Annotated in this window: 55 protein-coding genes (1 of these 55 cut by a window edge); 41 read left to right on the top strand and 14 right to left on the bottom strand. The window is 56.6% G+C overall.

Going from position 1 to position 55,496, the window contains the following annotated elements; translation table 11 throughout:
* Positions 1–517 precede the first annotated feature (517 nt).
* Entirely contained in the window at positions 518–1,525 is a 1,008-nt protein-coding gene (locus AC2TDJ_RS19105; RefSeq protein WP_480844277.1) for a hypothetical protein, read from the bottom strand.
* A gap of 211 nt (positions 1,526–1,736) precedes the next feature.
* Between AC2TDJ_RS19105 and AC2TDJ_RS19100 the strand changes: the two genes are divergently transcribed.
* The 3 genes from AC2TDJ_RS19100 (at position 1,737) to AC2TDJ_RS19090 (ending at position 4,380) form a co-directional block, all read left to right on the top strand.
* Positions 1,737–2,309 carry a PepSY domain-containing protein gene (locus AC2TDJ_RS19100; RefSeq protein ID WP_480844276.1) on the top strand — a complete coding sequence of 191 codons (573 nt, stop codon included), beginning with the start codon at positions 1,737–1,739 and terminating at the stop codon, positions 2,307–2,309.
* Positions 2,310–2,347: 38 nt separating this feature from the next.
* Entirely contained in the window at positions 2,348–3,007 is a 660-nt protein-coding gene (locus tag AC2TDJ_RS19095) for a response regulator transcription factor (protein WP_480844275.1), read from the top strand.
* Positions 3,008–3,546: 539 nt separating this feature from the next.
* The gene (locus tag AC2TDJ_RS19090; protein ID WP_480844274.1) at positions 3,547–4,380 is read left to right on the top strand and encodes an ATP-binding protein; all 834 of its coding nucleotides are present in this window, start codon (positions 3,547–3,549) and stop codon (positions 4,378–4,380) included.
* A 32-nt stretch (positions 4,381–4,412) separates the two neighbouring features.
* Here AC2TDJ_RS19090 and AC2TDJ_RS19085 read toward each other — a convergent pair whose 3' ends face one another.
* Positions 4,413–5,252, bottom strand: coding sequence for a helix-turn-helix transcriptional regulator (locus AC2TDJ_RS19085; protein WP_480844273.1), 840 nt, complete (start codon positions 5,250–5,252; stop codon positions 4,413–4,415).
* Between the two features lie 542 nt (positions 5,253–5,794).
* On the opposite strand from AC2TDJ_RS19085, the gene AC2TDJ_RS19080 reads away from it, so the two are divergent.
* The 10 genes from AC2TDJ_RS19080 (at position 5,795) to AC2TDJ_RS19035 (ending at position 15,853) form a co-directional block, all read left to right on the top strand.
* On the top strand, positions 5,795–5,959 hold the full coding sequence (locus AC2TDJ_RS19080) for a Flp family type IVb pilin (protein WP_480844272.1): 165 nt from the start codon (positions 5,795–5,797) through the stop codon (positions 5,957–5,959).
* A 144-nt stretch (positions 5,960–6,103) separates the two neighbouring features.
* On the top strand, positions 6,104–7,063 hold the full coding sequence (cpaB, locus tag AC2TDJ_RS19075; RefSeq protein WP_480844271.1) for a Flp pilus assembly protein CpaB: 960 nt from the start codon (positions 6,104–6,106) through the stop codon (positions 7,061–7,063).
* A gap of 9 nt (positions 7,064–7,072) precedes the next feature.
* Positions 7,073–8,611, top strand: coding sequence for a pilus assembly protein TadG-related protein (locus AC2TDJ_RS19070; RefSeq protein ID WP_480844270.1), 1,539 nt, complete (start codon positions 7,073–7,075; stop codon positions 8,609–8,611).
* 15 nt (positions 8,612–8,626) lie between these two features.
* Positions 8,627–9,124, top strand: a complete 498-nt coding sequence (locus AC2TDJ_RS19065; protein WP_480844269.1) for a TadE/TadG family type IV pilus assembly protein — start codon at positions 8,627–8,629, stop codon at positions 9,122–9,124.
* Entirely contained in the window at positions 9,121–9,768 is a 648-nt protein-coding gene (locus tag AC2TDJ_RS19060) for a TadE/TadG family type IV pilus assembly protein (RefSeq protein WP_480844268.1), read from the top strand. Before AC2TDJ_RS19065 ends, AC2TDJ_RS19060 begins: the two co-directional genes overlap by 4 nt.
* Entirely contained in the window at positions 9,768–10,994 is a 1,227-nt protein-coding gene (locus AC2TDJ_RS19055; RefSeq protein ID WP_480844267.1) for a CpaE/TadZ family protein, read from the top strand. Before AC2TDJ_RS19060 ends, AC2TDJ_RS19055 begins: the two co-directional genes overlap by 1 nt.
* Positions 10,995–11,006: 12 nt before the next feature.
* A complete protein-coding gene (locus AC2TDJ_RS19050; RefSeq protein WP_480844266.1) occupies positions 11,007–12,398 on the top strand; it encodes a TadA family conjugal transfer-associated ATPase in 1,392 nt (463 codons plus the stop codon).
* Positions 12,395–13,363: a type II secretion system F family protein gene (locus AC2TDJ_RS19045; protein ID WP_480844265.1), complete on the top strand. Its 969-nt coding sequence runs from the start codon at positions 12,395–12,397 to the stop codon at positions 13,361–13,363. The genes AC2TDJ_RS19050 and AC2TDJ_RS19045 overlap by 4 nt, the downstream gene beginning before the upstream one ends.
* Positions 13,276–14,364 carry a type II secretion system F family protein gene (locus AC2TDJ_RS19040; RefSeq protein ID WP_480844264.1) on the top strand — a complete coding sequence of 363 codons (1,089 nt, stop codon included), beginning with the start codon at positions 13,276–13,278 and terminating at the stop codon, positions 14,362–14,364. Before AC2TDJ_RS19045 ends, AC2TDJ_RS19040 begins: the two co-directional genes overlap by 88 nt.
* 484 nt (positions 14,365–14,848) lie before the next feature.
* Positions 14,849–15,853 (top strand): DUF2652 domain-containing protein, encoded by a 1,005-nt coding sequence (locus tag AC2TDJ_RS19035; RefSeq protein ID WP_480844263.1) that lies wholly within the window; start codon positions 14,849–14,851, stop codon positions 15,851–15,853.
* A gap of 204 nt (positions 15,854–16,057) precedes the next feature.
* Here the strand turns inward: AC2TDJ_RS19035 and AC2TDJ_RS19030 are convergent, their stop codons facing one another.
* Together AC2TDJ_RS19030 and AC2TDJ_RS19025 are read right to left on the bottom strand one after the other, a co-directional pair.
* On the bottom strand, positions 16,058–16,420 hold the full coding sequence (locus tag AC2TDJ_RS19030; RefSeq protein WP_480844262.1) for a YybH family protein: 363 nt from the start codon (positions 16,418–16,420) through the stop codon (positions 16,058–16,060).
* 206 nt (positions 16,421–16,626) lie between these two features.
* The gene (locus AC2TDJ_RS19025; protein WP_480844261.1) at positions 16,627–17,016 is read right to left on the bottom strand and encodes a MerR family transcriptional regulator; all 390 of its coding nucleotides are present in this window, start codon (positions 17,014–17,016) and stop codon (positions 16,627–16,629) included.
* Positions 17,017–17,113: 97 nt separating this feature from the next.
* On the opposite strand from AC2TDJ_RS19025, the gene AC2TDJ_RS19020 reads away from it, so the two are divergent.
* Together AC2TDJ_RS19020 and AC2TDJ_RS19015 are read left to right on the top strand one after the other, a co-directional pair.
* On the top strand, positions 17,114–17,437 hold the full coding sequence (locus tag AC2TDJ_RS19020) for a hypothetical protein (RefSeq protein ID WP_480844260.1): 324 nt from the start codon (positions 17,114–17,116) through the stop codon (positions 17,435–17,437).
* Between the two features lie 4 nt (positions 17,438–17,441).
* Positions 17,442–17,660 (top strand): GDCCVxC domain-containing (seleno)protein, encoded by a 219-nt coding sequence (locus tag AC2TDJ_RS19015; RefSeq protein ID WP_480844259.1) that lies wholly within the window; start codon positions 17,442–17,444, stop codon positions 17,658–17,660.
* A 366-nt stretch (positions 17,661–18,026) separates the two neighbouring features.
* On the opposite strand, the gene AC2TDJ_RS19010 is transcribed toward AC2TDJ_RS19015, so the two are convergent.
* From AC2TDJ_RS19010 to AC2TDJ_RS18990, 5 genes are all read right to left on the bottom strand, one after another.
* Complete coding sequence (locus AC2TDJ_RS19010; RefSeq protein ID WP_480844258.1) at positions 18,027–18,848, bottom strand: citryl-CoA lyase; 822 nt, start codon at positions 18,846–18,848, stop codon at positions 18,027–18,029.
* On the bottom strand, positions 18,845–20,038 hold the full coding sequence (locus AC2TDJ_RS19005; RefSeq protein ID WP_480844257.1) for a CaiB/BaiF CoA transferase family protein: 1,194 nt from the start codon (positions 20,036–20,038) through the stop codon (positions 18,845–18,847). Before AC2TDJ_RS19005 ends, AC2TDJ_RS19010 begins: the two co-directional genes overlap by 4 nt.
* Positions 20,039–20,320: 282 nt before the next feature.
* Positions 20,321–21,433: a mandelate racemase/muconate lactonizing enzyme family protein gene (locus tag AC2TDJ_RS19000; RefSeq protein ID WP_480844256.1), complete on the bottom strand. Its 1,113-nt coding sequence runs from the start codon at positions 21,431–21,433 to the stop codon at positions 20,321–20,323.
* Complete coding sequence (locus AC2TDJ_RS18995) at positions 21,430–22,536, bottom strand: mandelate racemase/muconate lactonizing enzyme family protein (RefSeq protein ID WP_480844255.1); 1,107 nt, start codon at positions 22,534–22,536, stop codon at positions 21,430–21,432. Before AC2TDJ_RS18995 ends, AC2TDJ_RS19000 begins: the two co-directional genes overlap by 4 nt.
* Positions 22,533–23,615 carry an alcohol dehydrogenase family protein gene (locus tag AC2TDJ_RS18990; protein ID WP_480844254.1) on the bottom strand — a complete coding sequence of 361 codons (1,083 nt, stop codon included), beginning with the start codon at positions 23,613–23,615 and terminating at the stop codon, positions 22,533–22,535. Before AC2TDJ_RS18990 ends, AC2TDJ_RS18995 begins: the two co-directional genes overlap by 4 nt.
* Positions 23,616–23,862: 247 nt before the next feature.
* Here AC2TDJ_RS18990 and AC2TDJ_RS18985 point away from each other — a divergent pair, with 247 nt between their 5' ends.
* The 8 genes from AC2TDJ_RS18985 to nadC all read left to right on the top strand — a co-directional run bounded on the left by AC2TDJ_RS18985 (position 23,863) and on the right by nadC (position 31,458).
* Entirely contained in the window at positions 23,863–24,699 is an 837-nt protein-coding gene (locus tag AC2TDJ_RS18985; protein ID WP_480844253.1) for a hypothetical protein, read from the top strand.
* The gene (locus AC2TDJ_RS18980; protein ID WP_480844252.1) at positions 24,692–25,435 is read left to right on the top strand and encodes a sulfotransferase-like domain-containing protein; all 744 of its coding nucleotides are present in this window, start codon (positions 24,692–24,694) and stop codon (positions 25,433–25,435) included. Before AC2TDJ_RS18985 ends, AC2TDJ_RS18980 begins: the two co-directional genes overlap by 8 nt.
* 283 nt (positions 25,436–25,718) lie before the next feature.
* A complete protein-coding gene (locus tag AC2TDJ_RS18975) occupies positions 25,719–26,231 on the top strand; it encodes a transcriptional repressor (protein WP_480844251.1) in 513 nt (170 codons plus the stop codon).
* A gap of 2 nt (positions 26,232–26,233) precedes the next feature.
* Positions 26,234–26,974: a metal ABC transporter ATP-binding protein gene (locus tag AC2TDJ_RS18970; RefSeq protein WP_480844250.1), complete on the top strand. Its 741-nt coding sequence runs from the start codon at positions 26,234–26,236 to the stop codon at positions 26,972–26,974.
* Positions 26,974–27,774, top strand: coding sequence for a metal ABC transporter permease (locus AC2TDJ_RS18965; protein ID WP_480844279.1), 801 nt, complete (start codon positions 26,974–26,976; stop codon positions 27,772–27,774). Before AC2TDJ_RS18970 ends, AC2TDJ_RS18965 begins: the two co-directional genes overlap by 1 nt.
* A gap of 212 nt (positions 27,775–27,986) precedes the next feature.
* The gene (gene nadA / locus AC2TDJ_RS18960; RefSeq protein WP_480844249.1) at positions 27,987–29,039 is read left to right on the top strand and encodes a quinolinate synthase NadA; all 1,053 of its coding nucleotides are present in this window, start codon (positions 27,987–27,989) and stop codon (positions 29,037–29,039) included.
* Positions 29,040–29,047: 8 nt separating this feature from the next.
* A complete protein-coding gene (locus AC2TDJ_RS18955) occupies positions 29,048–30,613 on the top strand; it encodes an L-aspartate oxidase (protein ID WP_480844248.1) in 1,566 nt (521 codons plus the stop codon).
* Positions 30,610–31,458: a carboxylating nicotinate-nucleotide diphosphorylase gene (gene nadC / locus AC2TDJ_RS18950; RefSeq protein WP_480844247.1), complete on the top strand. Its 849-nt coding sequence runs from the start codon at positions 30,610–30,612 to the stop codon at positions 31,456–31,458. The genes AC2TDJ_RS18955 and nadC overlap by 4 nt, the downstream gene beginning before the upstream one ends.
* A 91-nt stretch (positions 31,459–31,549) precedes the next feature.
* Here the strand turns inward: nadC and AC2TDJ_RS18945 are convergent, their stop codons facing one another.
* Complete coding sequence (locus AC2TDJ_RS18945) at positions 31,550–31,708, bottom strand: hypothetical protein (RefSeq protein ID WP_480844246.1); 159 nt, start codon at positions 31,706–31,708, stop codon at positions 31,550–31,552.
* Here AC2TDJ_RS18945 and AC2TDJ_RS18940 point away from each other — a divergent pair.
* The 7 genes from AC2TDJ_RS18940 to AC2TDJ_RS18910 all read left to right on the top strand — a co-directional run bounded on the left by AC2TDJ_RS18940 (position 31,707) and on the right by AC2TDJ_RS18910 (position 39,639).
* Complete coding sequence (locus AC2TDJ_RS18940; RefSeq protein WP_480844245.1) at positions 31,707–32,303, top strand: helix-turn-helix domain-containing protein; 597 nt, start codon at positions 31,707–31,709, stop codon at positions 32,301–32,303. The two genes, AC2TDJ_RS18945 and AC2TDJ_RS18940, sit on opposite strands and share 2 nt — an antisense overlap.
* Before the next feature lie 112 nt (positions 32,304–32,415).
* Positions 32,416–33,999: an ABC transporter substrate-binding protein gene (locus AC2TDJ_RS18935; RefSeq protein WP_480844244.1), complete on the top strand. Its 1,584-nt coding sequence runs from the start codon at positions 32,416–32,418 to the stop codon at positions 33,997–33,999.
* 58 nt (positions 34,000–34,057) lie between these two features.
* Complete coding sequence (locus tag AC2TDJ_RS18930; protein WP_480844243.1) at positions 34,058–34,999, top strand: ABC transporter permease; 942 nt, start codon at positions 34,058–34,060, stop codon at positions 34,997–34,999.
* Positions 34,996–35,853 carry an ABC transporter permease gene (locus AC2TDJ_RS18925; protein WP_480844242.1) on the top strand — a complete coding sequence of 286 codons (858 nt, stop codon included), beginning with the start codon at positions 34,996–34,998 and terminating at the stop codon, positions 35,851–35,853. Before AC2TDJ_RS18930 ends, AC2TDJ_RS18925 begins: the two co-directional genes overlap by 4 nt.
* Positions 35,854–35,856: 3 nt before the next feature.
* Complete coding sequence (locus AC2TDJ_RS18920) at positions 35,857–36,849, top strand: ABC transporter ATP-binding protein (RefSeq protein ID WP_480844241.1); 993 nt, start codon at positions 35,857–35,859, stop codon at positions 36,847–36,849.
* Positions 36,846–37,841, top strand: a complete 996-nt coding sequence (locus tag AC2TDJ_RS18915; protein ID WP_480844240.1) for an ABC transporter ATP-binding protein — start codon at positions 36,846–36,848, stop codon at positions 37,839–37,841. The genes AC2TDJ_RS18920 and AC2TDJ_RS18915 overlap by 4 nt, the downstream gene beginning before the upstream one ends.
* Positions 37,834–39,639: an aminopeptidase P family protein gene (locus AC2TDJ_RS18910; protein ID WP_480844239.1), complete on the top strand. Its 1,806-nt coding sequence runs from the start codon at positions 37,834–37,836 to the stop codon at positions 39,637–39,639. The genes AC2TDJ_RS18915 and AC2TDJ_RS18910 overlap by 8 nt, the downstream gene beginning before the upstream one ends.
* Positions 39,640–39,768: 129 nt before the next feature.
* Here the strand turns inward: AC2TDJ_RS18910 and AC2TDJ_RS18905 are convergent, their stop codons facing one another.
* Together AC2TDJ_RS18905 and AC2TDJ_RS18900 are read right to left on the bottom strand one after the other, a co-directional pair.
* Positions 39,769–40,779, bottom strand: coding sequence for a D-cysteine desulfhydrase family protein (locus AC2TDJ_RS18905; RefSeq protein ID WP_480844238.1), 1,011 nt, complete (start codon positions 40,777–40,779; stop codon positions 39,769–39,771).
* Positions 40,780–40,797: 18 nt separating this feature from the next.
* Complete coding sequence (locus AC2TDJ_RS18900) at positions 40,798–41,526, bottom strand: TSUP family transporter (RefSeq protein WP_480844237.1); 729 nt, start codon at positions 41,524–41,526, stop codon at positions 40,798–40,800.
* Positions 41,527–41,629: 103 nt separating this feature from the next.
* On the opposite strand from AC2TDJ_RS18900, the gene AC2TDJ_RS18895 reads away from it, so the two are divergent.
* The 5 genes from AC2TDJ_RS18895 to AC2TDJ_RS18875 all read left to right on the top strand — a co-directional run bounded on the left by AC2TDJ_RS18895 (position 41,630) and on the right by AC2TDJ_RS18875 (position 47,825).
* The gene (locus tag AC2TDJ_RS18895) at positions 41,630–42,508 is read left to right on the top strand and encodes a LysR family transcriptional regulator (protein WP_480844236.1); all 879 of its coding nucleotides are present in this window, start codon (positions 41,630–41,632) and stop codon (positions 42,506–42,508) included.
* 249 nt (positions 42,509–42,757) lie between these two features.
* On the top strand, positions 42,758–44,263 hold the full coding sequence (locus AC2TDJ_RS18890; protein WP_480844235.1) for a trimethylamine methyltransferase family protein: 1,506 nt from the start codon (positions 42,758–42,760) through the stop codon (positions 44,261–44,263).
* 11 nt (positions 44,264–44,274) lie between these two features.
* Positions 44,275–44,709 (top strand): SRPBCC family protein, encoded by a 435-nt coding sequence (locus AC2TDJ_RS18885; protein ID WP_480844234.1) that lies wholly within the window; start codon positions 44,275–44,277, stop codon positions 44,707–44,709.
* 2 nt (positions 44,710–44,711) lie between these two features.
* A complete protein-coding gene (locus AC2TDJ_RS18880; protein ID WP_480844233.1) occupies positions 44,712–45,416 on the top strand; it encodes a maleate cis-trans isomerase family protein in 705 nt (234 codons plus the stop codon).
* Complete coding sequence (locus tag AC2TDJ_RS18875) at positions 45,417–47,825, top strand: GcvT family protein (RefSeq protein ID WP_480844232.1); 2,409 nt, start codon at positions 45,417–45,419, stop codon at positions 47,823–47,825.
* Here AC2TDJ_RS18875 and AC2TDJ_RS18870 read toward each other — a convergent pair.
* Complete coding sequence (locus AC2TDJ_RS18870; protein WP_480844231.1) at positions 47,822–48,742, bottom strand: LysR family transcriptional regulator; 921 nt, start codon at positions 48,740–48,742, stop codon at positions 47,822–47,824. The two genes, AC2TDJ_RS18875 and AC2TDJ_RS18870, sit on opposite strands and share 4 nt — an antisense overlap.
* Positions 48,743–48,845: 103 nt before the next feature.
* Here AC2TDJ_RS18870 and AC2TDJ_RS18865 point away from each other — a divergent pair, with 103 nt between their 5' ends.
* Positions 48,846–50,123 (top strand): aspartate aminotransferase family protein, encoded by a 1,278-nt coding sequence (locus AC2TDJ_RS18865; RefSeq protein WP_480844230.1) that lies wholly within the window; start codon positions 48,846–48,848, stop codon positions 50,121–50,123.
* A gap of 105 nt (positions 50,124–50,228) precedes the next feature.
* Here AC2TDJ_RS18865 and AC2TDJ_RS18860 read toward each other — a convergent pair whose 3' ends face one another.
* A complete protein-coding gene (locus tag AC2TDJ_RS18860) occupies positions 50,229–51,620 on the bottom strand; it encodes a DHA2 family efflux MFS transporter permease subunit (RefSeq protein ID WP_480844229.1) in 1,392 nt (463 codons plus the stop codon).
* 211 nt (positions 51,621–51,831) lie between these two features.
* On the opposite strand from AC2TDJ_RS18860, the gene AC2TDJ_RS18855 reads away from it, so the two are divergent.
* The 5 genes from AC2TDJ_RS18855 to AC2TDJ_RS18835 all read left to right on the top strand — a co-directional run.
* On the top strand, positions 51,832–52,065 hold the full coding sequence (locus AC2TDJ_RS18855; protein WP_480844228.1) for a hypothetical protein: 234 nt from the start codon (positions 51,832–51,834) through the stop codon (positions 52,063–52,065).
* Positions 52,062–53,207, top strand: coding sequence for a M24 family metallopeptidase (locus AC2TDJ_RS18850; protein ID WP_480844227.1), 1,146 nt, complete (start codon positions 52,062–52,064; stop codon positions 53,205–53,207). The genes AC2TDJ_RS18855 and AC2TDJ_RS18850 overlap by 4 nt, the downstream gene beginning before the upstream one ends.
* On the top strand, positions 53,204–53,914 hold the full coding sequence (locus AC2TDJ_RS18845) for a maleate cis-trans isomerase family protein (RefSeq protein WP_480844226.1): 711 nt from the start codon (positions 53,204–53,206) through the stop codon (positions 53,912–53,914). The genes AC2TDJ_RS18850 and AC2TDJ_RS18845 overlap by 4 nt, the downstream gene beginning before the upstream one ends.
* Positions 53,915–54,050: 136 nt before the next feature.
* Entirely contained in the window at positions 54,051–55,151 is a 1,101-nt protein-coding gene (locus AC2TDJ_RS18840; RefSeq protein ID WP_480844225.1) for an ABC transporter ATP-binding protein, read from the top strand.
* A 103-nt stretch (positions 55,152–55,254) separates the two neighbouring features.
* Positions 55,255–55,496: the 5' portion of an extracellular solute-binding protein gene (locus AC2TDJ_RS18835; RefSeq protein WP_480844224.1), read on the top strand. 850 nt of this gene lie beyond the right edge of the window; 242 of the gene's 1,092 nt are visible here — the first part of the coding sequence; its start codon is at positions 55,255–55,257; the stop codon falls past the right edge of the window.

The raw sequence follows: 55,496 nt of genomic DNA, 5'->3' as shown, positions 1-55,496 counted from the left end.
TCGTCAGGCTCATAACCTGAAGGTCAGAGGTTCAAATCCTCTCCCCGCAACCAAACTGAACGGTCGGAAAACAATCACTTAGCCTCGCAACCCGCAGGGCTTTATGCGTTTAGGGTTAACGCGCCCAGTGTTACAACGGTGCTACGCTGGGGAGCAAAGAACAGCACCCTGAAAGTACCCACGCTTAATCAGGACGTCATAGATGACGCCGTGAGACCAGCGTCTCTCGCGCGACAAACGCCGTCAGTATATAATCGAGACCTGTTGCTATGTCTGAAAAGATGCCGGTTGCCCATTGACCTATACGACATACTCGGACGGTCGCCCGGGAAGACAACGGCGAGGCCTGCTCGTCAACTTCATCCAGACTGTCGTGAAGATGATCCCCGACCGCCCGAAACTGCGCCATACGGACACTTGAAACTGCGACCGGGCCAGCCAGGCGCTTCACTGGTCGCTGCGCCGGCCTGCCCGGTCTACTTTGCCTCCGTGAGCAGCAGGGCAAAGGTAGCGAATTTCAGAGACCAAGAAGCGCTTTGACGGCAGCCTCGACCTCATCCGTCACGGGCTTATTGGCTGCATTTTCCAGCGCCTTGCGCTCGGTTGCCGCCTGGTCGTCGACGAGTTCTGCCAATTCCTCGACTTCGGAAACAGTTTCGTCGTATTCGACGGCAGTCTGCCGTTCCGCTTCAAGCTCTTCGGCTGAATCGATGGATTCCTGCAGGTCCGAATTGGCCTGATCGAGCTGTTCTTGAAGATCCGGATCGTCTCCTCCGGCATCGGCCAAAGCATCTTCAAGATCAGTCACACGATCTTGTTTTTCCTGAACATCTGTCAGCGCGGCCTCAAGATCGGTTTCGATTTCCGAAACCGACCTGTCGGGTGGCATCATGCCATCAAGAAGCGCTTCCTTCTCGTCCAGCGCCTCGCGTAATTCATTTCCGGCCAGAACCTCATCCCGATAGGCGGAGATACGACCGACCCGAGAATTGGGTGACGCATTTTTCAAGGCGTTCTCGCTTGCATTTGCAGCATTGAGAGCCCCCAGTTCCGACGGATGCGCCCCCAAAAGCGCTGCCATTTTGTTGCCTTTCGGCCGAACCTGAGGACGTACCGTTTCTTCCAAGTTTCGCGTTACGCGGATGGATTCCTTTTTTGTCTTAGTCGAATACGCGCGGGTTTTCCTGCCACCAAACAAATCCTTCAGCGAAAACCCATTCCCGTCGACGCTTTTGCTCCCCTTACCGTTGCGCGATACGCGTTTGCCGGCATTGCCTTTGGCATTTGAACTTTTTCGTCCGGGTTTCCCGGCGGCTTTTTCGCCGTCAGCCTTGGATGCGCCGTTTCCACCACCTTTACCGTTACCCCCGCCATTGTTTCCACCACCCTTGCCGCCTCCGTTTCCTTTGCCTTCCTTCGCAAATGCAACATCCGGAAACGCGACAGCCCCCAAAACAGCGGTCGAACCCAACAGGGCAATTGCAATGGCGGTGGCTTTCAACAAGCCTGGTTTACTTGTTTTCATCTCAATCCTCGTCAATCGCGCGCCAATTTCGGCAATCCTCTGGCGTGTGCCTTCTGATCCATGAAAATCAAGATGGGCACATTGGAATCAATAATCATTTCCCCTAGTTGACCCGATCTTGGTTGAACACTCTCGTAACTGGCTGTTCATTGTCAGTTCACATTGAAATTTGTAGAGTCTTCTTGCATTTGCGCCATTTAGAGTACCGAGGATGAAAAAGATCTTCGTAATCCTGTTTCTGTTTGCCCTGCTCCAACCGGAGGTGGGGTACACAGCAGCGCGCGAGATGAAGCAATCCGAGGTGCGCAAGGCAACCACGTCGGGAAATGCCATTCGACTGAAATCGGTTATCAAGGGTGTTGAGAGGGTTTTTGGAGGAACCCCTGTCGATGCCCGGGCGTTCCAGGCGGACAAAGTGTATTACCGCATCCTTGTCAAAAAACCTAATGGCAGGATCGTCAGTGTCATTGTCAACGCGCAAACTGGGGTCGTTGTTTCCAACAACTCCAGTGTTGGTCGCGAGATATCGGAAGCCGCGCGATCAAGTGCCGGCAAATCGGCCAATGCCAAATCGAATGGTAACTCCGCAAATAAAAGCAATAACAGCAATAGGGGCGGTAATGGCAATGGCAATTCCGGCGGCAACGGTAACGGCAACGGCGGTGGTAATTCTGGCGGCAATGGCAACGGCAACGGTGGCGGAAATTCTGGCGGCAACGGCGGCGGAAACGGTAGTGGGAATGGAGGCGGAAACGGCGGTGGGAACGGAGGCGGCAAAAAATAATAGCTGAATTGGCATCGGTGCGCCTATAACTTCTGAATATGAGAGTTTTACTGGCAGAAGATGAGCCGCATCTTTGTGAGCAGATCAAAAAACTGCTGAACGCCGAAGGACGCGTCGTGGACGTCGTTCACAGTGGCAATGATGCCCTGCACATGGGCTCGACCGAACCGTACGATATGATCATTCTCGACATTGGTCTACCGGAACGCGACGGAATATCTGTGTTGCGGGAATGGCGCAGTGCAGGTGTCAAAACCCCGGTTCTGATCCTGACCGCCCGCGATGGCTGGAGCGAGCGAGTTGACGGGCTTGACGCCGGAGCAGATGACTACATGGCCAAACCGTTTCACATGCCCGAATTGGCAGCCCGGGTACGCGCAATTTTGCGCCGTCAAAGCGGTCAACTGAATCCGGTGATTGAGATGGGGAATGTCGTTTTGGACACCCGAAATGGGCGTGTTACTGCTGACGGTATACCGGTTGATCTGACGGCACAGGAAATCGCCGTCCTTACGTATCTGGCTCATAATGCAGGGCGAATGATTTCCAGAACCGAATTGTCAGAGCACATCTATGAATACGACGGTGATCGGGATTCAAACACAATTGCCGTTTTCATAACCCGGCTGCGCAAGAAACTGGGTTCAGATCTTATCACTACCGTGCGCGGCCGCGGATACATGATTGATTCCGCCTGATGTTATCGTTGCGCCAAAGGGCTCTGCTGGCGGGGATGGCGACAGGTGCCTTATCGGTCGGTGTGGGTACACTTGCAGTATTTTCATACATCAATTCCAGAGTGTCGGATCGTTTCGATACCACCTTGCTGGATCGGCATACCCAATTGGTTGTTGGGTTAAGCGTCACAACTGAAAACCCCGAAGCATTGCGCGATCTGATGTTCGATCCGACATACAGCACCCCTTATTCCGGGCGCTACTGGCAGGTCACTAACAGCGACGGAGAAATATTTACGTCTTCATCATTGTTTGACGACACTATCCAAGAGCCCGAGGGATCTCCGGATGTTCCGACACTTTGGGACACGGTCGGGCCTGACAATGAAGCGGTGCGAAGCGCGTATCAGCAAATCACTTATGAAGATGGTACTGTCTGGGGGGTAAGTGTCGCTGAAAGTCGAGGGCAGCTCATCGCTGAACGGCAGGCAACTCAATTGAATCTGCTGCCGGTGTTTGGGCTGGTCGGGCTGATTGGCGTTGCCGGTTCTCTTCTTCTGATGTCGGTCATTCAGGGGCCGCTTCGGAGATTGCAGTCGGATGTCTCCCACCGCTGGGAGACGGACGAGGATCTCAAACCGTCGGATTACCCCGGAGAAGTTGCGCCCTTGGTCGAAGACCTGAACCAGCTTTTGCGCCGAAATCGGGACATTGTGTCTGGGTCTCGCAGGCAGGCGGCTGACTTGGCGCACGCCCTGACAACGCCGTCATCCATCCTGAGGAATGAGCTGGACAGTTTGGCCGAGAGCGGCGCCAGGACGGACATTGCGCAAGAAGCTCTTGATCGGATTGACGCGCAACTGGGTCGTTCATTGGCAAGGATGCGAGCGATCAACGCTGCGGACCTGACGCATTCGCGGACAGATCTAACCAATTCCATTGAGAGGCTAGCGCGATTGTTTTCCGTCACGGCCGAGCGGGAACAAAAGTCCCTAAGGGTTTCGTGTGACCCCGATTTATGGGTTCGCATGGACGCGCAAGATATTGAAGAAGTCCTGGGAAACTTGCTGGATAATGCAGTCAAGTGGTGCCGGGAATCTGCTCAAATTTCTGCCAGGCGAAAAGAACGTTGCATAGAAATTCGAATTGAAGATGACGGGCCAGGGATTCCTCAGGAAGCACGTCGTGAAGCGCTACGGTCGGGTGGTCGTCTGGATACATCCGTCGCGGGCAGCGGATTGGGGCTGCCGATCTCGGTTGATTTGCTGAATGCCTATGACGCTAAACTGGAATTAGGTACATCTCAGACGTTGGGCGGACTGGAAGTTTGTGTGGTGATACCGGCAAGACCCATGGGATTGTCCGCGCAAACCATTCCTTCTCAAGACGCCTAAGACCAAGCCGCCAGACCCAAGCCTATTTTCCCTTACGTTGTTCCACCAGCGGTGCGCATGAACTTGGTTCCAGTTTCCGTCTTCCGGTTCAAAAGATGCAGAAGTTCGACTTGATTTGATGTACCCGTCTTGGAGAATATCGAACTTAGGTGCGAACGAACGGTAGCCGGCCCAACCGACAGAATTTCCGAAATCAGCTTTACGGTCATTCCCTCTTTCATCATCGCGCAAACGCGAAACTCGCATCTGCTGAGTGCGGCAGGGTTCTTAGGGTCAAGGATCGGGACATCACCGCCACTGCTTCCATTTATCGGGAAATGGTTTCGAACCTGCTCGGAGTGTGCGGAAACCGAGCCCGGCACGCGTTTACTCCACGCGGACGCAAGGGACGGAGCCAATACTATCAGCATATCCAGATCGTGGTTTTTCGGTCTGACGCTGAAGTGAAGTTCAATATGATCGACATGTCCTCCGTTAGATTCAAGAGGAACGACAATTACCTCTTCCAGACCGTTGGGCTTCCGATCCTGAAAACAGGTCGTCGCCGCGGCATCAGAAGCCATCATGTCCGCCAGCTTCCAAACTGATCCAGGTTTTGCGGTTGAAATGCAATTGCCGAATACCAATTCAGCCTGAGTTTGCGGTTGCGACGGCCAGATTTTTCCTTCCTGAACGTAACGACGTGCAATATGCCTAACTTTCCGATTCACCAAGAAAGTGCGGGCAATTAGTGCCGCGTCTGCGTTCGCTAATTGCATTAGCTGCCCGAGAACATTTGGAATGGCATTATTACCATTTAATGCCCGAGCCCATTCCATTGCGAAATTCAAACTGTCTTGCGCACGGGCGCCTTTTGAAAAACTTACACTCATTACTCTACTAAACAACCCAACTAAAAAACTGCAGTCGGGCCCCACGCTTCCCCGTTACATTCACAACTGTTGTTCAGATTATGTCAGGTCAGCAAACGGTTTCATGGCTTTAATCGTTGATGAAAGCAACTGAGCTCATAATTTCACAGTTTGTTATAGAATTGTTTTTTATGCATATTTCTCCTCTTTTGTTTCTTGCTGACCGTCATTTCGCTTGTCCTGCCCAACGATCTTCACGGCCAATATATATGCTCTCAAATTCGCCACAATTTGGCCTAAATTCCCGATATTGTTTCCTGATTTTGTGATTCGATTTAGTATTAATAGGCCGTTAATCTGCGGTTCACAAAAATCTCCATTTAGACGACGTTTTTCATAAGAAAGCACCCTCAGGTTGTATTTTTTTTATTTTTGGCGGAAGGCAGATATCATTGGCGCATTTATTCTAATTGATGAGCTACTGCAAATTTGCCTGGCTTGCGCTGCAATATCGCGCAGCGCCGATATCAATCTAACCTTTCGGGGGTAATATGACTAAATTCATGAAGAAGTTTGCTAAGAATGAAAGCGGCGCGGCAATTGTTGAATATGGCCTCGCTCTTTTGGTCGTCGCGTCGATTGCTGTTGGTGCGTTCACGTATCTGGGTACACAAACGAACACCAACGTGACCGGCGCCTGTGCCGCTTTGGGTAGCGCAACCTGCTGACCCGAACTTGTTCAGCATTGTGCAGAACCCAAAAGATTCTGCGCCGCATGACAGCTTCGCGGCGCAGAAATTCCCGCCGGGATTTTCGCGAAAACAGGATCACCGAAGTTCCGAATTTTGAGAGCGTAACTTTTGGAGACAGAGATGCGTATCAGACCGATCATTACTACACTCTTCGGAATTGCGATTGCTTCCGGTTCCGTTTACCTGGCGAAAGATCATATTCAGCTTAAGACCAGCACCGCCGGTGTGGCACCCAATGCCGAATTGGTGGAAATATACGTTGCCAAATCTGAAATTGCTTTCGGCCAGACCATCGAAAAGCACCACGTCACAATTCATCCATGGCCGCGCGAGGCACTTCCGGCCGGAGTCTTCACAGAAATTGACGTTCTGGTTCCGGACAATCGGCGACAGCTGCGCCGTGCAAAAGGCCGCTTCTACCCTGGCGAAGTGATGCTTCTTTCCAAAGTTTCGAACTTTGGCGAAAAGGTCACTCTGGTCCAAAAGCTAGGCGAAAATACGCGCGCCATGGCAATCGATGTCGACGCTGTCACCGCGGTGGGTGGGTTTGTTACCCCCGGTGACCACGTGGATATTGTTTTGACACAGGGTGCAAAACAGGAGTTGCGTGCAGTAACAATCCTGCAAAACATCCGCGTGATCGGTGTGGATCAGCAGTCGGAAGAGCTGAGCGATCAGCCAGAAGTTGCCCGGACGATCACGGTCGAAGTGACCCCGCAGCAGGGTCAGCGCCTCGCGTTGGCACAAAAGGCAGGCACGCTGAGCCTGACGTTGAGAACGCTGGACAACGTAGAAGACGAACCAATGGAAATGGTTCGCCTGCGCGATCTTCTGCAAGAGGAAGGTCCGGTGGAAAAGGTCGAAGCCCAGCCAACCGTAAGGTTGCGCCGAGGCACCGAGACCGAGGTTGTAACCATCCAGAGAAAGCGTCAAGAGACGGAGAAGGCGGCAGACTCTGATCCTGCAACTGAGCTGGAGCCTGACAATCAGACAGATGCGCAACTTGCTCCGGCGGTCGTGACACCAGAAGCCAAGCCCCGCATTCGTCCAATCGAAATCAGCCAGAAACCCGGACAGTAAGCCCCTGCCATGCGCGCAAAAGCGATCATATCCGCCTTCACCAGGGATGAGCATGGCACGGTTGCCATCCTTTGGGGCACGGCACTGGTTGCGTTTTTGGGCTTCTTTGCGATCACGCTGGATGTCGGCCGGTTGAACGCGACACATGCAGAGCTTCAGTCCTTTGCTGACAACGTGGCTTTGGCTGCAGCGGGAGAGTTGGACGGGCAACCCGATGCGATCACCCGCGCAACAAATGCTGCGGCCAATCTGATCAGTGACAGTCAGACGTTTGCCACCGGACCCACTGCGCTTTCGGGATCGTCGGATTACACGCTTTCCTTTCATTCTGCGCTGCCGGCATCGGATCTGACTCCGCTTGGCGCAGACCTTACGACAGACCCGAGGCAAGCTAAGTTCGCGCAAGTCGTGCTGACGCCCAAATCGCTCAGCATGAGTCTTGCGTCAGCCTTGGACAAAATGCTTGGCGGGGCCGGCTTTTCGGCAGCCAGCGTTTCGGCTGAGGCGGTCGCCGGTTACTCAAAAGCGGCCTGCGATATCTCGCCCCTGATGTTCTGCCTGCCACCCAATTGGGAGACGACGTTGACAGTAGGTGACCAGATCCTGTTACGCAGTGGCGGCAATGGCGCTGCCTGGGGGCCGGGCAATTTCGGCTTTATCGATCTGGCGAACTTTCAGGATACCTCGGGCGTGTGCGCAGATGAAGGCGGCAACAAGCTGGCCTGCCTCATCGCAGCACAGGATCAGATTACCCAATGCGTCCTGACAAATGGCCTGGACACGGAACCCGGCCAGAAAGTCGGCATTACAAATGCCGCGTTCAATGTGCGCTTTGACATTTACCGAGCCGTTCTCAATGGCGAAAAAAACAACCCCGACTTTGCGCCGGCTCCGAACGTTATCAAAGGGATCCAAAAAAAAGGGGGTGGCTTCTGCATACAGGGCAACGAAGAGACCACGCCTGACACGACAGCTCTTGGCCGCGACCTCTGTTTGACCGCAGGAACCTGCGGCGGCAACAATCGGTTTGGCGATGGTATCTGGGATCGCGCCGGCTACCTCGATCGCAACCATGATTTGGCGGATGGTTTGGCAGACGGGTTTGGCAGTGATGCGCATCTTCCGCCGCTTTCCGGGTCGAACACTGTATTTGCCGGTACGCGATATGGGATGTACCTGCGTGAAATTGCGTACGGAAACACAAACCCGCATCCAGCACCAAACGCGAATGCCATTCTCGATCCTTTGCTTTCCGAAACCGGCCGCCCGATGTGTTCGAGCCATATGTCGAACAATCCGGCACGACGCGTTGTCACAGCTGCGGGGATCGACTGTGCGCAAAACCCGGTTTCAGGCTCGACGACCGGTGTTCCGGTTACGAAATTCGTCGCCGTGTTCCTGACGGAACCGGTGGGCGACGACGGTGGATCACCGCCGAGCTTTGACATTCACGGCGAGGTCGTGGGTTTCCCGGATGTCACCGGCGTTGGTAGCGGCGGTAATGGTTTCGGCGGCATCTTCCGCGACGTCGTACAGTTGTATCGGTAGGGGGAGCACAATGCCATGAAATTTCGCCTGATACCCCCACTCAAACGCTTTGCCAAAAATAACGACGGCGCAATTCTAGTGGAATTCGGCCTTGTCATGCCGGTCATGCTTTTACTGCTGGCCGTAACCTTGGAATCCGCGCGACTGATGTGGTCATACCAGTCGGTCATTGCCGGCGTCCGGGATGCCAGCCGATACCTGTCCAGAGTAACTCCGGCGGATGTCTGTACTTCTGGTGGCTCGGTCGCAGGCCTTTCCACAACGTTAAAGTCCATAGTGGAACAGGACATCAACGGCAGCAACCTGTTCCCTACCAGCATTACGGTCAATTCCGTGACGCCAAGCCTGTCCTGCGTAACTGGGACTTATCGAATAAACCCGGCTCCTGTTGGCCAGGTCAGTGCCAATATCACTATTCAGTTTCCGATGGGCGGCCTCTTGTCACTCTTTGGCAGCGGTGCATCATCAGTGACGACGGATGTTGCTGACACATCGCGGATTTTTGGGCAATGATGCGCTTGTTGCATATCCGCGCCCAATTGCGCCGCGCACGTAACAGCTTTCTGGGCAACCAGGACGGTGGGGTTCTTGTCGAATTCGCCCTGGTCGTTTCGCTGTTTTCCTTCCTTTTCCTGGCGCTTCTGGACTTTGGCCGACTTTCCTACAGCGGTGTGAACGCACAAAAAGCCGCGCAGCTGGCCGCCCGCATTGCCGTCGTTCGACCTGCGGCATGCGCTGGTGTTCCTCAAACTCATCAGAGGGGCACTTCGATCCTGGCACCGCGGTTCGGCACGTCCTGCAGCGCTTCGGCCGGAGTTTGCGCCAACGTCGGAACCATTTCCTGCGCAGGTGCGGTCGCAAATACCACCGCGTCGGAAATCTGGGGTCGCATCAGTCCGCTTTTGCCGCCGGGCACCTCAATCGATGTGATGCAGTTTTCATATACTTTCGACTCAAATCTGGGATTTCTGGGTGGTCCATACACACCCATGGTCACAGTCGAATTGAACCTGAACGATTTTCAGTTCGTCTCACCGCTGGCCGCGTTGGCAAATGCCGCGGGCGCGACAAGCAGCGCAATTTCTTCAACAGCCGGTTACTCCAACTTCAGCGTCTCGCTGCCCGCTGAAGACCTAGCACTAGGAGAGTCAGGATAATGGATAGAACAGTTTCCAATCTGAAGTCACATTCGGTCATGCTTGTTTCCGAACAAGAGGCCATTGCGCAGGTGGTTGCCGACGTCTTTCCTGCTGAAGAGGGAAACAAAGTCACCGAAAATGCGAGCTCATTCAAAGCGCTGAACGGGACTGCACTTCAGTTGGCGTTCAAGCATGATGTGGTGATCTTTGAAATCGATCCGGATGACTCTGCTGAGGTACAAGCCACAGAAGAGCTGCTGGCGCATCGCGATGATGACACCTTGTTCGTTGCGCTGACACAGAATGACCTTTCGATCACCAAAGCGCGCGAACTTCGAAAAATCGGCATTGATGAAGTTCTTCCCTTGTCGATCGATGGAGAAGAGCTGAAGGCGGTGGTCAGCGAGAAATTCAATGCGCGCAACGTTGCACAAGCTTTGATTTTGGACGGTCCTTCCGCGCTTGGCAAAGTGGTACCGGTCGCGAAATCTCGTGGTGGGATCGGGGCCTCGACCGTTGCGGTAAACCTGGCGTGTTCGCTGGTTGGCGGGAAAGGATCTTTCTTTCGCAAGACCGAAAAAAGAAGGGTCGCATTATTGGATTTCGACTTGCAGTTCGGAAACGCAAATGTGTTTTTGGATTTGGAAGACAATGGCGGATGTCTTCAACTTATAGAAAACGCTGAAGAACCTGACGATCATTTTCTGTCTTCGATCCTTCAAAGTCACGTTTTGGGTGTTGATGTGTTGTGCGCGCCAGCTCCGATGGTTCCACTTCAATCAATGCGCCCCGGTCTGATCGAAGGTATGCTCGATCTGCTGCAGCGTCGCTACGACTATGTCGTGATTGATCTTCCCTGCGCCGTTGTCGAATGGGTCGAACCCATATTCAAGCGCGCCTCCCAGCTTGTCCTGGTCACCGACACCACCGTGCCATGCGTTCGCCAGGCACGGCGCCTGATCGACTTTTACCGCGAGGCAAATGTCGGTCTACCGGTCGAGATCATCGTCAACCGCGAGCGGAACACTCTGATCAAACCAGCGCACGTTCGCGAATCTGAGAAGGTACTGGAAACAAAGCTGAAACACTGGCTGCCGGACAATCCGAAGGTGGCCCGCAATTCGGTGGATCTTGGACGCCCGGTCGTAGACATGAAGCCGCAATCGGACCTTGGGAAAGCTTTGGCAAAATTGGCTGCCGCCGTGTCGGCTGACGTGCAGGCCGTGGCAACAAAGAACAATTAAAGGGAGATCACCGTGTTCAACGAATATAGATCACGCAAAGCAGCGTCCAAATCAAACGTACTTACGCTGGAGCGCCCGATTGAGACGCCGCTCAAAGCAAAAGTGGCACCGGAACCTGTTGACGCTGATCTTCAGGCTCATTTGGAGCTCAAGAGCCGCCTGCACAGCGAGCTTCTTGACCGGCTTAATCTGTCTGTCATCGACAAGGTCGAGCGATCAGAACTGAAGCGGCAGATCGCGTCCCTGGTCACTGGCCTGATCGAGGCCGAACGCTTGCATATGCGGTCCGAGTCTTTCACGGCGCTTGTCGAAGAGCTCATCCACGAAGTGATGGGGCTGGGGCCATTGGAGCCACTACTGGAAGATCCGACCATCAACGACATCCTCGTCAACTCGTATGACAAAGTCTATGTCGAACGTTTCGGGCTTCTGGAGCTCTCAACGGTTCGTTTTCGTGACGAGCGGCATCTTCTACGGATCATTGACAAGATCGTCAGCAAGGTTGGCCGACGTATCGATGAATCCCAACCTTGGGTCGATGCGCGCCTGGAGGATGGCAGCCGTGTAAACGCGATCATCCGGCCGTGCTCTGTCGATGGGCCAGCACTGTCGATCCGGAAGTTCTCGCGCAATCCTTTGACGATCGAAAAGCTCGTTCAACAGGAAAGCATGAACGAACAGGCGGCGATGCTCCTGGAGGCGCTGGTCGAAGCTCGGCTGAACATTTTGATCTCAGGCGGCACCGGTACCGGTAAAACAACCATGTTGAATGCCGTTTCGTCCTTTATCGATGGCAGGCAGCGTATCGTGACAATCGAGGACGCCGCCGAACTTCAACTCCAGCAGAGCCATGTGGTTCGATTGGAAACCCGCCCTCCCAACTCGGAAGGTCAGGGCGTTATCACCCAGCGCGATCTGGTCCGAAACGCGCTGAGGATGCGACCCGACCGTATTATCGTTGGTGAGGTGCGCGGCGCCGAATGCTTCGACATGCTTCAGGCCATGAATACAGGGCATGACGGATCAATGACGACCGTTCACGCCAACTCGGCCCGCGATGCATTAAGCCGGGTTGAACAGATGGTGACAATGCTTGGCGCGGACTTGCCAATCAGAACAATCCGATCCCAGATCGCTTCGGCCATTCATGTTGTGCTCCAGCTCAGTCGACTCAGCGATGGTACACGGCGGGTGGTCAGTATTTCCGAAATCACGGGCATGGAAGACGACACTATCACCATGCAGGACATCTTTGTCTTCAAGCGCCGCGGCAAATCAGAAGACGGCGTCGTGTTGGGAGAGTTTCTGCCCACTGGCATACGACCGAAATGCTTCGACCAACTGGTTGCTGCCGGAATTGACGTTGATACCAACATGTTTGTTCGCGGGGCCATGTCATCATGATCGACTTACAGCCAAACACACTGAGCATCCTTATTTATATTTCGATTTTTCTGGGCATTTTGCTGGCATACGAGGGGCTTCACCAGCTTCTCCTGCGCAAGGAGACCCTCAGCGAAGCCAGAAACCGCCGTATGAAAATGATTCAAAGCGGAGCTACGGCCGATGAGGTTTTACAGTTACTCAGGGATCCTGCCATGCTGGCACCCGGCGAGAAGCCTGGGTTGATAGCCCGGTTTCGCCGCCTTATTGTTCAAGCTGGATTGGCAATTAGCCCAATCTGGTTCGTTTTTGCCGCAGCATTCCTTGCCGCGATGGTTTTCTTGGGCGCATCACGGTTCATCGCTTCGGAACTCGCTTTGGCCTTGGGTACCGTTTTGGGTACAGCCTTACCGTTGGTCGTGCTGGTTGCCATGAAGGAAGCCCGCTCCAAGAAGCTGACGAAACAGTTGCCGGATGCATTGGATCTGATGGCACGTGGCCTGAAAGTTGGTCATCCCGTGGCAGTGACGGTTGGAAATGTGGCCACTGATCTGCCGGACCCGATTGGCTCGGAATTCGGCATTATTCAGGATCAGATCAACTATGGCGATGACGTCGCGACCGCGTTTCATGATTTTGCAAAACGCGTCGGAACCGAGGATGCGAACTATCTTGCCGTCAGCATCGGCATCCAGCACGGGACCGGCGGCAATCTGGCGCGTATTCTGGGAATTCTGTCTCAGGTGATCCGGGACCGACACACAATGCAGAAGAAAATCAAAGCCATCTCTGCCGAAGGACGCCTGAGTGGTCTTATCCTTACCATCCTGCCGATCGTCATCTACCTGTCGATCGAAATTTCCACACCAACCTTCTATGGCGATGTCCGAAGTGACCCGTGGTTTCCGTTTTTTGTCTACGTCATCATCGGCCTGACGATTGCCCAAGGGCTGATCTTGAGACGGCTCGTAAAGTTCAAGTTTTAACGGGGAGCGGAGAAATGGACATGATTCAAGAAATTCTGAGCGACCAGAGCCTTCCTCCGCAGTATCTTCTGCTTGCAGGATTAGCAGTGAGCATCTTTTTTGTCGTATTGGGGCTTTCAGGAATGACGGCAAGCGACAACACTGCTGCACGTCGCATGCATGTAGGATCCCTTTCACGGGCGCTCGGAGAGGATTTTGACCTCATTCAAGGTGACAACAGCGACCCGCATGGTTTGTTGAAAGCTTTTGTACCGTCATCAAAACGCGAACGTTCAAAAATCGGCAAACTTCTGAAACAGGCGGGTATTCAACGAAAACACGCCATTCGTTCGTTTTATGTCTTTCGTGCGGTCATGGGGTTTGTCCTGCCGTCGGTATTCGTCATTGCCATGGCCTTGCCGATTGAAACGCAGGTTCAACTTGGGATCGCCAATCTAATTCAAAGCATCTCATGGGTGAACGCATTACAGATTGTGACGGCCTTGATGGTCACTGGATTTTACGGCCCTGCTTTGTGGTTGCGTTACCGGATAAAAAAACGCCGCCAGGCGATCGAGCACAGCCTGCCGAACGCGCTGGATCTGCTGCAAGTGGCGATTGAGGCCGGGCTGGGTTTTGATGCGGCGATGATCCGCGTCTCGCATGAAATGGCCCTTGCAGCGCCCGAGATTTCACAGGAATTCTCGATCCTTCAGCTGGAGTTGCAAGCTGGTAAGGAGCGTCAGGCCGCCTTTCTGGACATGGCTGAGCGGGTCGGCATCGACGAGATGAACTCGTTCGCGAATGCGTTTTTGCAGTCCAATCAGTACGGGACCAGCATTTCCGCTTCATTGCGCAGGTTTGCGACCGACATGAGACTGGATCGCGAACTACGTGCCCAGGAAAAGGCTAACCGCCTACCGGTGCAGATGTCCGCTGTGATGGCAATGTGCATGATGCCAGTTCTATTGCTGATTTGCCTTGCACCAATGCTGATCCGTTGGATCAACATGTTCGGGTAAAGCACGGCAGGACGAAATCGAAATTGCTAAGTTAACGCGCAGCTACGGCACTCGAAACACAATTTAGTTTTTGCGATACTAATTGGTGACTGAAAGCCGAAGTAGTTCGAAGTTTCGACGAGTTACATTTGTGGTATCGAAATTGCCTGCGATAGCAGATGTTTTGTGCGGCGTTGCGAATGAATTCTTTGATTGCCCGCACAGCACTCGGGTCTCGCATGTCCGATTTGGGCTGCGACCAGCCACTGATGCAAAAGTATGAACGGCGACACCGAGCCAAAAACGGCGGTTCAATCCGATCTAAAATCGAACCCTCTTTGGCCCGACTGGTCATGATAGTCGCCTGCGTGTACCTTTCCAGAGCTGGTGCAAAAAACTATGTCAGCCGTTCTTCTTGGGGAGGGGAACAATGATAGCAACACACACAGGTTACCTTCTGATTGCTGACATTACCGGATACACTCGGTTCCTGACATCTTCAGAAATGGATCATGCCAATCCCATCCTGCAATCTCTTCTGAGCGTTTTGCTTGAACAAATTGGAGACCCGCTTCACTTTTGGAAAACTGAAGGGGATGCCGTTTTGGCTTATTCGACACGTCAGGATTTTCCGTCAGGAGAGACGTTTCTCACCATCTGCGAAAACCTCTACAACGCATTCACCCTGAGGCGGCAGGACATAATCGCCAACACGACGTGCCCATGCCGAGCTTGCGCAAATGTTGGCAATCTGGATCTCAAAATCATCGCCCATCACGGTCAATTTGATGAAATGCACCTGGGTCCCACGAAAGACATTTCTGGCGCTGATGTCATTCTTGTTCATCGGATGACCAAGACAGATGTAGCTGAGAACACCAGTATTCGTAGCTATGCCCTGTTCAGCGAAGCGGCCGTGACCGCAATGGACATCAGCGACATAATGGAGCCTTTCTCGCAGGACATCGAGCATTTTGGTGAAGTCCGCATGATGGTCTACGATTTGACCAAAGCATGGGAAAAAATGCGCGCTAGCCGCCAACGCGAGTTCCTCGAAGAACAGGATGGCGTATGGACTTTGCGATATCATTTCGACGCTCCTATTGGGGTCGTTTGGGAAACTCTCGTCGCTCCCGAGCACAAACTGAAGTGGATGAATCGCGTCAGTGATATCAAGATGGAGAACCCCCTAGGACGCCTTGGTCAAGGGTCGGGCTATCATTGCGCGCACGAAATGGCCCGATTTTATTATCGTGTCACAGATTGGGAACCTTTTGAATATTTTTCGACGCGCATTCTGGACCCTGCGCGCCCGGACATCAGCTTCCCCGAGACTTACCATCTGACAGAAACACAAACGGGCACCGAGCTGCGCTATACAATGGGTATGGCGACCGATGCCGATGGCGCACGTTCGGAAATTTCCGAAATAGAATGTTCCGCGTTCTTGGCAGAGTTCTGGGCTGTGTCTTTTGCCGACATGAATGAACAACTCTGCCAATCCAAATAGCACTCTTCCACCCAAGGGTCGGTCGCCCCCTACATTGAAAAATGTGGGGTCAGTTTTGTCCGAGAAGTAGACGTGGCAAGAAACGATCCGGCGACTGGACTGCGCAGATTGTGATCAGGCCGCCTCGCTACACAAACGACCTTTAGTAGGCGCAACCTGTCAACGCAAAGCTGTTGGTACGACCTTCTGGCTGTTGCGTACAGTCTATGCGTCGAAGTTCCAGATGTCGCGCTGAACTTTCCAGCCGTTGTCGCCTTTGCGGAAGTAGAGAATGTACTTTCCAGCAAGTTTTTGTCCGCCCATGGTGCCCGTCAAGGTTCCCACAGTAACGCCAAAGTCTCCGCTGATATGGGCCTCGGTCAGATTGGCCACGACTTCACTCAGACCGCTGTCAATAGCTGCCTGCCAATATTCCCGAATGGCTGCATGACCTGACATTATCGGCGCTCCCGGCGGCATGGCCGCGCCGTCTTCGGCGTAGGGTGCTGTTGCCCTACTTGCGTCCTTTTCGTTGATCCCTTCAATGATGGCAGCGTCGAGCTCTTTTACAACATCAATATCAGACATCTTTTTCTCCCGAGTTCTTCCGATGTTGTCATCAGGCTATCACAATAGTCCGAGTCGATACTCATCCGAGGTGGCCCAAAGAATTATTGGAAATGCCACAACGAATTGAGGTAGCTTTGGCCGTTATACCGTTGTTCGTCAGCCATGCGACGGATAGCAGCTTCGTCCGCAAAGCGCCCAAGGTCCATTCCGAGCCCAAAGTTCCACTATTCAGTGCGGAGTTGAAAAATCATTGGGCAGGAAATATTCCCGCTGTCGCAGTTGGCGGTAAGTTCGACCAACGCCCCCTCCAAGCGCTTAAGTTCGTCTATCTTTGCTCGCACGTTAAAGATATGGAGTTCGGCCAGTTGCTTGACAGATTGGCAATCCTCAACGTCGCCTTCGGACAGGTCGAGTAGCGTCTTTGCGTCCGAGAGCGAAAAGCCCAGGTCTCGGCACTTCTTTAGGAAGCGAAGCCTTCCGATATCCTGCGTGGAATATCTGCGGCGATTATTTGATGCCCGTGCCGGCTTCGGCACGATCTCTGCGCGTTCGTAGTAGCGGATAGTTTCTATGCCGACACCGCTTTGCCGGGATGCTTCCCCAATCGCGAACATGTGAGATTTCCCGCCTTGATCCTGTAGTGGCTACAGAAGCTATACGAGAGGGTGCCGCTGATACAACTCCGCACAAAAAAGGCCGTCAGAAACGAAAATGCAGAAGTACCTTGGCCTTAGTTACATAGGATCGCTGTCCGCGCTTGGCGTTGCGACTTGCTGTGTATTGCCCATGACGATGATGTTGCTGGGATTGAGCGGCAGTTGGATAGCAATCTTTGGGAAGATAGCAGCAGCAAGCTACTATGTGTTGGCGATTTCGACCGCGCTCGTCGCGGTATCTTGGCTGGTGTCTTATCGGCGCGATTCAATGCTAAAGTTGAAATGGTGGCTTTGGGGAACGACCGCGATGACCGGTTTAGCTTGGGTCGTCGTTTTCTATGAGGCTCGGATCAACGATTACCTGATTATGCAGATGTGAGACAATGACGGACCAAACTGTAGTGCTTGAAAGCACACTGACTTGCCCAAAGTGTGGGCACAGCGAAACCGAAGAAATGCCGACGGACGCCTGCCAGTGGTTCTACGAGTGCAAGTCGTGCAAAGCGGTTTTGAAGCCGTTGGAAGGCGACTGTTGTGTATTCTGCTCCTATGCCACCGTGCCCTGCCCACCAATCCAGTTGGGAGATGGCTGTTGCAGGTAAAGCGAACGCTCACTTGGTCTGCACAACAGCTGTTGTGCAATGGCCAATCCATTGTCAACTTTATATGAGTGCAAACGGATCTAATGTCTCTCCTTAGAGTTTTTGTAGATTTTTTTCTTAGTTTCACAGTGGTTCGACAAAGGTCAAATCCTGCTCCCGCAACCAAAATCTGAACAGCCCGTTCGATCTGCAAACAGTCCACCGGACAATTAACGCTGCATCTGAGTCCTAAAAACACACGCAATCGGGTTGCGCCCAACCGTACGAAGTGAAAGCTCTTCGAAAGCCTGCGACGCGCGCCCCGAAAGGTTTCTGCACAAGCCTTCCTGCCTGCGCCGTGTCCAATGCAGGCTGCGGCCTCCGAGACTATTTCCGGTTTTCAATCGGATTAGGCCCTTGATAAGTCCAGCGATAGGCTGGTGGAGTCGGGCCTTTGTTCCGCCCGCCCTGGTTCATCTGTTCCCATGCGTGGGCGATGACGCCTACAGATCGCGACAGGCAAAAGAGACCGCGCGCAAGAGGGCCGGCAAAGCCCAACTCCGCATAGATCACGGCGGTCGCGCCGTCGATGTTCATGGGAACCGGACTGCCTTTGCGGGTGTTGAGCGTGTGCTGAACCACGCGCCCGATTTCCGCGAAGCGCCCGCTGACTGTTCCGGTGCCGGCTGCTTTGTCGACGAGAGCCAGCAACCGGGGTGCACGGGGATCCTCGGGTTTGTGGAACCGGTGGCCAAAACCGGGGATGAACCTTGTTCGTTCTGCCTGCCAGCGGTCGATCATTAGGGCTGCGGCATCATCCAAAGCGAGCCCATTTTGAACCGCATCGTCGATCCACGTATAAAGCTCAACCGCCTGTTCTCCGGCGCCGCCGTGGATGTCGTCCAGCATGTTGACTGCTGAGGCCATGGCTCCATTCAAACCCAATCCGCAGGTCACGGACATCCGCGCCGCAGCGATGGACGGGGCCTGCGGACCATGGTCAACAGCGGAAACCAAGGCACATTCCAGTAAATCCGCTTGCGCCTTGGTGGGTATTTCACCGCGGGTCATAAGCCAGATCATTTGTGAAAATGACACGTTGCCGATCAGATCCTCTATGGGAATGCCGCGAATCCGGATTTGGCCGGGAGCCATGTCGATGATTTCGGTCGTCCACCAGTCGGATACGTCGTTTCCGTGGCCGCTCATATTGCTCCGTCCTTCTTCAGCTCTGCAATTTCGTCTTGAGATAAGCCAAGGTCGCACCAAATCTCTGCGTTATGTTCGCCAAGGGTTGGCGGAGGTGTTTCTACGGTCGCAGCTTGGCCATCCAGTTTGATCCCGGTGGTTGCGACCTGAATGTCGCGGCCTACGCCCGGAACACTTTCAAACCTGTGGAGAAAGCCGCGATCGGCGACTTGTGGCATTCTCAACACTTCCGGTACCGTCAATACGGCCCCTGATGGAACACCGATGCGATTCAGTTCCTTGGCCCAGTCGCGCGCCGGGCGGGTTTTGAGAACGGTTTCCAGTTCACCCTTCAATGCCAATCGGTTGCGCTTTCGATCTTCCCGCGTTGCGAATTCACTCCGTTTTTGCAGGACGGCGAGGCCGAGGTGGTCGGTCAACAGCACCCATTGTTCGTCCTTGTTGGCGGCAATATTGATAAGACTGTCTTGGGCCTCAAAGGTGCCAGACGGCGCCGAAGTCGGGTTTTCGTTGCCTTTCGGTTCAGGTTCGACGCCTGCGATCAGATAGTTGGATACGACCCAACCCATTGTCGCAAGAACCGATTCCAACATGGAGACATCGATGAAACTTCCACGCGGATGGCCATTCAGCGCCGCTGTGATCGCAAATGCGGCAGTGATCCCGCCCACCGTGTCGGCCACCGGATATCCAACGCGCAGCGGCGCGCTTTCTGCGCTGCCGGTGATCGACATCACGCCCGACGCGCCCTGAACGATCTGGTCATAAGCCGGGCGGTGCACCCAGGGACCATCCTGTCCAAATCCCGAGATAGCGCAGTAGATCAGGCGCGGATTCATGCCCTGAAGTGTTTCGTAACCAACACCCAATCGATCCATCACGCCGGGTCGAAAATTCTCGACGACGACATCGGCGGTCTCGACAAGCTTGAGGAACAGCGCCTTGCCTCGAGGATGTTTCAGATTGACGGTTACGGATTTCTTGCCGGCATTCTGGGCCAGGAACGACACGCCCATTCCTGCCTTGTTCAACTCAGGATCAGCCCCCAGCTGGCGCGCCAGGTCGCCGCGCCCGGCTGCCTCGACCTTGATCACTTCGGCGCCCAGGTGGGCCAGGTGGTGGCAGCAGAACGGGCCAGCCAAAACGTTGGTCAGGTCCAGAACCCGAATTCCCTCAAGCGGTTTTGACATGTTGTGCACCTCTTCAAGTGTTGACCTGAGGATCGAGACGTCGATTTCCGAACATGCAAAATGCTATCGCACAAGCGGCTAAGCGACCAACCGGTTGGCGAAGTTTTTTTTAGTATTCAAAAAAACAACGGCCCTCACCGTACCCTTTCGACGTGAGGGACCAAATCCACTGATTTGGTTGCTGCCAGACGGTAATCTGGTTCAACCTCCGGAACTTGAGAAACTAAGCTTCTTGCTGTCTTCACTGATCGGTGTAACCTGTCGATCAGTGAGCCCCGTTTGTCATTTCGATGAATAGAACCCGACAGGATCACCGAGCGTGCCCTCGTCAGGATGAACGCCGAGACCCGGAGCCTCTGGCAGGTGCAGGAACCCATTCATGTTACGCGGACCTCTTCCGCCGGCGATGTCCAGTGTCAGCATGTCCTGGCATGCCCACACCGCGTGGCAATTGGCATCCGGTATCGTTGCGGCCAGATGCAGCGCCTCGGTGTCGGCGAGGACAGAACCGCCGGTGGCCATCACGAACATGTCTATACCGTGCGCCAATGCGATATCGCGTATTCGGGCCGCCTTGGTGAGGCCGCCGACGCGATTGAGCTTGATGCCGAAGATTTCAGCCACTCCGTCCCGCGCAATTCGGGCAGCGTCCTGCAACGTGACAAGGCTTTCGTCTACGCTGACGGGTGAGGCGTGCTTGCCTGCCAGTGCTGCAATATCGTCCAGCGTCTCGCAGGGTTGCTCGAACAACACGTTCAGATGTTCAGTTGCTGACATCACGCGCAAAGCCTGCTGGCGGGTCCAGCCGCGGTTGACGTCGTAGAGTACGATTTCGCCGGGTTTTCGGATGGATTCAACGTCTTCGATGCGAGCAATGTCGCGTTCGACATCGCCACCTATTTTCACTGAATGCGCAATGTATCCGCGCTGTCTATACCGGTCGATCACGGCGCGCGTGTCCTCGATGGTCTTTGCTCCGACCGAGGACGCGATCGGGCGTGGCGTTCGGGATCCACCGCCCATGAGGTCAGCAATCGGCAAACCCGCCGCCTGGCCCGCAATATCCCAGCAGGCCATATCAATCGGACTCTTGGCGTAAAGGTGTCCCGGCAACGCAAGGTCCATCGCGCGTTCCACATCCAGAACGCGGCGCGGATCAAGACCGAAGATGAACGGAGCCATCGTCTCGATCCCCGCCCGGATACCGGGGCCGTGAGCCGGGACATAAGTATGGCCCCATGGCGTACCTTCGCCCCAGCCGGTCAGGCCTTCATCGGTTTCGACTTTGACGAATGTCGCATCCAATACCTCAAACTTCAGGCGACCGCCGGACAGCCAATAGGGATGCTCAAGCGGCAAATTCTTTTGAAAAACCGTTATTTGCGTGATCTTCATACCTGATACTCCGCTACCGGCTCGCCAAGGCTTTTGAAATCGGGCACTACGCCCAGCCCCGGCGTGTCCGGTGCATAAAGGTTGCCATTCTCTGCCCATGCACCGCCAATCCCAGTGGACCGTGTGTTGTAGTTCATCAGATCGGTGGTGTTCTGCAAAAATTCCGCCGGAGTGGACGCTGCGAAGTGGGCAACCAGCGTTGTCGTGATTTCGCCGCCCCAGGTATCCTCGCACACCACGGGCAAACGGTTCTCGATCAGGAAATCCCGGACGCGGCGCGCCTTGCTGATTCCGCCGAGGTTGGAAATTTTTAGGCAACAGATCTCGGCCCCTTTGTCCTGCACGATCCGTTGCGCGGCGGCCATACCGGTAATGCACTCGTCCAGCTTCATGGGGTGTTCGGCAACCCGCCGTACTTGTTGGCACTCATCATAAGTCCTGCAGGGTTGTTCCAGAATGTAATCAATGTCGCGTGTGGCTCGGGCCACGCGGATTGCATTGTCGACCCGCCATCCTTGATTGGCGTCTGCCATAGCCTTTTCGCCGGGTTCCAACAGTGCCACTCCGGCCATTATCCGGTCAATGTCTCCGGGCCAGTCGCCGCCGACCTTGATTTGAAACTGCCGGTAGCCATCGGCGCGGTAGCGTCGCATCTCGGCCAATGTCTCATCGGTCGCCTTTTGCGGTGCAACCCGATACATCGGCGCGCCATCGGTCAGTTTTCCGCCCAGCAACATCCAGACTGGCTGATCGCAGGATTGCCCCAGAATATCCCAGCACGCCGCGTCAAAGGGTGCCTTCGCATAGCCGTGACCTTGCACAAGGCCGTCCATCAACTGCTCGATCCGCGCGACTTGTCTTGGGTCTTCACCTAGTAGCCTTGGCGCGACAAGCCGGGCCAGTGCTTCGACCCCTTCTGAATGCGCAACCATGTAGTTTTCACCGCAAGGCGTAAACTCTCCGCATCCCTGCAAACCAGCATCCGTGTCGATGACGACCACGCTGGCCGACGCGACCTCGATCGCGTTGCCGGCTCCCCAGACATAAGCTCCGCCGACGTAAGGAAGTGGTGTTTTGAAAACCCTGATCCGCGTGATTTTCATGGGACGACGACGATATTGCCTGTGTGTTTTTTGGCGATGAAGGCGGCCTGAGCCTCGCGCAGTTGCTCAAGGGGATAGGTTGCCGCAAGAGCGGGTTTGATTTCTCCGCTTTCAATGTATCGGACAAGGTTCGGCATGACCTCTTGCCCGATCACGGTCGATCCGGTGAAGGTCAGGTCCCGCAGGTAAAAGGTTCGCAGATCGAGTTCGACCATTGGACCGGCAATAGCGCCCGAGCAGGTATAACGCCCGCCGCGCTCAAGAATGTCGATGAGTTTCGGCCAATACGGCCCGCCGGCGATATCCGCGACGACCGTGATCTTCTCTGCCCCCAAAGCAGCGCGTAGATCATCTGGCGCTCGCGGTAGGATCAGATCGGGTTTCAAGGTGGCAACTTCATCGTGCTTCGCTTCCGAGGCCAGCGCGACAACTCTTGCACCCCGCCGCTTGGCCAACTGGACCAGGGCGCCGCCAACGCCGCCCGAAGCACCTGTCACCAGAACCGTGTCGCGTGCAGTCACATTGGCCCGCGACAGCATGCCCTCGGCGGTGGAGTAGGAACAGGAAAACGTCGCAAGCTCGGCATCGGAAAGGTCGGACTTGATTGCAAAGGCATTGCGTGACGGCGTTGTGGTGTACTCTGCAAATCCACCGTCTCGTTCCGAGCCGAAATAGCCTGTCTTGTTCATATCCTCAGGGTCTTCGGCATCACGCAACCAGCCATCCGTTATGACCCTCTCTCCGATGCGCGAGGCATCGACACCGTCGCCCACGGCGACGATCACGCCACAGACGTCCGCTCCCTGAATTCGGGGAAAGGTGATCGGGGCGCCGCCCCATGTGGGATCGTCCTCACCAACTTCTTCGAATGCACCGCCCGTCGTGGCCTCGGTCACGGTCTTGGAGTACCAGCCCGAGCGGGTGTTGACGTCCGTGTTGTTCAGACCACAGGCGCCGACCCGGATCAGGACTTCTCCGGCAGCAGGGGCGGGGCGAGGCCAATCCGCATGGAATTTCATCTGGTCCAGGTCGCCGTGGCCCATTGTGACCATGGCCTTCATAGTTGGGGCCAAATTCATGCTGCGTCCTTTCGTGAATTCAGGCTGTGGTGGTAGCGGTCGGCGAGTCGGGCCCTGCCGTAATCTCACTTTCGCTGGACAAGGTAAGTGGACAAATATACCATCGTCAACCAAAGATGGAACATATGTATCATTTTTGATTTTCAGCCAAACTCTCCGGCATTTGCCGAGGCGTCAGGGGTCCAAACAGATACGATATTCCAAAAGAAAATGATGCACTTTTGACGTGCGATGCAGGAGGTCATTGATGGCTGAAACCCTGGCGATGCCCAGCCGCTGGACAGCAGAACAAAAGCTTTTTCCCCATCAGGTTGGATTCACCAGCCCGCCTTTTGACTTTGACGCCGCTCCGTCAGATTTCCTGCGCATGAGCCCCGATACAGTCGGAGTGCACGGCTGGATGCTGCATGTGCCGGACTATGTGCACGGGCTCGACCAGCGCAAACAGAACTTCAATATGCTCGAAGACTTCGTTCACTGCATGTCGCGCAATGGCGTCGATGTTTGCGGGCAGGTCGGTTCCAACTGGGTTCATGCCAGCGGATTGGGAGTCGAAGGCATCCGCCAGCATTGTGCTGATCTGTCCGAAAAATACGGAACCCGGTTCCATATGGCGGGTTATGCGATGGTCGAAGCCTTGCGGGCGATGAACGTCGAAAAAGTGGCGTTGAACGCGGCCTATCACTGGCCCGATTGGTGGCAAGGTACGGTTGGCTTTCTGGCAGAGGCCGGGTTCGATGTTGTTTGGGCGGGCAATTTCGTCGATCAGGGTTGGTTTCCCACGCAGGAGGCTACAAATGCCATGCGCTGGATTTTCGATGGTGATCTGTTCGAGAAGAGCTTTGCCTATGTCGCCGAACAAGCCCCCGAGGCCGATGCCTATTTGATCAACGGCATGTGCAACTTTCGCAGCGGCCCGGGCGGGTTGCCTCAGCGCCCGCTGCATCTGGCGCGCAGCATGGAGGCCGTTCTTGGCAAACCGATCATTGGCCACGATATCGCACTTTATTGGCGGATCATGAAAGACTTGGGGATCGCGCCCACGACACCGCAGGGCGTATTGTTGGAGAGCCTACATGCATAAAATCATTGCCCTTTGGGCCGTACCCCGTTCGACGTCCACCGCGTTTGAATGGATGATGCGCCAGCGCGGCGATCTGGATTGCTTGCACGAGCCATTCGGCGAGGCATGGTATCAGGGGGAAGATCCGCTCTGGCCACGCTACAAGGACGGAGAAAAGACGACACCCGGTCTGACGATCGAGAGTACCTGGGGAGACATTCAGGCACGGGCCGAGAAAGGGCCGGTCTTCCTCAAGGATTTTCCGCATTACATCAATCACATGTGGACACCGGACTTTTTGGCGCACTTCACCCACGCTTTCCTGATCCGTGACCCCGGCAAGACGATTTCGTCCATGTACAACAAATGGCCGGATTTTGATGAGCTTGAGGTCGGGTTTCCCGAACAAAGGGCGCTGTTTGACCTTTTGACAGCATTGAACGGAAAAGCACCGCCGGTCATCGACAGCGACGATCTGCTTGAAGACCCCGAAACCATGGTCGAAGCGTTTTGCAAGGCCGTGGATATCCCTTTCATACCAGAAGCTTTAAGCTGGGAGCCCGGGGCGGATACCGCAGACTATAGCTGGTGGGACGGGGGCAGCTTTCATGCCAACTTGCGCGCATCGACAGGTTTAAAGCCTCAGGTTCGTCGCTACGTTGAACTTGAAGACTCTCCCGAACGCGTTCGCCGAGTGCATCGCCGAATGAAACCTCACTATGATCATTTGTTCCGGCACCGGATCAAAAGCGGTTGACGTTCGAGTTTGCGGGAGCGCGATAATAGGCGCTTTCCTTGCGAAGCACGCTTCGAATGGAGGAGTTGTTGCCCGGTGCGCATCTTGTGGGCATATGCGCTCAGATCCAAAAGGCCTGGAAACCACGAGTAGATCGGCGAAAAGTCGATTGCGACTTCCATCATGGCCGGGACTGCGCCGACGCGGCAGCGAAACCGTCGTCGACACAGGAAGAAGGTTTCTGGACATCGGCTCCGCCGTGTGATTTTATAACATTCCGAGTGTCGAATGCGATATGAAGAACATGACTGAAGACTCCCAACCAGCACCAGCCGACAGATCGGGCCTGGTCGGTTTCCAGAAACATGACCATGCGCACTGCGTTGAATCCGCGTTGGCCGCAGCCGAAGCGCGGTGCCGCGAGGACGGTTTGCGCCTGACGCCAGTTCGGCGAAAAGTGTTGGAGATGCTGCTGCAGGAGCATCGGGCGCTCGGGGCATACGCGATTCTTGATCGCTTGCGCGAGGCGGGGTTCGGGTCACAGCCTCCGGTGGCTTATCGCGCGCTGGATTTTCTGGTCGAGAACGGGTTCGTGCACAAGATTGAGCGACTGAATGCCTTTGTCGCCTGCTCGCACCCAGGCGCGAACCATTCGCCTGCTTTCATGATTTGCAGGCTTTGTGACGCCGTGGCCGAGGCGCAATCCTCGCCCACGAAAGGCGCACTTGGCGCAGCGGCACGCGCCGCTGGGTTCGAGATTGAGCGAACCGTTGTGGAAGTCGAAGGCGTCTGCCCGGCCTGCAGTGAAAAGGCTTAGGCATGACATTGGTAACGGTTGATGACCTCAGCATCCGCTACGGCGCAAATACAGTTTTGCGTCACGTGGACATGAAGATCGAGCCGGGCGAGATCGTGACAATTGTCGGGCCAAATGGCTCGGGCAAGACCAGCCTGTTGCGGGCAATAATCGGTGCCACCAAACCTTCGGTCGGCCGGGTTGTTCGAAAGCCGGGTTTGAAAATCGGGTACGTGCCGCAGAAGCTGCACATCGATCCGACACTGCCGATCACTGTCGAACGGTTCATGCGCCTGACCAGTCCTGTATCGAGGCGAGATTTCGCAGAGGCGCTTGAATCGGCAGGAGTGCCGGATCTGCTGAAGCGTCAAATGTCGCAGCTTTCAGGCGGCCAGTTCCAACGTGTGCTGCTGGCTCGGGCCTTGATCAACCGGCCTGATATTTTGTTGTTGGACGAAGCGACACAGGGTCTGGACCAGCCCGGTTCGGCTGCGTTTTATCGTCAGATCGAAGCCGTCCGCCGCGACACCGGTTGCGCCATCGTGATGATCAGCCACGAACTGCATGTGGTCATGAGTGCATCTGATCGGGTTATTTGTCTCAACGGGCACGTCTGCTGTGAAGGTTCACCTGCGGTGGTTGCTTCAGCCCCGGAATATCGGGCTTTGTTCGGTACAGGCACGGGAGGCGCGCTCGCGCTGTATCGCCACGACCATGATCACGATCACGACCATGGCCCGAATTCTAAGGAAGCGGCAGAGTGATGCTGGACGATTTCATGACGCGGGCAACGCTCGCAGGTATTGGCGTGGCTTTTGCGGCAGCGCCGCTTGGGTGTTTCGTCGTCTGGCGCCGAATGGCCTATTTCGGTGATGCCACGGCGCATGCAGCGATCCTTGGCGTTGCGCTGTCGCTGACGTTCCAGATGTCGATCTTTGCTGGCGCTTTGGCGGTTGCGCTTGCGATGGCGCTGACAGTGACGCTGTTGGCGGGCCGTGGCTATGCCATGGACACTCTGCTGGGCGTCCTGGCGCATTCCGCATTGGCATTTGGCCTGGTTGCAGTCTCATTCCTGTCTGGCGTCCGTATTGATCTGATGGCCTATCTGTTCGGAGACATCCTTGCCGTGTCACGCGCCGATCTGGCGGTGATCTGGGGCGGTGCAGCGCTTGTCGTGGCGCTGATCGCGTGGCGCTGGTCTCAGCTGCTGACTGCAACCCTGAACGAAGAGTTGGCCTATGCCAGCGGGTTTGATCCCAAGCGCGAGCAATTGGTCCTGACCTTATCCCTGGCAGTCACGGTTGCGGTGGCGATCAAGGTCGTCGGTGTTCTATTGATTGCCGCGATGCTGATCATTCCGGCTGCGGCAGCGCGCAGCCTGGCGCGGTCGCCGGAATCGATGGCCGTGATTGCTGCGGCAATCGGTGCGATTTCTGCCGTTGCGGGCCTGCGCGCGGCCTATGTGTTCGATACGCCGGCTGGTCCGTCGATTGTCTGTGTGGCTGCAATTCTGTTTGCCTGCCTCAGCCTGATTGGTTGGCAGAGCCAGCGCAGAACCTCGTAATCAGGCATCATAGATCACAGCTTCCCGGTTCCGCCATTGGCTCTGCCGTAACCGGTTTCATGGTCGTCGGCCATGACTGCTTGCCGTGGCCGCGGCAGAAAATTCCGCAGAGAAATGGAATTTTGGAACATTCTTCTTCATTGAGTGGTGGTCAATCCTCGACAAACCCAATATCTAAGGCGTCACGAGTTCATCAGGCAGAAATCAGTCCCGTGTTCGACCTTCCGGCGCAGCGCGCGCATCTCTCCGAAAAATACGACCTTACCCCATCGCCCGAGCTGGCCGCCAGCATGAGCGATATCTACGACCGCATGTCACGCGTCGTGTCACCGGCCGACTGGGCGATCTATGCGCCCTATGTCAAAGCGATCAACGATCTCAAGGTCGAGCGGAATGCCGTCATTCTCGGCCACAATTATATGACGCCCGAGATCTACCACGGCATTTCGGACTTCGGTGGCGACAGCCTGCAACTGGCCATCAAGGCAACCGAGGTCGAGGCGGATGTGATCGTTCAATGCGGCGTGCATTTCATGGCTGAGACGTCCAAGATCCTCAGCCCGGAAAAAACCGTGCTGATGCCGGATATGGAGGCTGGGTGTTCGCTGGCGGAATCGATCACCGCCGAGGGTATCGAGGAAATGCGGCGCCGCTATCCGGGCGCACCGGTGGTGTCCTACGTGAACACGACGGCCGAGGTCAAAGCGGCCTCGGACATTTGCTGCACTTCGTCCAACGCGGCCCAGATCGTTGCCGCGCAGGACAGCGACACGGTCATAATGACCCCGGACCAGTATCTGGCGCAGAACGTGGCCCGCGACGTCCCACAAAAGAACGTGGTCTGGTGGGAAGGCTCGTGCATCGTGCACGAACAATACAGCGCCAGCGACTTGCGCGACTTCCGCGAATGGAACCCGGGCACGCGGCTTATTGCGCATCCCGAGTGCCCGCCTGACGTGGTGGCCGAGGCTGATTTCTCGGGCTCTACCAGCGGCATCATCAAATATGTCACTGATAATAAGCCGGAAAAGGCACTGCTTATCACCGAATGCTCGATGGCTTCGAACATCGCCGATGCGCTGCCCGAGGTTGATTTCGTTGGCCCCTGCAACATGTGCCCGTACATGAAAAAGATCACGTTGGAGAAGGTGCTCTTTTTGCTCGACACAATGACCGGTCAGGTTGAAGTTGACGCCGAGATTGCCGACAAGGCACGTCTTGCCGTTCAGCGCATGATCGATTTGTCGCGCCAGTTGGGGATCTGACGCACCCGATGCAAGTGGTCACCACCCCCCGAGTGGTCATCATAGGCGCTGGCCTGGCTGCGGTGTACGCAGCGTTGAAACTGGCGCCGCGCCCCGTGGTGATGATCTCGCCCGAAACACTGGGATCCGGCGCAAGCTCGGTCTGGGCGCAGGGTGGGGTGGCCGCTGCGATGGCACCAAGCGACAGTGCCGAGGCGCATGCCGATGACACGATGCGCGCAGGCGCCGGTTCGGTCCTGCGCGAAGTGGCCGAGTTTGTGACCCGCGCCGCACGGGACCACGTCCTTGATCTGTCCGATCTTGGAACCGGTTTCGATCGCGCCGCGGACGGAGGGTTTATCCAGTCCCGGGAAGCAGCGCATTCTGCCGCCCGCGTGGTTCGGGTCAAAGGGGATCAGGCAGGGGCCGAGATCATGCGCGCGCTGATCGCCGAGCTGCGCCGGACACCATCAATCCAAGTGATCGAAGGTGCACAGGCAATTGGGCTGGAAAGCGATGGTTCACGCGTCACCGGCGGTTTTTTCACCAGTACCGAATCCCCCGAAGCAGAGCCGGTGCTGGTACGGGGCGCTGCCCATGTGTTGGCTACAGGTGGGTCAGCGGGGCTCTATGCTCTGACGACCAACCCTGCGCGCATCCGGGGGCAGGGGATCGGCATGGCGGCCCGCGCGGGGGCGAGGATTGCGGATGCCGAATTTGTTCAGTTTCATCCGACGGCCATCGACGTTGGCGAGGACCCTGCACCCTTGGCGACCGAGGCGCTGCGCGGCGATGGTGCCGTTTTGGTCGACAAAACCGGTGACCGGTTCATGCAGGGCATCCATCCCGAGGGGGAATTGGCGCCGCGCGATATTGTCGCCCGCGCGGTCTATCTGCAAACCCAGGCCGGGCAACACCCGGCGCTCGACACGCGCTCGGCAATCGGGGCCGAAATCGTTTCTCAGTTTCCTGCGGTGACCGAAGCCTGCATTCGCAACGGTGTCGATCCGGTCACCCAACCGATCCCCGTCGCAGTGGCAGCACACTATCACATGGGCGGCGTGGCCACGGACATGACGGGCCGCAGTTCGTTGCAAGGTTTGTGGGTTTGTGGCGAAGCTGCCTCGACCGGTTTGCATGGCGCCAATCGGCTAGCGTCCAACGGATTGCTCGAAGCGCTGGTTTTTGCCCGTGCCTGTGCGCTGGATATTGCGGCAGTTGTGCCAGAGAGCAAGGCAACACTACTGGATCTTGAGTTCCGTTCAGGCCCTGCAGTCGAGCGAACTGATGCGATTCAGACATTGCGGGATACAATGACCAACTTCGTGGGCGTTGTGCGGGACAGCGCCGGGCTGCGCCGGGCTTTGTTCGCCATTGCCAAACTCGAGGCCGACAACGCGACGTCTGCCTCTTTTCTCAATATGTCTGCGACCGCCACTTTGATCGCCGCCGCTGCACTTATGCGCGAAGAAAGCCGCGGCGCGCATTATCGGTCGGATTTCCCGCAGGCTGCACACGGCCCCGGCCAACGCTCGATTATGACGCTGAGCGAGGCTATGACGCTGCGCGACAGAATTTCAAAGGAATCCAAATGACCATTCCCGCATTGCCCGACCTGATATTGGAGCCTCTGGTCCGTTCTGCGCTGATGGAGGATTTGGGGGCCAATGGCGACATTACTTCGCTGACCGTAATACCGGATGATGCAACCTATTCCGCGCGGCTGAATGCGCGCGAAAATGCGGTGGTGTCCGGGCTTCAGGTGGCCGATCTGGCGTTTCGACTGGTCGATCCGTCGCTTGAAATCACCATGCATGTGCAGGATGGGCAGCGCTGCGCGAAAGGTGACACGTTGATGGAAATCAACGGAAAGGCGTCCTCGATCCTGTCTGGTGAGCGGGTCGCGCTGAACTTTGCCGGGCGGTTGAGCGGTGTTGCAACTTCGACAGCGGCTTTGGTGGCGGAAACCAAAGGTACCAGGGCACGCGTCACCTGTACTCGCAAAACCACACCGGGGCTGCGCATTGTCGAGAAGCAGGCGGTGCTGCATGGCGGCGGTTTCAACCACCGGTTCTCTTTGTCTGATGCGATTTTGATCAAGGACAACCACATTGCGGCAGCGGGCAGTGTGCGTGCAGTGCTGGAGGCCACGAAGGCCCGCGCCTCACATATGATGAAGGTTGAAATCGAGGTGGATCGGCTGGATCAACTGGCCGAAGTGCTGGAGGTTGGTGGCGCGGATGTGGTTTTGCTGGACAACATGTCAACTGACACGCTGGCCGAGGCGGTCTCGATGGTGGATGGCAGGCTGGTGACCGAGGCATCCGGCAATGTAAGGCGCGAAACGGTTGCTGCCATCGCTGCGACAGGTGTGGATTACATCTCGTCGGGGGCGTTGACGCATTCATACCGAACCATTGACCTGGGTTTGGATTTTTGAACCACCAGATTGCTATTGTTGTCGCCGCAGTGATGCGCATGGATATACCATAACCCGGCTACCGGTTTTTGAAGCCTCGTGCGGGGCTCTTTCAAAAGGACTTGGGCGCGCCGAAGGCGCTCAAGCTTGTCGCCGTACGCAATGCTTGAATGCGATTGGCATTTTTAGCCGCACTAAAATAAATTTTGATCTCCGCCCGGATATTCTGTTCAATGGGCGAACACCAAGTGACCAGCAGGAGGTTCTGCATGCAATCGCCCAACGAGCGCCCAAAACCGAAGTCCAAGGGGCATCCGACTGAATTGGGTCAAACGATCCGGCGCAGGCGCAAGGCGATGGGCATGACCTTGGAGAAGGTTGCAACACAGGCGGACCTGACGACTGGCTTTCTGTCTCAGGTCGAACGGGGGTTAAGTTCTCCGTCGCTGACATCGTTGATGGCAATAGCGGCGGCACTGCAAACCAGTGTCGAACAACTGCTGAGCGTGCCGCAAGTGTTTTCGGAATATGTCGCGCATGACAGCCGACAAACTTATTCATTGGGCGTTCGTGGACGGTTCTACGAAAAGCTTGGGCCCGGTTTTTCAGGTGCCCTGTTTCACCCGCAGATCGTGCACCGCCCGCCTGGTCATGTTTCCGAAAAGATGTGCCACAAGGGCGAGGCGTTTTGTTACCTGCTGTCCGGTCAGCTGGAATATCACCTCGGTGGAAAGGTCTTTGTCATGTCGCCGGGTGATGTGATTCACCACGATACCTCGGTGCGTCACTATTCAGTCGTTCTTGGAGAAGAGGAGGCTGTTGAACTTTGGGTTACAACTTCGCCAATGAGTGAAACGGGGCGGTAGGAAAAATCGCGGTAAAAAAATTTATCTTATTACTAAAAAAAACTTTAGTATTGCTAAGAATCGCTTATTGTCTTGGCCCATAGGCAAATGAATTTTGCGGGAGGAGAAGAAGATGACGCTAAAAACGGTTCTGGGAATGACCGTTGCTTTGACGCTGGCGCTGCCGGTGACAGCACAGGAAAGGGGCGGAACGCTGAACTTCGCCCGCTACGACGGATCGCGCTTGATTGATCCGATCTATGCCGATCGCAACCCGGACATCTGGATGGTTGGCAGTTTGTTCGACACGCTTCTGCGCGGCAGTGCCGATGGCAATTCGGTGGAACCCGGCCTAGCCGAGGAGTTTTTGGTTTCGGATGATGGCAAAACGGTTTCTCTGACCCTGCGCGAGGGTGTTTTGTTTGCTGACGGATCACCAATGAGTGGCGAGGACGTTGTTTTCTCGCTGGACCGGGCGCGCAATCCCGATCTTAGTCCGTGGGCTGGGTTGTTGGGGTCAATCGAAAACGTGTCGTCGGATGGAAATGCGATAACCATTGCGCTGAAAGACCCGGATCCAACGATCCTGTCCATGCTGGCTACCTTTAATACGGCAATCGTTTCGAAAGCTGCCTTTGACGCCGCTGCTGGGGACACCGATCAGGATAAATCAGCGGCGCTGTTTGCTGCCACTGCTGCCGGGGTTGGCTCCGGACCGTTCTACCTGTGTGGGTTCGAACAGGGCGCTTCGATGGATTTCTGCGCCAACGAACACTACTGGCGTATGGGTGCGGACGGCAAACCGCTGCCATATCTGGACGGCGTGCATTTCGAGATCATCCCGGATGACGCGACCCGTATTCTGAGCCTGCAAGCAGGTGAGGTGGACGCGGCCGAGTTCATTCCCTTTAGCCGCGTGGCCGAGCTGGAGGCTGATCCGAACGTCAACATGCAGCTCTACCCGTCGACCCGGATCATTTATTCACCGATCAATACACGTGACTCCCGTGCCGACGGTTCACCAAATCCCCTGGCGGATCCGCGTGTCCGGCAAGCATTGAACTATGGCACCAACAAGGATGCCCTGATCGGCGTGGTTCTGCACGGCGCTGGCCAGCCGATGAGCTCTCCATTGATGGCCAAGGCCACGCAATATGCGTCGGATCTGAGCCCGCTCTACTCCTATGACCTGGACAAAGCCAAGTCGCTGATGTCCGAGGCCGGGGTGACGGATGGAACTCAGGTCACGTTGACGACACTGGCAGGTTCGGCTGACGATGCGACGATCTTTGCAGCGCTGCAACAGATGTGGGCGCCGCTGGGAATCGATCTGGTGGTCGAGCAGGTGGACGGTGCCACGCGCGGTGCAAAGAACCGTTCGGGCGAGTTCGACATACACACCTATGGCTGGGTCAATGACGTAAACGATCCAAGTCAGGTTGTCGGATGGCTGGGCTACACGCCAACCGCCAAGGCCGTCGGCACCGGTTGGGAAAACGCCGAATTCAACGCGCTGTTCGAAGAAGCCGCCAACGAAATGGACCCTGATGCCCGCAAGGCAAAGTTCGCGCGCATGCAAGAGCTTTATGCCGAGGCCGCTCCGCTTTTGTTCATGTACGAAACGCCCTTTGCTGTGGCGCTGAGTACAGCGGTCGAGGGCTATGTTCAGACGCCATTGGGCAATAACATCTTCGATGAAGCAACTGTCAGCCGCTAAAAGCTGATCCCCTGCCTCGCCGGAGCACACCGGCGGGGCCATTTGCAAAGCGTCAACAATGTCCAGCCTGACCTACATATTCAAACGCCTCCTGCTGATGATCCCGACCTTTTTTCTGGTTATGGTCATCATCTTTCTTTTGGTGCGTCTGTTGCCGGGGGACCCGGCCATTGCGATGGCGGGCGACCGGGCCTCGGACGCCGACATTCAGGCGATCCGCGAACGGCTGGGCCTGACCCAGCCCGTTCTGGTGCAATTCTGGCTGTTTCTCAGCAGCACGGTTCAGGGGGATCTGGGCCGGTCGATCCTGATGCGGACGGATGTGATGGATGTGATCGCTGACCGCCTGCCGATCACCGTTTTTCTGACCGTCTATTCGGTGGTGCTGTCGTTGCTGATCGCAGGACCGCTGGCCTTCGTCGCCGCGCTCAATCGCGGGCGCTGGCCGGATGCGGTGATCCGCACGGTTTTCCAGATCGGCCTGTCTATGCCCGTGTTTTACATCGGTCTGGTCCTGCTGACCTTTCTGGCCGCGCAGCTGCGGCTGTTTCCGGTCGGTGGTTATGGCGATACGTTCGGCGAGCGGCTGTATCACCTGTTTCTGCCGTCGGTCACCGTCGCGCTGTACACTTCGGCCATCATCATGCGGAACCTGCGCAGCGCAATCATCGAAGTTCTGGATGCCGAATATGTCCAGTTCGCCCGCGCCAAGGGCCTGCCTCCGCGGCTGATCCTGGGGCGGCACGTGCTGCGCAATGCGCTGATCTCAACCGTGACCTTGTTGGGGCTATCCATTGGCAACCTGATGAGCGGAACGCTGGTCACGGAAACCGTGTTCGCGTTGCCGGGGATGGGGCGGCTGATGCTGGAAGCCATTTTTGCCCGTGACTATCCGCTGATACAGGGGCTGACTCTGACCTTTGCAGTGCTGGTCTCGGTGGTCTTCCTGATGACGGACCTGTTCCAGAGCCGCCTTGACCCGAGGATGCGTCTGCAATGAGTGATGTTCCCTTCAACGCCGAAACCCGTCGGCCGACCTTCCTTCAGGCGGCCCTGCGCAAGCCGGGGTTTCTGGCCGGATTGCTGATCATCGGATTTTCGGTTCTACTGGCGATCTTTCCCGGCGCCTTCGCGCCCTACGATCCAAACGCAATAGACTATCTGGCTGTGCGACAGCCGCCATCCTGGGCGCATCCGTTCGGCACCGACCTACTTGGTCGGGACAGCCTGTCGCGTGTGATCTGGGCCTATCAGGTCAACATGCAAATGGCGATATTCGGTACGGTCTTCGCGCTTGTGACCGGTGTCGTGGTGGGGGCTCTGGTCGGGTATTACCGAGGGATTGCCGACCTGATCTTTGGCCGTATCGTCGATGCAGTGATCACGTTCCCCTTTCTGGTTCTGGTCATCGCGGTTGTTGCGGTTCTGGGGCCCGGTCTGGTCAACATGTATGTTGCCATTTCGGTGGTCTACTGGGTCTATTACGCCCGTCTGATGCGGGCCGAAGTCATCGCGCAGATGGGCAATGACTATGCCGCGGCCGGTGTTGTGATGGGGTATTCCGACCGGCGTATCATTTTTCGACATCTGCTGCCCAATGCGATCACACCCGTCATCGTTTATTGGATGACCGATATGGCGCTGGTGATCCTGCTGGGGTCGTCGCTGGGTTATCTCGGTTTGGGTGCGCAGCCACCTCAGGCAGAATGGGGTGTCCTGATTGCCGAGGGGCGCAACTTTATCTCGACAGCTTGGTGGCTGAGCCTGATGCCCGGTATCGCCATCGTTCTGACGGGGCTTGGCTTTTCGCTGCTCGGCGACGGGCTGGCCGACCTGCTGAGACCGAGAGGATAAGGGATGGCAGACAAGACACCGATCCTCGAAGTTGACGGGTTGAACACCACGTTTCACCGTAACGGGCGCCCACTGCCGGCCCTGCGGGATGTCAGTTTCAGCGTTGCACGCGGCGAGGTGCTGGGATTGGTCGGTGAAAGTGGATCCGGCAAGAGCGTGACATTGCGTTCGATCATTGGTCTGGCGCGCCGATATGGCGATGTCAGCGGGCAGGTGAAGTGGCAGGGGCGCGAACTGGTGCAGCTTTCAGATCGGGCAATGCGACAGGTTCAGGGCAGCGAGATAGCAATGATCTTTCAGGAGCCGATGACGTCGCTGAACCCGTTGCTGACGGTCGGCCTTCAGCTTGAGGAAACACTGCGCGCCCACACAGACCTGTCCCGGGCCGCGCGCCGGGATCGGGCGGTCAAGATGCTGGATCTGGTTGGCATCCCCTCGGCGGCAGAACGGCTGAAGGACTACCCGCATCAGTTCTCGGGCGGTATGCGCCAGCGGGTAATGATCGCTATCGCGCTTGCTGCGAACCCGAAACTGTTGCTGGCGGATGAGCCCACGACAGCGCTGGACGTCACCATTCAGGCGCAGATTCTGGATCTGATCCTGCGGCTTGCACAGGATTTGGACATGGGCGTGGTTCTGGTAACCCATGATCTTGGCGTGGTCGCGCAAACCTGCGACAAGGTTGCCGTCATGTATGCTGGCCGGATCGTAGAGCAGGGGCCAGTCCGAGATGTGCTGCGCGACCCACGTCACCCCTACACGGTCGGCCTGATGCGATCGGTTCCGGAAAACCTGCCACCCCGGACGCCGCTATATTCCGTGCCGGGCGTACCTCCAAGCTTGAATAACTTGCCTCTGGGGTGTGCGTTTGCCCCCCGCTGCGCAGCTTGCATTGAACCCTGTTTGCAAGACCGGCCGCCCCTGACCCTGATTGCAGATGACAGACAAGTGGCCTGTTTCAACCCCGTGAAAAATGCCGAAGGAAACGCCGCATGACCGCCGTAATGCAAATCCGCGACCTTCATTTGCGGTTTCCTTTGGGGCGCGGGCTGGGAGATATCCTCTCGGGCCGGCCTGGTCGCGAGGTTCGGGCGCTCAATGGTATCGACCTGGATTTGATACACGGTGAAACGCTGGGTGTCGTGGGGGAATCCGGTTGCGGGAAGTCGACCCTTGCGCGCTGCATCGTGCGCCTGCACGCCCCCAGTGAAGGAACGATCCGGTTCGAAGGTCACGATGTATTTGACGACGCAACCCGCGGGGACCGCAACTATAACCGGCGCGTCCAGATGATGTTTCAGGACCCTTATTCATCTCTCAACCCGCGCATGACAACTGGCCAGATCCTGACCGAGGCTCTGAGTGTCCACGACATGCGACCCGAAGCCGAGATTCCGGCGCGGGTCGCCGAATTGCTTGAACTTGTCCGTCTGCCTCAGGACGCGCAGGACAAGTTGCCCCACGAGTTTTCTGGCGGCCAGCGCCAGCGCATTGCGATTGCGCGGGCCCTGGCTGTCGAACCTGTTGTGTTGATTGCGGACGAGCTGGTTTCGGCTCTGGACGTCTCAGTTCAGGCTCAGGTGGTGAACCTGCTGCTCGACCTGCAACGCGATCTGGGCCTGACCGTGTTGTTCGTGGCCCACGATCTGCGGCTGGTGCGCCATGTCTCGAACCGCGTCGCGGTGATCTATCTGGGCCGGATCGTTGAAATAGGCGACAGTGAAACGCTGTTCTCGGCTCCGGCGCACCCCTATAGTCAGGCGCTTCTGTCTGCCGCACCCTCCCTGAACCCGGACGAGCGTGGTCAAGCCACCCGACTGGAAGGCGAATTGCCATCGCCCCTGAACATGCCGTCCGGCTGCCCGTTCCACGTTCGTTGTCCCCATGCCAGCGCAATCTGCAAGGCAAACATGCCTGCTCTGATGCCGTTCGAAGGCCGGGGTGAAGTTGCCTGCCATCATGTTGAAGAGATCAATGCCGATGCTTGACGCCCCGGAAACCGAATGCCGCCCAGCTGTTTCTGCCCTGCGAAAAGAGCTGGCGAGACGCGATCTGGATGCGTTCATTCTGCCGCGCTACGACGCACATCAGGCAGAGTATGTTGCCCCGCATGACGAGCGCCTGAAATACGTAACGGGTTTCACCGGATCTGCCGGTATGGCGATTGTCACGCGCGAGACCGTGGCGCTGTTTGTTGATGGGCGTTACGTGGTACAGGCGGCGAGCCAATGTTCGGCGCCGGTCTTCTCGCATCATCATCTCTTCGACGAACCGCCGGAACTCTGGCTGGCAACGGTCGCGCAAAGCAATTGGAAGATCGGGTTTGATGCGATGCATTTGCCACCGGTCTGGTACGACCGGTTTTCAAATGCGTTGGCAAAGCACAATACCCAGCTTGTCGCTGTCGGCGATAACCCAGTTGACGCGATTTGGCCAGATCAGCCGTCGCCACCGCAAGGCAAAATCGAGCCGTTTCCGTTGCAGTTTGCCGGCAAGAGCAGCGTGGACAAAATTTCCGACCTTAAGGCCGACATGCGCGCGCGCGGCGCCGAATTTGTCGTCGAGACACAACCAGATAACATCGCTTGGCTGCTCAATATTCGTGGATCGGACGTGGCTTTCAATCCAATCCCGCACTCATTTCTACTGGTCGAGAAAGCGGGCCCTGCCTCGTGGTTTGTGTCGGATCAAAAAATAGACGTGGGTCTTAGGGATCATTTACCAGCCGACATGGAAATCCGACCCCTAGACTCATTTTTGTCGACTATTGAGAACCGCGTTTTGTCTGGGCAAGGTGTTGTTTTCGATCCGGAATTCTCCCCGGCTGCTGTGCGGTTTGCGTTGAAACGCGTGGGCGCGCGGGAACTGCCCGCCGGCAGCCCGGTCACCTTGGCAAAGGCACGAAAGAACCATGTTGAGCTGGAAGGGATGCGCGCCTGCCATATTCAGGACGGTGTGGCCTGGACCGAGTTTTGCGCCTGGCTTGCGACCGAAGTACCAGCACGCGCCACTCGGAACGAGTACGTGAGCGAATATGAGGCGGAAGAGAAAATCTTGTCATTCCGGCGCGCGCGACCCGGTTTCATCTATGAGAGTTTCCGCACGATTTCGGCAGCCGGTGCAAATGCCGCTATGTGCCATTACGCAACTCAACAGAATGGCAGCGCACCGATTCTCGGCGACAGCACTTATCTTTTGGATTCGGGCGGCCAATACGAGACCGGTACGACCGATGCGACCCGCAGCTTTGCATTTGGGGCGGAAACTCCGGATGGGTACGACCGGGCCTATACGGCTGTTTTCAAGGCTTTTCACGCAATCGCAACGCTGCGCTTTCCTCCCGGCACGCAAGGGCACCACATCGATGCAATTTGTCGCCGCCCCTTGTGGGATCTCGGGTTGGACTATGATCACGGAACCGGACACGGCATCGGTCATCGGCTTTCCGTACACGAGCACCCGCAACGTATCGGCAAACCCTACAATCCCATCGACCTTGTGCCGGGTATGGTTCTGTCCATCGAACCCGGTTTTTACCAGGCCGGGTCGTTTGGGATCCGTATCGAAAACCTGTTCGAGATTTCCGAGGCCGAGGATGGCTTCCTTGAGTTTGAAAACCTGACGTGGATTCCGATTCAGACACGCAGGATCCTGGTAGACGAATTGACTGTCGCTGAACGCAATTGGTTGAACACGTACCACGCCGCTTTATTGGAGCGGATCGGCCATTACCTGTCCGATCCCGCTTTGGCCTGGGCACGAACAGCCTGCGCGGCAATTGATTGACCGGTTCCAAGTCGGAGAAGCTCGTTTGACGCATTCGTGCTGCCCGGGTCGACCAACCTCAATGCTTTCAAAGTTTCCCTCGGGTCTTGCAGTGCCTGTCGTCCGGTATAGCCACGGCACCGGTGTAAATCAGATCGATTGAAGCTCTTCCTGATACCCAAATAGCGCCGGGAGGCCACCGGTGTGCAGCATGATGACTTTCTGGCCTTTCTCGATGACGCCTGCCTCAAGCAGTTCCAAAAGCCCAGCAAAAGTCTTGGCCGTGTAAACCGGGTCCAGAAAGATGCCCTCGGTGCGAGCCATCAATATCAGTGCCTCACGGGTACGTTCGCCGATCCGCCCGTAGCCGGGCGCAAGTGCGCCATCCCAGACGTCGATACTGTCCAAAACCAGGCCCGGGGCGAATTTCATCATGTCTGAAAGATGTCCAAGTACCTTTTGCAAGCGCGCATGCTGCTGGTGTTGATTTCGTCGCACGCAGATACCGTATACCGGTGCGGTATGCCCGGCCAGCCGCAGGCCTGTCAGAAATCCGCCATGGGTCGCGCCGCTGCCCGACGGCACCACTGCCGCGTCGAACTCACTGACCTGCTCCAGCAGCTCTGTCGCGCCAAGAACGTAACCCAGCGCTCCAAGCGGTGGATGATCGATACCAAGGTGGATGATGTAGGGCCTTCGGCCTTCGGCTAGTAGCTGCTCCGCTCGTCTGTGCAGTGCGTCATCGGCGCCGGACTCATCCTCACCCAAGGGATAGCTCATGTGCTCGGCTCCTAGAATCCGGGCCAATAATACATTGCCTGACTGGTAGTATTGCTCTCCCATACCCAGCACGCGTTCTTCCAGTTGCAGAATTGAACCCATGCCCAATTGGGCAGCCGCCGCCGCTGCGGACCGGACAAAGTTTGATTGCACCGCGCCGGTGATCAGAACGGTGTCCGCCCCTTGCTGTACGGCCTCGCCAAGGTAGAACTCCAGCTGGCGGGTCTTGTTGCCGCCAAAGCTCAGGCCGGTCAGATCGTCTCGCTTGATCCACAGTTCGATTCCAAGGCTGTCCGACAGTCGATCCAAACGTTCGACCGGAGTCGTGCCGGTCATCAGCTTCGCGCGGGGAAATTCTGCGAGCCCTTTGTCAATGTTCATTCGATTAACCATCTTTCGTCATCCAACCAGATAGGCGCGCCGGAACAGGGCTACGCAGGCAAGAATTGAGATCACGCGGATCGCGTTCGAGATCGCTTGCTGCGGTAGGTGCGGGCCGATCAGGCGCCCAAGCAGGCAGCCGAATACCGTGGCGAGCGCAAACTGCCAAAGCCACGGGGCGTTGGCAAAAGCCGGCCAGTCCGACAGGCAATGCAGCGTGAATGCGGCGCCATAAGCAACCAATGCCACCGGCTGAACCAGTTTCCGGGCTTCCTGAGGTGTCCTGCCTACCGCAAGCAGGCCCAGTACCATCAACGGGCCGGGAGTGGCCGCCCACACGGTGGCCAGCCCCGAGAGACCCGAGATCGCCTTGAAGCCCAATGGGCCAACGGTGTTGCCCTGCGGTATCATCGAAGTGGCGACTCCGATCAGGAGCAGCACTGCGGTCAGTGACAGAACCGTGCGTTCCGAGAGGTAAGGGTAAATCAGCAATCCCAATACGATTCCTGCCAGGCATCCAAATACGGCCTTTCGGATCAGGGGTTTGTCACGAATCCAGACTTTTCGGTCTGTGGCCACGACAGATACAATCGTGTTCAGCATCAGCAACACCGGCACTGCAGTGTCCGTTCCCAGCAGCACCATCATCACAGGTGCGACCACAATACTGAAGCCAACCCCGACCCCCACTTGAATCCCGGCGCCGACGGTAATGGCAAGCAACAGCACAATGAGTTCGACGGGCACGGTTTTTCCTTATCGCGGTTTATGCCCTGAAAACTAACACTGCGGTTGCTGGACAAAAAATCATCTTGTTGAATTTTTTGATACTCAAATGTTATCAACTGCCATGCGCATCACCGCCCGCCAGATCGAACTGTTCCGAATGGCCTACCGCCATCGCTCAACACGCAAAGCAGCGGATGCCTTGCACATCTCACAGCCCGCAATCAGCCGGGTCGTAGCTGAGCTAGAGACCGAAATGGGTGTGGCGCTGTTTGACCGGTCCGGGCGAAAATTCGAACCCACGGCTGCCGCTCATAGTCTTCAGCAAGCTGTCCAAAGACACTATCAGGGACTGGAACGCATACGCGAAACTGCCTTGCAGATTGCCTCGGGAACCGGTGGTCATCTGCGGGTGGCAACCGTGCCGGCGGTCGCGGATACCCGGGTTGCTGTGGCGGCAGGAAAGCTCATGGCAGCCCATTCTGCCTTGCGAGTGGATGTCGACGTTCTGAATGAAAAGAACGGCCTTGCAGCGCTGAGGGAGGGGCGCGTTGACTGCGCTGTCATTTCTTCCGACCCTGGTGACCCGAACCTCGCTTCTACCCGATTGGCGGACATACAACCGGTTGCCATTCTGCCGCTGAATGACCCAATGGCCGGAGCAAAAACCATTTCTGCGGCCGAACTGGCAGCGGTTCCACAGATAATGCTGACGCCGTCTAGCCCATTCCGTCGTGCAGTCGAATTCATGTTCGACCGGGAAGGCATATCGTTCCAAGTTCGGGCAGAGTCACAAACTCAAACCGCACTTGTCAGCATGGTTGCGCAAGGGGCTGGTCGCGCCATCGTCGACAAAGAAATCCTGGCCATAACCAGTAACCCCAAGGTTTCGGCCACTCCTTTGACGTCAGTCCTGAGTTGGCCAATCCGGTTGGTTGCTCTCTCGGCGTCACAAGACATTCCGGGCTTGCAGAACTTCACCAATGAATTGTTGAAAACCTAGTCGCGTGCGAATTCGCTGTTCAACAATCCTCGGACGTTCATTTGGCACGACCGTGCCGCAACGCGGTCCAGGGCAATCAAACACTGAAACACTCACGGCGGGCGCCAGGCAGGTGCAGCAGGGTATTCCTTCGATGGGCAGTTAGGAATCCGCGATGCATTGATGTGAGATTTTTTCACCATCTACGCCGTTTTATTGAATTTTCAGACCAATCATTTTCTATTCTAATGACCCCATCGGGGAGTGAGAATGGCGCGACGCACGAGAAAGCGGCAGAACGAGGCAGGCGGCTCTGATCGAGGACGCGCGCCGGAATTCTATGCGGGCGGAAATCTGCGCCCTCTGTCAGAAGCGGAACTCGCAAAGATCGTGACCCATGCGTTTGACATTCTCGCAACCATTGGCATGGCCAATCTACCGGAAATGGCCGCCAATCGTGCGCTGGCGGCAGGCGCAAGACGGCGCGGCGATGGCCGACTGTGTTTTCCGAAAGACATGATCCTGTCGGCACTTGCGCGCGCGCCAAAACAGATTGCATTGCCCGGCTTTGTTCCTGAACGCGATTTGCGGATTGGTGGTGGGACGGTTCACATCGGCACTGGCGGTGCAGCGGTTCAGGTTTTGGACGCCGAAACCAACACTTATCGCGATAGTCACGTAGGCGATCTTTATGACCTGATGCGCGTTCTGGAGGCGTCGCAGAACATCCACTACGGATTACGTCCGGTCGTCGCCCGTAACCTTTCCGATCCGTTTGAACTGGACGTCAATTCGGCGTTCGCCTGTATGAAGGCGACCTCCAAACCCATCGGTATCAGCTTTTGCGACGCGGATCACATCGACCCGATCGTTGACATGTTCGACATGGCGCTCGGTCGCACCGGAGCCTTTCGTGATCGGCCGTTCTGCATGGCAGTCATAGTGCATGTGGTGCCCCCGCTGACATATGCCGCCGAAGGTATTCATATGCTTGAAAAAGCCGTGAATGCCGGCATGATCCCACAGATATGCTCTGCCGGGCAGGCTGGCGCAACAAGCCCTGTCACCTTGGCAGGGGCTCTTGCGCAGGGATTGGCTGAATGTCTTGCCGGACTGGTGGTGGTCGATGGAATCCAGAAAAGCGCTCCCTGTATCTATGCCTTGATGCCGTTCATTTCCGATCTGCGTACCGGCGCAATGAGTGGCGGTGGAGGTGAGGCCGCGATTGCAAATGCGGCCGCGGCTCAGGTTCTGGCGCATGTCGGTTTGCCATCAACCGTCTCGGCCGGAATGACGGATTCCAAACTCGTGGACGCGCAGGCTGGTTACGAGAAAGGATACACTGTCGCGCTGGCAGGTCATGCGGGCGCGGATATGATCAACCTTTCGGTTGGCATGTTGGGGTCAATCATGGTGGCCAGCCCCGAAGCGATGGTTATCGACGATGACATGTGCGGCGCGATCCTGCGGTCGATCAAGGGCATAGAAGTGTCAGATGCCACGCTGGATCTGGCAGCGGTTGAACGCGTGGTCACGCAGGACGGGCATTATCTGGGTGAGGCCGAGACCCTCAATCGGATGAAATCCGACTATTACTATCCCTCTCTTGCCGACCGGCAAAGCGTCGATGACTGGATTGATGCGGGCAAGCATTCCATCTGGGATCGGGCGCAGCTGCGGGTCGCTGAGATTCTGAAAGGCCCGCCTCCCACTCATTTAAGCGCCGAGGCCGAAGCCCGCATTCGCGCCCGCTTCCCCATCCGCCTTGAGCAATGAAAGGAACTCAGATGCACGTATTTCGCAGCATGATCATTGAGGCAGAGATCGACAGGGTTTGGGCCGCTGTGCGCGCCTTTGACGGTGTGGCAGCGTGGAACCCGGGCGTGGATAGGGCTGAGTTGGAAAACGGGGCGCCGACATCCACCGGAACCATTCGGGAGCTTCATATTCCGGATGGAACAATCTTTCGCGAAACTTTGCTGGCGCATTCCGATCACGATCATTTCTACACCTACGACATCCTTGAAAGCCCGCTTCCGGTGACCGGATACATTTCGACCCACCGGTTCATCCCGATCACCCAAACCCGCCAGACTTTGGGAATATGGGAGAGCCATTTTGATTGCGCTGCGGAAGTCGCGCCTGAGATGGAGCAGATTGTTGGGGATGCCATCTACATCGGCGGCATGACCGGATTGAACACGTTTTTGAAGGGAGACTGAAAGTGGCCGATACACTTGCCCCCCGCGCCGTGATCGGCGTCATGACACCGGCAATGAATACCGTTGTCCAGCCGGAACTCGAACTGCTGCGCCCCGAAGGCGTGACAAATCAGATGCAACGGTTTCGTCTGGGCGGAGACAAAGTCTCGGATGATTTGCCCGACGAGGCCGCCAAACTGATGGATTGTCGACCTGTGGCAATCGCCGTGGGCCTGACCACGGATGCGGGGCCGGGTGGTCCGGGCAAGCTGAAAGCTCGCTGTGACGAAATATCGGAACAGGTTGGTGTCCCGGTGTTGGCAGCGTCCGGCGCGGATTACGAGGCGCTACGGGTGCTGGGCGCGCAACGGGTTGGTATCGTGACGCCGTTTAACACCGAAGTGGACGCAGTGGTCAAAACCAACACAGAAGCCGCAGGGTTCGAAGTCGTCGCGATAAAAGGCACCGAGGCGCCGACATTGCCTGAAATCTGCGAGACACCTTTAAGCGATATTCGCGAGGTCTTCGCTCAGGTGGCCGCATCCGATTGCGATGTCATTCTGCAGGTCGGAACGGCACTTCCCGTCGTGGCGCTGATTGCCGAGCTTGAACAAGCCCATGGCAAGCCAATCGTGGCTTGCAACGCGGCTGTTTACTGGCAAACGCTGCGAGCCATAGGGATCACCGATCCAGTTTCAGGCTTTGGGAAATTGTTGGAGCAACACTAGATGCGCACACACGCTCAGGTCGTTGTCATTGGCGGCGGGGCCGTCGGCGCGGCTATCCTGTATCACCTGGCCAAGGCAGGCATCACCGATACGGTTCTGATCGAAAAGAACGAACTGACCGCGGGGTCGACCTGGCACGCCGCGGGGAATATCCCGACTTATGCGAATTCGTGGCTTGGGATGCGCGCCGGAAATTATGCCTGGTCGCTCTACAAGGAACTTGCGAAAGACCCCGAGGCGCCGATTACCTATCGGCATACATCGGCCATCTGGCCCGCGCATACGCCTGAGCGCATGCAGCTTTTCCAACATCTCTGCGGCGTATCCCGCTCAGCCGGGTTTGAGTTGTCGATGCTCTCACCGACCGAGATCGAACGGATGCATCCCTACTGGCGGGCAGACAACACCGTTCTCGGAGGCATTCTGGACCCATACGAAGGTGACATCGATCCCAGCCAGCTGACGCAGGCGCTTGCCAAACACGCGCGCGCGCTTGGTGCCGAGGTGCGTCGTTTCACCCGTGTGACCGGCCTGAGCCAGCGACCAAATGGCGAATGGGACGTTGATACGCCCGATGGGGTGTTGGTGGCCGGGACGGTGATCAATGCGGCTGGGTCCAGCGGCGCGATGATTGCTGAAATGGCGGGACTGCACCTACCCGTCGTGACTCTTGAACATCAGTACATGGTGACGACGGCATTGCCGCAACTTGAGGAAGATGCAGCTCTTTTCCCCCTCATCCGCGACCCGGATATTCGGTTCTATTTGCGCCGCGAACGCAACGCCCTGTTGCTGGGTTCATACGCACATAAAGGCCGCCCGGTTTGGCAGGACGGTGTGCCTGCGGATTTTGACCACCAGCTGTTTGCCGATGATGTTGACGGAATGATGGAGGTGTTCGAGGCCGCCGCATCACACGTACCACTGCTGGCTGAGGCGGGTGCGCAACGCTTTGTGAATGGTCCGATCCCCTACGCACCCGACGCGCTGCCGCTGGTTGGGCCTGCCGGAGGGGTACGCAATTTTTACCATGCGACGGGGGTTCAGATTGGCATCACGCATTCGGCCGCGATCGGCAAGGCCATGGCCGAATGGCTGACGGCGGGAGAGACCGAGTGGGACCTGTCGGCGTGGGATCCGCGCCGTTTCGGCAACTGGGCCACCCACGAGTATGCGGCAGCCCGTGCTTCTGAACACTATGACCTGCAATATGCAATTCCTTATCCGCACCGGATCATGTCGTCCGGGCGGCCTGTAAACCAGACCCCGCTTTACGAGCGCTTGCAGGAACAAGGCGCGGTGATGGGGCAGATCGGCGGGTGGGAGCGTGCGTTCTGGTTCCAACGCGATGGCATGACGAACACCGGGGAACTCAGCTTTGGGCAGGAACCCTGGCAGGATGCCGTTCGGCTAGAATGCGAAACCGTTCGTGATGCCGTTGGGATCATGGATCACGGCGGGTTCACGAAGTTCGTTCTGGAAGGGCCGGATGCCTTCGATGTTCTGAACCGGTTGGTTTGTGGCACGCTACCGCCCATAGGTCGGGTCCGCCTGTCCTACATGCTGACACCACAAGGCCGCATATGGTCCGAAGCGACGATTGCGCGATTGGCCGGGGATCGGTTTCTGCTCTGCGGTCCGACCTTGGCCGTGGACCGGGATTTTGACTGGATTTCCGACAGTATCGGCCCGGCAAATGTGACTTTGAGAAAAGGCCATGACCATGACGGCGCATTGTTGGTGATGGGGCCGCGCTCATGTGATCTGCTGCAGTCCCTGACATCCGCCGATCTGAATGCGCCTTGGATGAGTGTGGCCGAGATCGACGTTGCCGGGGTATCCGTCACGGCAATGCGCGTCAGTTATGTTGGCGAGTTAGGGTGGGAATTGCACGTTGCATCGCACGATCTGGTGGCACTCTACACCGCAATCTGGAAGGCCGGGGCGGAACATGGCATTTGCAACTTCGGTTCCTATGCGTTGAACGCCATGCGGATCGAAAAAGGGTATCACGGCTGGGGTGCGGATTTCGGCACAGAATACACTCTGTTCGATGCCGGGTTGGCGAAATTTGCCAACTTGGCGAAAGGGTCGTTCATTGGCCGAGAAGCCGTGGTGCAGCAGGCTCAATCCGATCCCGAATGGCAATTCATCGGGTTGGAGATCACGGACCCGGGGCCGGAACCGCTGCCTTCGGACCCGATCACCAATGAGGGCAAGGTCATTGGGTATCTCACTTCTGTTTCGATGGGGTATCGGACAGGTCAGCTATTGGCTCTTGGTTTTGTCGAAAATGGCGCGCTGGCGATTGGACAGACCTGCCACATCCAGGCTTTCGGGGACATGCGTGCGGCCATACGTCATAACCACCACGCCTACGATTCCGACAACAGCAAGTTGCGGGCCTAACCAAACCCGCCGTTCCGGACCGACCAATCGGCAAGCGCCTGACCAACCTCCAATATTGGTCCGGCGTCCTTGTCTTCTGACCGAATAAGGGCCTGCCACGAAACCTCGATACCATCTTCACCGACGCGCGTTCCGACAATGCGCCCCGCCAAGATCGCAGGGCGTACGGCCCAACCGGCCAACACGCTGGTGCCCTGACCAGCGGCAACAAGCTCAACAATGGCTTCGGGAAGTTCAACTGTTGCAGCCCAGCGCGGATAACTTTCCGAAGGGCGGAACAACCGCGCGAATTCTCGATCAGGTTCCGGCGTCAAGGCATAGGTGATGAACTCTTCGCCTTCGATATCGGAACCATCAACAAATGACTTTCCGGCCAGGGGATGATCCGGTGGCACGATGAACAACAACTCATCTGTGAACAGGGGCAATTGATACGTCCCGATTGGCTGCGCGTTGCCTGAGGTGACAATTAAATCAACATGCCGATTTGTTAGCGCCTGGATGGGGTCGCGCGCGACGTTTGCCATCACCTGTAACTCGACGCCGGGCAAATGGGCGCGCAGGTACGAGTTGAAACCAGGCAGCCAGTGATAGGAACTGTAGGCCTCAACGCCGATACGCACCACGTGCTCGACGCCGCGGTCCATCCGCCGAACATCGCGTTCTGCACGGTCCATTTCACTCAGAACGCGCTCGGCCATATCTGCCAGGTATTCGGCGGCCGGTGTCATGCGCAATCGCTTGTGCATCCGTGTGAACAGGACCAGATCCAGCCGCCGCTCTGCTTCTCTGATGCGATGGGACAAGGCTGAGGAAGTCACGCCCAGTGCCTCGGCAGCATCCGTTACACGTCCGTGTTTCGCTATGGCCTGTATCATTTTGAGGTGCCGAAGATCGAGAAAAGGGCCGTCGGCCATCACTTCACCTGAAGAAAATTCACAATAACTGCTAATTTTCTTAATTGCCTTTCAACTTTGGTCAAGACGAAACTCACCATGAAAGCGGAACAGGGGAAGCCGGATGACTCAGACCAATCTGGAACAGTGGCGTGCACGTGCAAATCGGGTTCTGCCCGCCGGAGGATTTGGGAACTACGACCCGAGCGTCGTTCTGAAAAAGGGGCAGGGGTCTCGTGTTTGGGATGAGGATGGCAAGGAATACATTGACTACCTGATTGGCTCGGGTCCAATGCTGGTGGGTCACAATCATCCCGAAGTCATGGAGGCCGTGCAAGCGCAACTTGCCGATGGCATGACGTTCTTCACATCCAACGCAGCCGGAATCGAACTGGCCGAGGTGATTTGCGATGCGGTGCCTTGCGCGGATCAGCTACGCTATGTCTCCACCGGTTCCGAGGCAGATATGTATGCCATGCGTCTGGCGCGTGCATATACCGGGCGAGACCTCATTCTGAAATTCGAAGGCGGCTATCACGGGATGTCCGGTGAAGCCCTGATGAGCATGTCCCCGCAGCACCTTTCGAACTTTCCCGAGCCCGTCCCCGATTCTGCTGGAATTCCGCAGGCGACGCAGGACGGTGTAATCATTGCGCCGTTCAACGATATCTCATTTGCCCGTCAGATTATTTCCGAATACGCTGAACAACTTGCCGGTATCATAGTCGAGCCGCTTCAACGCTTGATCCCGCCAGCGCCGGGATTTCTGGAGGCGTTGCGGGAAGAAACACACCGGCATGGCATCGTTCTTATCTTCGACGAAGTTGTCACCGGTTTCCGGCTGGCGCTGGGCGGTGGACAGGAATTGTACGGCGTCACGCCCGATCTTTGCACTTTGGGGAAGGTCATCGGTGGCGGGTTCCCAATGGCCGCCATTGCCGGGACAGCCGAGATCATGGCCCATTTCGACGTCGACAAAGTGGGCCAAAAGGCCTTCACGTTTCAGGTTGGAACCCTCAGCGGCAATCCGGTGGCCGCTGCGGCGGGGTTGAAAACCTTGGAAATACTCAAGCGCGACGGCGCCTATGAAGACCTCCGCAGATCCGGGAAGAGGTTGATGAAAGCATTGGAAGCAGCCGCCTCGAAGAGAGGTTTTTCTGCGACTGTCGTTGGTGATCCGGTTCTTTTCGACATCGTGTTCGCAGAAGGCCCTGTTGTGGACTATCGCGATACGCTGCGTGCCAACGCAGATCGCCAGAAACAGTTCAACGCATCCTTGCGGGCTGATGGTATTTTGAAAGCGCCCATGAAATTCTATGCTTCACTGGCTCTGACCGCGTCGGATCTTGAAGAAACCGAACACGCAATCGCCCGTGCCATGAACTCCTGCGCAGATCTCTGATCCGCCGTTGCCAATCAGGCATGAACACAAGGATCGAGGTGCGCGGATATGTGTGAAACCAAGGCTGCACGACGACAAACCCACCGCAGCAATAACGCATTTCCGCTAATTGGCCGCAGTCTCGGAGACCTCAATCGCAAAATATGCGTAGACAAGAACCAGCGCGGACACGGCTGCGCCCACCCAAAAGACGGCGGCCTGAGACGATGTCATCGCCAGTGTCGTGCTGCAGATGGTCATTCCCAGGGTGCCGCCGATTAGCTGGCTCGACAGGACCATACCCCCGGCCTGACCTTGCATCTGCGGTGGGACGGACATGGTCACCGCCCGCTGGGACGGGACGAACATAAGCGACACGGCGATCCCAAAACAAACGAAGCCGAAAAATACGAGGATCTGAACCTGAATCGTCATCCCCATTGCCATCGCAATCAAGCCACCGGTCGTCAAAACCAATCCCAATAACGCGGGCCACCGGGTTCCGCGGCTGTCAGACAAACGGCCTGCAACAGGCGCCATCAGAGTAGTAGGCACAACAGCCGGGAGCAGCGCAAGACCGGCCCATAATGGGCTCCACCCTTCAACCGTTTGAAAATACATGGCACCAAAGACGAAGGTCGCGATCTTGGCGTATTGCGCCATTCCAACAATCAGGTTTGACGCGGAAAACGTCGCGTTCCGGAACAAATCGATAGCAAGCAAAGGGTTGGTGAGGCGCAATTCCACGACCGCAAAAGCTATGAGCATGCCAGCCCCGAGGATAAGCGCAACGATTACACCGGTCTGTTGCCATCCTTCTTCCGGCCCTTGCATGATGCCAAATATCAAAAGCGACAGTCCGCAGATCAAAAGGATCATGCCGATCAGGTCAAAACTCTCTTCGGCCTGTCGCGGCGGATCGCGCCAGTATTTCCAGACAACAGCGGCAACGCAGATCACGACTATGGGATTGATCCAGAAGATCCATCGCCAGGACAAACCTTCTGTCAGTGCGCCGCCCACCAATGGCCCTGCTGCCAGAAAACTTGTTCCGATTGCACCGTAGGTGCCCAAGGCCATGCCGCGCTCGGAATCGTCAAAAGACAAGGCAATGAGTACAAGCGAAAGCGGGAAGATCATCGCGGCTCCCACACCCTGGACTCCACGTGCCAAAAGCAGAAAAAGGCCATTCGGCGCCAGCCCCGCAGCCGCCGAGGCTGCGCCGAATATCAGCAGGCCGATGGTCAGAAGAATCCGGGTGCCGATAATATCGCCGATGCGACCAGCCGCGCCTGCAAGAACCGCGAGGGTCAGCAGGTAAATGTTGACCACCCAATGCGACGAGAGTTCGGACATCCCCAGTTCATTGCGGATTGTTGGTAGGGCAACGCCAACCGCGGTTTCATCCAGAAGGATTACGCCGAGGATGCAGCCCATAGCGCCCAGAATCCACCAACGACTGTTATTGCCTGCGTCCAAAACCCGCAACTCCCCCGCCAGTTCATTATTTCGCGTCATTCGGCCGTGCAGCAACCGCTTGTGTCGGCACTTTATCCGACGCGTGCGCGGCGACCTGATAGCCGCAAACAGGTTTGTCCGGTTTTTCACGCTGATCAAGTGTTTTGAACCGCCCGAGGCGTCCACAGGACGACAGCGTTCGCCAGCAAGCTGAGGTTGACAGGACTTCACCGATCGGATCACGTCGACAGATCAGAAATTCGGAGGGGTCATGCAGATCGCCAACGACTTGCACCGGTCGAGGGAAAAATCGGGGCCACCTGAGCCTTTTTGTTTTGCGAGCAAAGCTCGCACCGCTGACCCCAATAACGACACAACAAGCCCGGCGTTCACGACATCCTGCAAAGAGGGCGATTATTCTTTGGCAGAGGAATGCTCTGGTAACGCACTGGTGATAAACCGTCAGGAATGCATTAAGTGTCACGATGCAGAGATTGCTGCATGAGGGGTTTCGCGCCGTCCGAGTTCCAAGCGCGTACCGAGCGCGCACAGACGTTGATGAACACAGCGGGCCTGTCCGCTCTGTTGCTTACGACGGAAACAGGCGTGCGTTACTTCACAGGGTATTTGACCCGGTTCTGGGAAAGCCCGACGCGTCCCTGGTATCTGATCGTCCCGGCCGCTGGAAAACCAGTGGCGATAATACCATCCATAGGTGCTGCGCTGATGGGGCAGACCTGGATCGAGGACATCCGAACCTGGAGTTCCCCGGACCTGAGGGACGATGGCGTCTCGCTCTTGGCTGATGCACTGGCTGCGCTGACACCGACAGACGGAAAAATCGGCATACCGGATGGTCACGAGACCCATGTGCGGATGCCGATGGCGAATTTGGATCGTTTGCGCAGTGAGATAGGAACACGCGCAATTACAGGCGACCACGGTATTCTGAGGCGGTTGCGCATTATCAAATCAGAGGCCGAGATCGACAAGATTGAAACTGCCTGTGACATCGCAGGCAAAGCTTTCGCACGTGTGCCCGAGATAGTTCGCGAGGGTGTTCCGCTGGACGAGGTGTTCCGCAAATTTCAAGTGCTTTGCCTGGAAGAGGGGGCCGATTGGGTTCCCTACCTGGCGGGCGGGGCAGAACAGGGCGGCTATACCGATGTGATTTCACCCGCATCGCCAACCCCCTTGGCGGTTGGTGACGTTCTGATGCTGGACACCGGGTTGGTCTGGGACGGATATTTTTCGGATTTCGACCGCAACTGGTCCATAGGCACCGCGCGGCCCGATGTGAAATCTGCTTATGCCCGGCTCATCGAAGCCTCGGATACTGCGTTTGAAATCGCTACCCCGGGCGCGACCGCTGCGGACTTGTTTCATGCTATGAACTCCGTGCTTACAAGGGACGCCGAGAGTACGGATGCGGGGCGCTTGGGGCATGGGCTGGGGATGTCGCTGACCGAATGGCCGTCTCTTATACCGACTGATCACACCGTATTGGAGCCGGGCATGGTATTGACGCTGGAACCGGGAATTTCCGTCGGTGGCAAGATCCTGGTGCACGAAGAAAATTTCGTGGTCACCGATGGAGCCCCACGTTTTATCAGCCCGCGCATCGGGCCGGAGATAATCGAGCTATGACCCTTATTCCGTACACTCTGGATGAAGACGATCCGCAAGCCTCGCCATTGGGTCTGATTGTGCTGCAGACCGACGAGACGCTTGAGCCGGAATTCAGTCAGTATTTCTCGGACCACCGATACCCGATCCACGTATCCCGCATTCCCAGCGGGATCGAGGTGACGACTGACAGCCTGGCTGAAATGGAGAGTGCATTGCCAGCGGCCGCCGGCTTATTGCCCAGTGCGCGCCCTTACCGCGTGGTGGGATATGGGTGCACGTCGGCGAGCTCGGTCATTGGTTCTGAACGTGTTGCGCACCTTGTCAAACAAGCCTGCAATACGGCCGAGGTCACAAATCCCCTACGTGCCGCCACGGCCTGCGCCGAAAACCTTGGAGTTTCGAAATTCGCGTTGCTTTCACCGTATATTGAAGAGGTCAACATCCCGCTGCGCCGCGCTTTTGCCGAAAGCGGAATAACAATGGATGTGTTTGGAACGTTCGGAGAAGCCGAAGAGGCCAAGGTCGTTCGGATTTCCGTTCGATCCGTGATTGATGCTGCCACGAAACTGGGGTCGGACCCGTCTGTCGAGGCGGTTTTCCTGAGTTGCACCAACCTTCGAACCCGCGAGGCCATTCCCGAGATTCGCGCCCGGATTGGAAAGCCTGTTCTTTCGAGTAATCAAAGCCTTGCATGGCATATGCGCCGTCTCAACACGGACAATTGACTTGTCAATCGCTCATCAAATTTGGCAAAATCTGCATTCATAGTTGCAATATGCACATCGCATGGTCTTAACTGATGCCTACTGATCAATGAAATCCGACGCTCTCGGATAATCATTTGACGCAACAGGGGGTCTTGTGACCGATACAACGAACGACGCCGCGTTTGTCGAATTTCAACGCGTTCAAAAGTCTTATGATGGCGAAAATCTCGTCGTTAAAGATCTCAATCTGGCAATGCCCAAAGGCGAATTCCTGACGATGCTTGGGCCGTCAGGGTCGGGTAAAACCACCTGCCTTATGATGCTCGCCGGGTTTGAAACTGCCACCCATGGGGAAATCCTGCTTGATGGCAAGCCCATCAACAACATTCCGCCACACAAGCGTGGAATCGGCATGGTTTTTCAGAATTACGCCCTTTTCCCGCATATGACGGTGGCCGAAAATCTCTCGTTCCCGTTGGAGGTTCGCAAACTGGGCAAGTCGGAACGGGAGGAAAAGGTCAAGCGTGCGCTGGACATGGTGCAGATGGGCGCCTTTGGCGGCCGGCGGCCGGCTCAGCTGTCCGGGGGACAGCAGCAGCGGATCGCCCTGGCCCGCGCCCTCGTGTTCGAACCCGAGCTTGTTTTGATGGACGAGCCATTGGGTGCCCTGGACAAGCAACTGCGCGAGCATATGCAGTTCGAAATCACGCGACTTGCGCATGATCTGGGGATCACCACCGTCTACGTGACCCATGACCAGACCGAAGCCCTGACCATGTCCGATCGTGTTGCCGTGTTCGACGATGGCCGCATCCAGCAACTTGCGCCACCCGATCAGCTGTACGAAGAGCCTGAAAACAGTTTCGTCGCGCAATTCATCGGTGAGAACAACACTCTGGAAGGTGTCGTGAAGTCAATTGATGGCGACACGTGCCTCGTCCAATTGGACGATGGTTCCGAGATCGACGCGGTCCCGATCAATGTCCACGAAGCAGGTGCGCGAACCAAGGTTTCGATCCGACCCGAGCGTGTCGAATTCAACAAGGACCGCCTGCACGCCGATGCGCATACGCTCAAGGCAACCGTCAAAGAGTTCATTTACATGGGCGATGTATTTCGGTTCCGCATGTCGGTGGCCGGCAATGACGAGTTCATCGTCAAGACCCGGAACGCACCGGACGCCGTTCGGCTGAGCCCCGGTCAGGAGATCGAGATTGGCTGGCTGGCCCAGGATTGTCGTGCGCTCGACGCATAGACCAAGCTGCGCGGAACAAGCGCGGCTAAACTGAGGGACCGGCTGATGAATACCCGTGCATCAGCCGACCACACACATAAACGGGATGAACTGGGAGCAACACATGAAAACAACCACAACCCTACTTACGGCAGCAGCCCTTGCCACCGCTGCGAGCGGCGTTTCCGCCGAGGAGATGACCATCGTTTCCTGGGGCGGCGCCTATTCCAAATCGCAGCTGAAGGCTTATCACGAGCCCTATTCGGAAAAGACCGGTGTCACCATTTTGAATGACGACAGCTCGGCGGAAGCCGTTGCCAAGCTGCGCGCAATGAACGAAGCCGGCAACATCACTTGGGACGTGGT

This window comes from Ruegeria sp. HKCCD6647-2 (assembly GCF_057221075.1).
The sequence above is the reverse complement of the archived record's forward strand: the minus strand, read 5'-3'. Positions and strand labels throughout refer to the sequence as shown.

Bases quoted from the DNA above. Each gene is read 5' to 3' on its own strand.
- AC2TDJ_RS19105 (WP_480844277.1), bottom strand. From the start codon at position 1,525: ATGAAAACAAGTAAACCAGGCTTGTTGAAAGCCACCGCCATTGCAATT.
- AC2TDJ_RS19020 (WP_480844260.1), top strand. From the start codon at position 17,114: ATGCAGAAGTACCTTGGCCTTAGTTACATAGGATCGCTGTCCGCGCTT.
- AC2TDJ_RS19055 (WP_480844267.1), top strand. From the start codon at position 9,768: ATGGATAGAACAGTTTCCAATCTGAAGTCACATTCGGTCATGCTTGTT.
- AC2TDJ_RS18970 (WP_480844250.1), top strand. From the start codon at position 26,234: ATGACATTGGTAACGGTTGATGACCTCAGCATCCGCTACGGCGCAAAT.
- AC2TDJ_RS19030 (WP_480844262.1), bottom strand. From the start codon at position 16,420: ATGTCTGATATTGATGTTGTAAAAGAGCTCGACGCTGCCATCATTGAA.
- AC2TDJ_RS19090 (WP_480844274.1), top strand. From the start codon at position 3,547: ATGTCGGTCATTCAGGGGCCGCTTCGGAGATTGCAGTCGGATGTCTCC.
- nadC (WP_480844247.1), top strand. From the start codon at position 30,610: ATGACCATTCCCGCATTGCCCGACCTGATATTGGAGCCTCTGGTCCGT.
- AC2TDJ_RS19095 (WP_480844275.1), top strand. From the start codon at position 2,348: ATGAGAGTTTTACTGGCAGAAGATGAGCCGCATCTTTGTGAGCAGATC.
- AC2TDJ_RS18940 (WP_480844245.1), top strand. From the start codon at position 31,707: ATGCAATCGCCCAACGAGCGCCCAAAACCGAAGTCCAAGGGGCATCCG.
- AC2TDJ_RS19065 (WP_480844269.1), top strand. From the start codon at position 8,627: ATGAAATTTCGCCTGATACCCCCACTCAAACGCTTTGCCAAAAATAAC.
- AC2TDJ_RS19080 (WP_480844272.1), top strand. From the start codon at position 5,795: ATGAAGAAGTTTGCTAAGAATGAAAGCGGCGCGGCAATTGTTGAATAT.
- AC2TDJ_RS18955 (WP_480844248.1), top strand. From the start codon at position 29,048: ATGCAAGTGGTCACCACCCCCCGAGTGGTCATCATAGGCGCTGGCCTG.
- AC2TDJ_RS19005 (WP_480844257.1), bottom strand. From the start codon at position 20,038: ATGTCAAAACCGCTTGAGGGAATTCGGGTTCTGGACCTGACCAACGTT.
- AC2TDJ_RS18965 (WP_480844279.1), top strand. From the start codon at position 26,974: ATGCTGGACGATTTCATGACGCGGGCAACGCTCGCAGGTATTGGCGTG.
- AC2TDJ_RS18895 (WP_480844236.1), top strand. From the start codon at position 41,630: ATGCGCATCACCGCCCGCCAGATCGAACTGTTCCGAATGGCCTACCGC.
- AC2TDJ_RS19070 (WP_480844270.1), top strand. From the start codon at position 7,073: ATGCGCGCAAAAGCGATCATATCCGCCTTCACCAGGGATGAGCATGGC.
- AC2TDJ_RS18850 (WP_480844227.1), top strand. From the start codon at position 52,062: ATGAGGGGTTTCGCGCCGTCCGAGTTCCAAGCGCGTACCGAGCGCGCA.
- AC2TDJ_RS19000 (WP_480844256.1), bottom strand. From the start codon at position 21,433: ATGAAGATCACGCAAATAACGGTTTTTCAAAAGAATTTGCCGCTTGAG.
- AC2TDJ_RS18870 (WP_480844231.1), bottom strand. From the start codon at position 48,742: ATGGCCGACGGCCCTTTTCTCGATCTTCGGCACCTCAAAATGATACAG.
- AC2TDJ_RS18975 (WP_480844251.1), top strand. From the start codon at position 25,719: ATGACTGAAGACTCCCAACCAGCACCAGCCGACAGATCGGGCCTGGTC.
- AC2TDJ_RS18865 (WP_480844230.1), top strand. From the start codon at position 48,846: ATGACTCAGACCAATCTGGAACAGTGGCGTGCACGTGCAAATCGGGTT.
- AC2TDJ_RS18910 (WP_480844239.1), top strand. From the start codon at position 37,834: ATGCTTGACGCCCCGGAAACCGAATGCCGCCCAGCTGTTTCTGCCCTG.
- AC2TDJ_RS19060 (WP_480844268.1), top strand. From the start codon at position 9,121: ATGATGCGCTTGTTGCATATCCGCGCCCAATTGCGCCGCGCACGTAAC.
- AC2TDJ_RS18855 (WP_480844228.1), top strand. From the start codon at position 51,832: ATGCAGATCGCCAACGACTTGCACCGGTCGAGGGAAAAATCGGGGCCA.
- AC2TDJ_RS18990 (WP_480844254.1), bottom strand. From the start codon at position 23,615: ATGAATTTGGCCCCAACTATGAAGGCCATGGTCACAATGGGCCACGGC.
- AC2TDJ_RS18930 (WP_480844243.1), top strand. From the start codon at position 34,058: ATGTCCAGCCTGACCTACATATTCAAACGCCTCCTGCTGATGATCCCG.
- AC2TDJ_RS18860 (WP_480844229.1), bottom strand. From the start codon at position 51,620: ATGACGCGAAATAATGAACTGGCGGGGGAGTTGCGGGTTTTGGACGCA.
- AC2TDJ_RS18885 (WP_480844234.1), top strand. From the start codon at position 44,275: ATGCACGTATTTCGCAGCATGATCATTGAGGCAGAGATCGACAGGGTT.
- AC2TDJ_RS19015 (WP_480844259.1), top strand. From the start codon at position 17,442: ATGACGGACCAAACTGTAGTGCTTGAAAGCACACTGACTTGCCCAAAG.
- AC2TDJ_RS18985 (WP_480844253.1), top strand. From the start codon at position 23,863: ATGGCTGAAACCCTGGCGATGCCCAGCCGCTGGACAGCAGAACAAAAG.
- AC2TDJ_RS19035 (WP_480844263.1), top strand. From the start codon at position 14,849: ATGGATCATGCCAATCCCATCCTGCAATCTCTTCTGAGCGTTTTGCTT.
- AC2TDJ_RS18875 (WP_480844232.1), top strand. From the start codon at position 45,417: ATGCGCACACACGCTCAGGTCGTTGTCATTGGCGGCGGGGCCGTCGGC.
- AC2TDJ_RS19010 (WP_480844258.1), bottom strand. From the start codon at position 18,848: ATGAGCGGCCACGGAAACGACGTATCCGACTGGTGGACGACCGAAATC.
- AC2TDJ_RS18925 (WP_480844242.1), top strand. From the start codon at position 34,996: ATGAGTGATGTTCCCTTCAACGCCGAAACCCGTCGGCCGACCTTCCTT.
- AC2TDJ_RS19100 (WP_480844276.1), top strand. From the start codon at position 1,737: ATGAAAAAGATCTTCGTAATCCTGTTTCTGTTTGCCCTGCTCCAACCG.
- AC2TDJ_RS19045 (WP_480844265.1), top strand. From the start codon at position 12,395: ATGATCGACTTACAGCCAAACACACTGAGCATCCTTATTTATATTTCG.
- AC2TDJ_RS18995 (WP_480844255.1), bottom strand. From the start codon at position 22,536: ATGAAAATCACGCGGATCAGGGTTTTCAAAACACCACTTCCTTACGTC.
- AC2TDJ_RS18945 (WP_480844246.1), bottom strand. From the start codon at position 31,708: ATGCAGAACCTCCTGCTGGTCACTTGGTGTTCGCCCATTGAACAGAAT.
- cpaB (WP_480844271.1), top strand. From the start codon at position 6,104: ATGCGTATCAGACCGATCATTACTACACTCTTCGGAATTGCGATTGCT.
- AC2TDJ_RS18920 (WP_480844241.1), top strand. From the start codon at position 35,857: ATGGCAGACAAGACACCGATCCTCGAAGTTGACGGGTTGAACACCACG.
- AC2TDJ_RS18935 (WP_480844244.1), top strand. From the start codon at position 32,416: ATGACGCTAAAAACGGTTCTGGGAATGACCGTTGCTTTGACGCTGGCG.
- AC2TDJ_RS18980 (WP_480844252.1), top strand. From the start codon at position 24,692: ATGCATAAAATCATTGCCCTTTGGGCCGTACCCCGTTCGACGTCCACC.
- AC2TDJ_RS19085 (WP_480844273.1), bottom strand. From the start codon at position 5,252: ATGAGTGTAAGTTTTTCAAAAGGCGCCCGTGCGCAAGACAGTTTGAAT.
- AC2TDJ_RS18890 (WP_480844235.1), top strand. From the start codon at position 42,758: ATGGCGCGACGCACGAGAAAGCGGCAGAACGAGGCAGGCGGCTCTGAT.
- AC2TDJ_RS18905 (WP_480844238.1), bottom strand. From the start codon at position 40,779: ATGAACATTGACAAAGGGCTCGCAGAATTTCCCCGCGCGAAGCTGATG.
- AC2TDJ_RS19025 (WP_480844261.1), bottom strand. From the start codon at position 17,016: ATGTTCGCGATTGGGGAAGCATCCCGGCAAAGCGGTGTCGGCATAGAA.
- AC2TDJ_RS18915 (WP_480844240.1), top strand. From the start codon at position 36,846: ATGACCGCCGTAATGCAAATCCGCGACCTTCATTTGCGGTTTCCTTTG.
- AC2TDJ_RS18845 (WP_480844226.1), top strand. From the start codon at position 53,204: ATGACCCTTATTCCGTACACTCTGGATGAAGACGATCCGCAAGCCTCG.